This window comes from Staphylococcus sp. AtDRG32, from assembly GCF_004365845.1.
Taxonomy (GTDB): domain Bacteria; phylum Bacillota; class Bacilli; order Staphylococcales; family Staphylococcaceae; genus Staphylococcus; species Staphylococcus hominis.
On sequence record NZ_SODE01000006.1, the window covers coordinates 57,672 to 104,542 of the forward strand.

A 46,871-nucleotide genomic window follows, 5' to 3' on the forward strand; every position below is an offset into this window, starting at 1 on the left:
TAATGCGTTAAAATATAGTTATATTTAATTTGAAAATAGGGGTTGCTTGAGATGCAAATTGAAAAATTAAGAGGAGAAGCATTGGATGAATTATTTGATGCCATCTTAACACTTAAAGATAGAGAAGAATGTTATCAATTCTTTGATGATTTATGTACAGTCAATGAAATTCAATCTTTATCTCAAAGACTTCAAGTTGCTAAAATGATAAAGCAAGGTTTTACTTATGCAACTATAGAACAGAAATCTGGTGCATCAACAGCTACGATATCTAGAGTTAAACGCTCACTGCAATGGGGTAATGATGCGTATACAATGATTTTAGAGAGATTAAATGTTGAAACAAAAGAATAAATAAAGAGAGACAATTGCTTAGCTAAAAATAGCAATTGTCTCTTTTTTGTGAATATAATTTTTACAATTTGTACTAGTATAAACTTAGTGTATGGATTTAGAATTGCAAAGGTAAAAATGCTATAATTTAGTGTATGTTAAAAGAAGGAGTTATGGATAATGTATGACATTAGAAAGTGGCAGCATGTATTTAAACTTGATTCTGCCAAAGAGATTAGCGACGAAAATTTAGAAGCCTTATGTATGTCAGATACTGATGCCATCATGATTGGTGGGACAGACGATGTAACTGAAGATAATGTCATTCATCTTATGAGTAGAGTTAGAAGATATCCATTACCTTTAGTACTAGAGGTTTCAAATTTAGATAGCGTAATGCCTGGCTTTGACTTTTATTTTATACCCTCAATATTAAATAGTAATGATGTGACATACCATAATGGTTTGCTTCATAAAGCATTAAAACAATATGGTCATATGATTAATTTTGAAGAAGTGATGCTTGAAGGGTATGTCGTTCTTAATCCAGATAGTAAAGTAGCCAAACTTACGCAATCAAATACTCAGTTAGATGTTGAAGATATTGAATCTTATGCTCAACTCGTTGAAGAAATGTATAAGTTGCCAATTTTGTATTTAGAATATAGTGGTACATATGGAGATAAAGATATCGTAAAAGCCACTTCCCAAATGTTAACCCATACACAATTATTTTATGGTGGTGGTATTAGTTCTTTAACTGAAGCTAAAGAAATGAAAAATTATGCCGATACAATTATTGTAGGTAATATTATATACTCAGATATTAAAAAAGCTTTAAAAACTGTAAAAATAAAGAAGGAGTCGAAATAATGAATGCTCTAGTAAGTAATATGAATAAAGAACAAAGTGAAGCAGTTAGAACGACAGAAGGTCCTTTGCTTATCATGGCTGGCGCAGGGTCAGGTAAAACAAGGGTGTTAACACACCGCATAGCCTACTTATTAGATGAAAAAGATGTTTCTCCGTATAACATTTTAGCTATTACGTTTACTAATAAAGCTGCAAAAGAAATGAAAGAGCGTGTGGAACACTTGGTTGGTGAAGAAGCTCAAGTGATTTGGATGTCAACATTCCATTCAATGTGTGTAAAGATTTTAAGAAGAGATGCAGATCGTATTGGCATTGAACGCAACTTTACCATTATTGACCCAACTGATCAAAAATCTGTAATTAAAGATGTACTTAAAAATGAAAATATTGATAGTAAACGTTTTGAACCGAGAATGTTTGTTGGTGCCATCAGTAATTTAAAAAATGAATTGAAAACGCCCGAAGATGCGATGAAAGAAGCAAATGATTTTCATTCACAAATGGTTGCAACAGTATATAGTGGATACCAACGTCAACTATCTAGAAATGAAGCATTGGATTTTGATGATTTAATCATGAAAACGATTCGTTTATTTGAACGTGTACCAGATGCATTAGAATACTATCAAAATAAATTTCAATACATCCATGTAGATGAGTATCAAGATACAAATAAAGCACAATATACACTTGTTAAATTACTTGCAAGTAAATTTAAAAATTTATGTGTTGTAGGTGATTCTGATCAATCAATATATGGATGGCGTGGTGCAGATATTCAAAATATACTATCTTTCGAGGAAGACTATCCTGAAGCAAAGACTATTTTCCTAGAACAAAATTATCGATCAACAAAAACCATTTTAACAGCTGCAAATGAAGTGATTAAACATAATACTGAACGGAAACCTAAAGGGTTATGGACCGCAAATAATGGTGGAGAAAAGATTAAATATTATGAAGCGATGACTGAACGTGACGAAGCAGAATATGTAGTTCGTGAAATTATTAAACATCGTAAGTCTGGAAAAGACTATAATGATATGGCAATTTTGTATCGAACAAATGCACAATCACGTGTGTTAGAAGAAACATTTATGAAATCAAATATTCCTTATACGATGGTTGGTGGCCAAAAGTTCTATGATCGTAAAGAAATCAAAGACCTGTTAAGTTATTTAAGAATAGTGGCAAATAGTAATGATGATATTAGTCTTCAAAGAATTATTAATGTTCCTAAAAGAGGGATAGGGCCATCATCAGTTGATAAAATTCAACGATATGCACTAGATAACAATATTAGTATGTTTGATGCATTAGGAGAAGTGGATTTTATAGGGCTCTCTAAAAAAGTAACTCAAGAATGTATACAATTTTATGAAATGGTTCAAAACTTAATTAAAGAACAAGAATTTTTAGAAATTAGTGAGATTGTTGAGGAAATACTTGAAAAATCAGGTTATCGTCAAATGTTAGAACGTGAACAAACAATTGAATCACGTAGTCGTCTTGAAAATATTGATGAATTTATGTCTGTACCTAAAGACTATGAAAAAGATACACCTTTAGAAGAACAATCATTGATTAACTTTTTAACTGATTTATCACTTGTCGCAGATATTGACGAAGCACAAATTGATAGTGGTGTAACGTTAATGACCATGCATTCTGCAAAAGGATTAGAGTTCCCAATTGTATTCTTAATGGGTATGGAAGAATCACTTTTCCCTCATATTAGAGCAATTAAAAGTGATGATGACCATGAGATGGAAGAAGAAAGACGAATTTGTTATGTAGCCATTACACGTGCAGAAGAAGTGTTATATATTACACATGCGACTTCTCGTATGTTATTTGGACGTTCACAAGCAAATCTACCATCACGCTTCTTAAAAGAAATCCCTGAAGAATTATTAGAAACACCAGCAAAATCAAAACGACAAACAATCACTTCTAAGTCAACTACACCGTCAAAACGTGGTTTTAGTAAACGTACGACTTCTACTAAAAAACAAGTATCTGCTTCAGATTGGAAGGTAGGAGATAAAGTGACACATAAATCATGGGGCGAAGGTATGGTGAGCAATGTAAGTGAAAAAAATGGCTCTGTTGAATTAGATATTATATTTAAATCTGAAGGTCCTAAGCGTTTATTAGCTCAATTTGCGCCTATCGAAAAAAAGGAGGATTAGTAAATGGATAACATTCAAAATCGTGTCAATGAACTGCATGATTTATTAAATCAATATAGTTACGAATATTATGTGAAAGATAATCCTTCTGTACCTGATAGTGAATATGATAAATTATTACGTGAATTAATTGATATTGAAAATGCACATCCTGAACTAAAAACTGACGATTCTCCAACAGTTAGGGTTGGTGGAGAAGCTCAATCATCATTTGAAAAAGTAAATCACGAAACACCTATGCTTAGTTTAGGTAATGCTTTTAATGAGGAAGAACTAAGACGTTTTGATGAACGTATTCGAGAACATATTGGTAACGTGGAATATATGTGTGAGCTAAAAATTGATGGTTTAGCAGTTTCTTTAAAATATGAAGATGGACGATTTGTGCAGGGATTAACGCGAGGAGATGGGACCACAGGAGAAGATATTACAGAAAATCTACGTACTATTCATGCGATTCCTCTTAAAATTAAAGAACCTTTAAATGTTGAAGTTCGTGGAGAAGCATATATGCCACGTCGTTCCTTTATGAGATTGAATGATGAGAGAGAAAAAAATGAAGAACAACCATTTGCTAATCCACGTAATGCAGCAGCAGGTTCTTTAAGACAATTAGATCCTAAATTAGCTGCTAAACGTAAACTAAGTGTCTTTTTATATAGTGTAAATGATTTTACAGATTTTAGCGCTACTACTCAAAGTGATGCATTAGATGAATTAGATCGTTTAGGGTTTAAAACTAATCATGAACGTGCACGCGTAGAAGATATAGAGGGTGTACTAGAATATATTAAAAAGTGGACTAAACAACGTGAACAGCTATCTTATGATATTGATGGAATTGTTATTAAAGTGAATGATCTTGATCAACAAGACGAAATGGGATTTACTCAAAAATCTCCACGTTGGGCAATCGCTTATAAGTTTCCAGCTGAAGAGGTTGTCACAGAACTTAAAGATATTGAATTAAGTATAGGACGTACTGGCGTCGTTACACCGACAGCCATTTTAGAACCTATTCGTGTTGCGGGTACTACAGTTTCAAGAGCATCACTTCATAATGAAGATTTAATTAAAGAACGTGATATTAGAATCGGTGATAGCGTTATAGTGAAAAAGGCTGGAGATATTATTCCTGAAGTCGTAAGAAGTATTATTGACCGTCGTCCAAATGATGCAAAACCATACCATATGCCAACGCATTGTCCAAGTTGTGGTCATGAATTAGTGCGTATTGAAGGAGAGGTTGCGCTTAGATGTATCAATCCAAAATGCCAAGCGCAACTTGTGGAAGGATTGATTCATTTTGTTTCTCGACAAGCGATGAATATAGACGGACTAGGAAATAAAATCATTCAGCAACTGTATCATCATCAGCTTATTAAAGATGTAGGTGACATTTTTTATTTAACTAAAGAAGATTTATTGCCTTTAGAACGAATGGGCACAAAAAAAGTAGAAAACTTATTAAGCGCTATCGAACATGCAAAACAAAATTCTTTAGAACATTTATTATTTGGTTTAGGTATACGACATCTTGGCGCCAAAGCAAGTCAAATTTTAGCAGAGAAATTTGAAACCATGGATCGTTTACTTAAAGTAACAGAAGAAGAACTGGTAGCGATCCATGATATTGGAGATAAATTAGCACAATCTGTAGTAACGTATCTAGATAATGAGGATATTAAAGCACTTATTGAAAAATTAAAAGATAAAAATGTCAACATGACATATAAAGGTGTTAAATCCTCTGAAATTGAAGGACATCCGGAATTTCAAAATAAGACTATTGTTCTTACTGGAAAATTACAACAAATGACACGTAAAGAAGCAACAACATGGTTAGAAATGCAAGGTGCTAAAGTAACAAGTAGTGTAACTAAAAGTACAGATTTAGTAATAGCTGGTGAAGATGCTGGCTCAAAATTGTCTAAAGCTGAACAATTTGGTACAGAAATATGGTCCGAATCACAATTTATTGAAAAACAAAATGAAATAGCAGAATAGAGGAGAACGTAATGAAGCGGTTATTATTATTAGTTATAACGTCGCTTATGATATTGACAGCGTGTGGCAATGGGAATGATAAAAATAGTCAGTCAAATAATAAGCAACAAGAACAAAATTCAAATAATGTAAAAACAGTTGCCACTGATCAAGAAGTTCAAGGAGATAATTATCGTACAATCTTACCATTTAAAGAAAGCCAAGCTCGTGGAGTATTACAAGATAATATGGCTAATAGCTATAATGGTGAAGATTTCGAAAATGGTTTATTACATCTAAGTAAGTCTGTATTTCCAACTGATAATTTTTTATATCAAGATGGGCAGTATTTAGACAAAAATACAGTTAACGCATATTTAAATCCCAAGTATTCTAAAGACGAAATTGATCACATGAGTGAAAGTGAAAAAGAATCAAAAAAAGCTACTGAAAATTTAGGTCTTAATCCATCACATGATGGAGAAACTAAACCAGAAAAAATAGCAGAAAGCTCTCCTGCTTATTTATCTAATATCTTAGAACAAGATTTTTATGATACAAATGATACAAAAGGAAAAAAAATTAAAGGCATAACAATTGGTCTTGCTATGAATAGTGTCTATTATTATCAAAAAGAAAAAGATGGAGAAACATATAGCAAATCGCTAGATAATAAAGAAATTGAAAAACAAGGTAAAGCAATGGCTCAAGAGTTACTTACACGCCTTAGAGCAAATAAAGATTTGAAAAATATTCCAATTCACTTTGCAATATATGTTCAATCGAGTCAAGATGCAATTACGCCAGGACACTTTATTGCTAATACGATTGTTGATGATAAACAAACTAAAATTAATAAATGGAATAAAATTGATGAGATTTCAGCACTTTTACCTTCAACAGAAGCAGAAAAATATGACAAAAATCTAAATAATAACTTTAAACAATTTAATGACGATCTTCAATCTTATTTCTCTAATTTTACTCAAGCAATTGGAAAAGTGAAATTTGTAGATAAGAAACCTAATAGACTAGTGATTGATTTGCCAATCGATTACTATGGTCAAGCTGAAACAATAGGAATTACACAATATGTAACAGAACAAGCTAAGAAATATTTTGATAATATAGATAGTTACGAAATTCGTATAAAAGATGGTAACAATTCAAGAGCACTTATTAGTAAAACAAAAGATGACAAAGACCCACAAGTCCATATTTATAGTAATTAATTAAAAAGAGGTTGTGACACGTCGTGTCGCAGCCTCTTTTTAATTTTCAATAAATTAATTTATTTTTCGCGAACAATTGTTTTAACTTGATTTAACTGTTGTTCAATAGAATAGTCTGATTTATAGGTGAAGATGCTAACAAGGTATGTAACGATTACACTACTAATAAAACCAGGTATAATTTCATACATGCCAAATAGTTCATTAATATTAGCAAGTGGTTTAACCCAGACAATCCAAATAATGACTACGAGAGCTCCAGCAATCATACCACTTATCGCACCCTCACGTGTTAGTTTTTTCCAATATAAAGAAAAAAGAACAAGTGGGCTAAATGCTGCACCAAAACCTGCCCAAGCATTTCCGACTAGGTTTAATATGGTGTCATTAGGAGACCATGCAATAGCAAGAGCTACAATGGCTACAGCTAACACAGACAATCTGCCTACCAGTACAAATTCTTTTTGATGTGATTGAGCATGTTCTTCACCGCGAATGAGCTTATAGAAATCTTCTGTAAGTGAGCTTGAAGTCACTAATAATTGTGAAGAAATTGTACTCATAATAGCAGCTAGAATGGCAGCAAGTAAGAATCCACCTACTAAAGGATGGAAAAGAACTTGGCTCATGATAATAAATAATGTTTCTGGATCGTCCATTTTAATATGATTTTTCGAAATAAAAGCAATTCCAGTTAACCCTACACCCACAGCTCCAAGTAAACCTACAGTCATCCAACTTATTCCTAAGCGTCGTGCTTTAGGTAAAAGTTTGTGAGATTTAATAGACATAAATCGTACAATAATATGAGGCTGACCAAAATAACCTAATCCCCATGCAAATAATGAAATCATACCTAAAAAAGTAGTACCTCTAAATAAATCCATATTAGTTGGTTTCATTTCAGCTACTTGATGGAATGTATCCCATCCACTAAGTTGTATCAAAGCAACTATTGGTACCATTACCATTGCGATAAGCATGATAACCCCTTGGAAAAAGTCAGTAATAGAAACAGCTAAATATCCTCCGAAAAAGGTATATAAAATAACGATAATTGCGACTGAAATCAGTCCCAAATGATAATTTAATCCAAATGCGCTTTCGAATAATTTACCTCCAGAAACAAAGCCAGAGTGAGTATATAAAGTGAAAAAAATAACAATAATAAGACCAGAAATAATTTTAATGATACTATGTTTATCATTAAGACGGTTTTTGAAAAAATCAGGGAGCGTAATTGCATCTCTAGCAACTTCTGTATATACTCTAAGCCTTGGTGCAACAACGAGATAGTTAACATAGGCGCCAATAGTTAAACCAATTGTAATCCATATTGTCGATAAACCTGTGCTATAAACAGACCCTGGAAGTCCCATAATCATCCAACCACTCATATCTGAAGCACCGGCTGATAAAGCAGTAATATATGGGCCTATATTCCTCCCACCTAACATATACTCACTTAAATTGCCGGTTGCCTGTTTATAACCATAGTAACCAATCACTAGCAGAATAATAAAATAGATTGCAATCATAATATAAGTCTGCCAGCTTGTGTTAGCATGAGTACCTAAATTTGCACCTAATACAAACATTGTAATTACCCCCTTTAAAACTTTTAAATTTATGTTTTTCAACACCATTGTACTGAGAAAAAGAAGTGATGATTTTTAAATTAGTTACATGTAATATTATACAATGATATTTATAGATTGGAGAAGTAAAATTTTATCTATAAATAACAGTTTATTTCAATGTAATTATAAGCGTTAACAAGAATTAGAGTATAGATAAAAAATAATTCATTTTATTATATAACGTTAATATTAATAAATTATTAATAGAAATTAATGTATATTTATAGGTAACTATGTAAATGAGTTACATAAGAAAGTTGTTTTAATTCTTAACTTTGCTAAGAATAGTTAATACACCGAGTATCATAATAAATATTTAGATTTTTAACTGAAAATTTGATACAATTTTATGATGAATGAGTAATAAGGAGGCTTTTTTAATAATGACTAAAGTTACACGCGAAGAAGTTGAACATATAGCACATTTAGCAAGACTTCAAATTTCTCCTGAAGAAACTGAAAAAATGGCTAATACACTTGAAAGTATCTTAGATTTTGCAAAGCAAAATGATTCAGCAGATACTGAAGGTGTGGAACCAACATATCATGTCTTAGATTTACAAAATGTGTTACGTGATGATAAAGCAATCGAGGGTATTCCTCAAGAACTTGCATTAAAAAATGCGAAAGAAACAGAAGATGGTCAATTTAAAGTACCAGCTATCATGAATGAGGAGGACGCTTAAGATGAGTATTCGCTATGAATCTGTTGAAACACTTTCAGAAATGATTAAGAATAAAGAAATTAAACCTTCTGAAGTAGTTAAAGATATTTATGATGCTATTGAAGAAACAGATCCAACAATTAAATCATTTTTAGCTTTAGATAAAGAAAATGCAATTAAAAAAGCTAAAGAATTAGATGAGTTACAAGCTAAAGATCAATTTGAAGGTAAATTATTTGGAATCCCAATGGGAATTAAAGATAATATTATTACTAAAGATGTCGAAACAACTTGTGCAAGTAAAATGTTAGAAGGTTTTGTACCGATTTATGAATCAACAGTGATGAATAAATTACATCAAGAAAACGCAGTGTTAATTGGTAAATTAAATATGGATGAATTTGCAATGGGTGGTTCTACAGAAACATCTTATTTCAAAAAAACTGTAAATCCATTTGATCATCAAGCAGTTCCAGGGGGATCTTCTGGAGGTTCAGCTGCAGCAGTAGCAGCAGGATTAGTACCATTTAGTTTAGGTTCTGATACTGGTGGATCAATCAGACAACCAGCTGCATATTGTGGTGTAGTAGGTATGAAACCTACATATGGCCGTGTATCACGTTTTGGTTTAGTTGCATTTGCATCTTCATTAGATCAAATTGGACCAATTACTCGTAATGTTAAAGATAATGCGATGGTATTAGAAGCAATTGCAGGCGCAGACAAAAATGACTCTACAAGTGCACCGGTTGAAGATGTTGATTTTACTTCTGAAATTGGTAAAGACATCAAAGGTCTTAAAATTGCACTTCCTAAAGAATACTTAGGAGAAGGTGTTAACGAGGAAGTAAAAACTTCTGTAAAACAAGCAGTAGAAACATTAAAATCACTTGGTGCAGAAGTTGATGAAGTGTCATTGCCAAATACTAAATATGGTATTCCTTCTTATTATGTAATCGCATCGTCTGAAGCATCTGCAAATTTAGCACGTTTCGATGGTATTCGTTATGGCTACCATTCAAAAGAAGCACAAACATTAGAAGAATTATACAAAATGTCTCGTTCTGAAGGCTTTGGAGACGAAGTTAAACGTCGTATCTTCTTAGGTACATTCGCATTAAGTTCTGGTTATTATGATGCATTTTATAATAAATCTCAAAAAGTTAGAACATTAATTAAAAATGACTTCGATAAAGTATTCGAAAATTATGATGTTGTTGTAGGGCCTACAGCTCCAACAACGGCGTTTAATTTAGGCGAAGAAATTGATGATCCTTTAACAATGTATGCAAATGACTTATTAACTACGCCTGTTAACTTAGCTGGTTTACCTGGTATTTCTGTGCCATGTGGCCAATCAAACGGACGTCCAATCGGTTTACAATTTATTGGTAAACCATTTGATGAGAAAACATTATATCGTGTGGCATATCAATATGAAACACAATTTAACTTACACGACGCATACGAAAAATTATAAGGAGTGGAAATAATGCATTTTGAAACAGTTATCGGACTTGAAGTTCACGTTGAATTAAAAACAGACTCAAAAATGTTCTCTCCATCACCAGCACATTTTGGGGCTGAACCTAACTCAAACACTAATGTTATTGATTTAGCTTATCCGGGTGTTTTACCTGTTGTAAATAGAAGAGCAGTAGATTGGGCGATGCGTGCGTCAATGGCTCTAAATATGGATATTGCTACAAATTCTAAATTTGATCGCAAAAACTATTTTTATCCAGATAATCCGAAAGCATATCAAATTTCTCAATTTGATCAACCAATCGGTGAAAATGGATATATTGATATTGAAGTTGATGGTGAAACGAAACGTATTGGTATTACTCGTCTTCATATGGAAGAAGACGCAGGTAAATCAACTCATAAAGATGGTTACTCTTTAGTAGACTTAAACCGTCAAGGTACACCATTAATAGAGATTGTATCTGAACCAGATATTCGTTCTCCTAAAGAGGCATATGCTTATTTAGAAAAATTACGTTCAATTATCCAATATACTGGTGTCTCTGATTGTAAAATGGAAGAAGGTTCACTACGTTGTGACGCTAATATTTCATTACGTCCTCACGGTCAAAAAGAATTCGGTACTAAAACTGAATTGAAAAATCTAAACTCATTTAACTATGTGAGAAAAGGTTTGGAATACGAAGAAAAACGTCAAGAAGAAGAATTATTAAATGGTGGTACGATTGGTCAAGAAACACGTCGTTTTGATGAATCAACGGGTAAAACTATTTTAATGCGTGTTAAAGAAGGTTCTGATGATTATCGTTACTTCCCAGAACCAGATATTGTACCTCTATATGTCGATGATGAGTGGAAAGAACGTGTGCGACAAACCATTCCAGAATTGCCTGACGAACGTAAAGCTAAATATGTTAATGAATTAGGCTTACCTGAATATGATGCGCATGTATTAACACTTACTAAAGAAATGTCTGATTTCTTTGAAGGTGCGATTGAACATGGTGCAGATGTTAAACTAACATCTAACTGGTTGATGGGTGGCGTTAATGAATATCTTAATAAAAATCAAGTAGATTTAGAAGATACAAAATTAACTCCTGAAAATCTTGCTGGAATGATTAAGCTTATCGAAGATGGAACAATGAGTAGTAAAATTGCCAAAAAAGTATTCCCAGAATTAGCTGAAAATGGTGGAGAAGCTAAACAAATTATGGAAGATAAAGGTTTAGTTCAAATTTCAGATGAAGCTACATTATTAAAATTTGTTAATGAAGCTTTAGATAATAATCCACAATCTGTTGAAGATTATAAAAATGGTAAAGGGAAAGCTATGGGCTTCTTAGTGGGTCAAATTATGAAAGCTTCAAAAGGTCAAGCTAATCCTCAAAAAGTCAATCAATTATTAAAACAAGAATTGGATAAAAGATAATAGCTCATCTCATATGAGGTATTAAATATAAGTTTAAGCTAAACTGTTCACAAAGCGTTTAAGATTGTGAACAGTTTTTTTATTCATATTTCTAGAGAAAAGGCTATTGGATTTCAATAGGATAGATAAGCGCAGTATTTAGTTTGTTCCTAGTGTCAAAAGAATGAGATATGCTTTACGTCGGTTAGTTTCTTACAACAATTATACAACAAAATGATACCCACAAAAATTTAAAAGAATTGGTATAAATACTTTTAACTCATTCATAAATCATTTAATATAGTGTTATGTAAAAAAAAGTAGAGGGATCACTTATGAGAAAACGAGCAAGAATCATTTATAATCCAACTTCTGGAAAGGAGCTATTTAAACGTACTTTACCAGATGTTTTAATAAAATTAGAACGTGCAGGTTATGAAACAAGTGCTTATGCAACTGAACGAGAAGGAGATGCTACACTTGAAGCGGAACGTGCACTTGAACAAAACTATGATATTATTATAGCCGCTGGTGGTGATGGCACTTTAAATGAAGTTGTAAATGGAATTGCTGAACAACCCAATAGACCTAAATTAGGTATTATACCTATGGGTACAGTGAATGATTTTGGACGAGCTTTACATTTACCAAATGATATTATGGGTGCAGTAGATGTTATTATTAAAGGTCATACGACAAAAGTAGATATCGGAAAAATGAATAACCGATATTTTATAAATTTAGCTGCTGGAGGTAAGCTCACGCAAGTATCCTATGAAACACCTAGTCGCTTAAAATCTATTGTTGGACCTTTTGCTTATTATATAAAAGGGTTCGAAATGTTGCCGCAAATGAAGGCAGTCGATTTGAGAATTGAATATGATAATGAAGTATTCCAAGGGGAAGCACTGTTATTCTTACTAGGGCTTACCAATTCAATGGCAGGCTTTGAAAAACTCGTACCTGATGCTAAGTTAGACGATGGGTATTATACTTTAATTATCGTTGAGAAAGCAAACTTAGCTGAATTAGGCCATATCATGACATTAGCTTCTAGAGGTGAACATACCAAACATCCTAAAGTAATATATAAAAAAGCAAAATCAATTAATATTTCATCATTTACAGATATGCAATTAAATGTAGATGGAGAATATGGTGGTAAATTACCTGCAAACTTTTTAAATTTAAAACAGCATATTGAAGTTTGTACGCCTAAAGATATTTATAATAGTGAGCTCTCAGAAAATAATTAAAGTATTTAAGAAATAAACGGATTAGGGAAAATGAAATAAGAAGTTAAAAAGAGGTTATCTATAATTTCGGGTTTGAAAAGGTAAGAAGTTATACGTACCTCTTTTTCATATGGAGTGAAAAAATAATTGTGATGATTAATAAAAATGATGTAATAAAAGGAAAAGTGATCGATTTAACACATGAAGGACATGGTGTGATTAAATTAGATCGTTATCCTATTTTTGTTCCTAATGTGTTAATTGATGAAGAAGTAGAATTTAAGGTAATTAAAGTAAAGAAAAACTTTGCTATTGGTAAACTAATAAAAGTACTAAAACAAAGTGAGCAAAAAGTAATACCTCCTTGTATATATTATGAGAAATGTGGAGGATGCCAGTTACAACATATGTCTTATGAATCTCAGCTAAAAATGAAAAAACAACAAGTTGTGAATTTATTTCATAAAAAGGCGAAATTAGAGGAAACAGTGATTCATGATACTATTGGTATGGATTATCCATGGCGATATAGAAATAAATCCCAGCTTCCTGTAGGTAAAGATAAAAATAATAAAACGATAATGGGATATTACCGTCAAAGAAGTCATGACATCATTGATATGGATAGTTGTTTAATTCAAGATGAAAAACAACAAGAACTAATGAATGATATAAAACAGTGGTTAAATGAATTGAATGTAAGCATTTATAATGAAAAAAATAAAAAAGGGTTATTACGTCATGTAGTCATTCGAACAAGTCGTTATACAAATGAAGTTATGATTATATTTGTAACAAATGGTTCTAAATTTAAAGAAGCTGAAACCCTAGTACATAGACTAACAGAGTTATATCCTAACATAACAAGTATTAAACAAAATATTAATAATTCACATTCAAATGTCATAATGGGTAAGCAATCGATGACTTTATATGGAAAAGATAAAATTACAGATCAGTTAAGTGAAACTATTTTTGAAATTAGTGATCAATCGTTTTATCAAATTAATTCTGTTCAAACAGAAAAATTATATCAGAAAGCTATCGACTATGCTCAATTAAGTGGAAATGAAATTGTTTTAGATACATATTGTGGTATAGGAACGATTGGGCTTTACATGGCACCAGTGGCTAAACATGTATATGGTGTCGAAATTGTGCCATCAGCCATTCAAGATGCCAAACAAAATGCTTTAATTAATCATTTTGATAATACAACGTTCGAATGTGGTAAAGCAGAAGAAGTGATAATTGAATGGAAACAAAAAGGAATAGAACCTGATGTTATCATGGTCGATCCTCCACGAAAAGGATGCGATCAAGTCTTTATAGAAACATTATTAGAGTTAGCCCCTAAACGTATTATCTATATTTCATGTAATCCTTCAACACAACAAAGAGATGCTCAGCTTTTAGCTAATCTATATTATTTAAAAGAAATAACACCAGTCGATATGTTTCCACATACAACACATATTGAAACTGTGGCCTTATTCGAAAGAAAAACATTGTAATTAAATTAAAGTAAATGAGGAGAAGTTTATTAAAATAAGATTACAAAGGGTTTAAGTTATGTATAATCGCTTTCATTCTAACACTTCTACATGTATACTATGGAAGAGTTTTAGCGAAATGGGTGGAGGTTGACAGATGCACAAAATTGATTTATCACACAATCGAATCAAAATATCAAAATTACTTACCATTCAAGTTGTTATGATGTTATTTGCAATTTTAGTTACATATAAGTGGGCAATTAATTATGTTGATATTATTGAACAACGTTTTTTGACAAATGTCATTTATGGAATACTTGGTTTTATTGGAGTATTAATTATTCACGAATTAATACATAAGTATTTATTTTTTATCTTTTCTAAAGGACAGAAACCACAATTTAAATATAAAAATGGAATTTTGCTCATTTATTTGTCATCTAAATACTTTAATAAATGGCAATTTTGTGCAGTCATGCTTGCGCCATTAGTGATCATTACAATAGGGTTAATGCTTTCATTTTATCACTTTGCTTACTCTTCTATTATATTTATATCAAGCATACACATCGGGTATTGTTTGATTGATATTTATCTAGCAACTATAACAATTATTAACAAATTTAAATATATTCGTTCTACTGATGAAGGTATCTTTATGTATCATTATTTGCCTATATCTATAAATAATGACTATGATTAAACATCTGTATAAGTCTTAATATTATTATAAATGCATTTATAAAGTGTTTTCTTTTAGGGTGCAGTATAATAGTATTGGGGCTTATTTTATTTAAAAAGGAGTGAGACAATGACAGAAAGGAGAATCGTTCATATTGATATGGATTGTTTCTACGCTCAAGTAGAAATGAGAGATAATCCTAAATTACAAGGAAAACCTGTCATTGTAGGTGGAAAAGCAAGTCATCGAGGCGTCGTTTCAACTGCTTCATATGAAGCACGTAAATATGGTGTTCATTCAGCAATGCCTATGTCGCAAGCACATAAACTATGTCCAAATGGGTACTATGTTAGAGCAAGATTTGATGTATATCGTGAAGTTTCAAGCAAGATAATGGAAATTTTTAAACAGTATACTGAGATTGTAGAACCTTTAGCACTAGATGAAGCATATTTAGATATTACTCATTTAGTTAAACCACATAGATCAGCATCAAAAATTGCTTCAAACATACGTAAAGATATCTTCAATAAAACAGGTTTAACGTCTTCTGCTGGTGTTTCTTATAATAAGTATTTAGCTAAATTAGCTAGTGGAATGAATAAGCCTAATGGAATGATGGTTATTCATTATGAGAATGTTCATGACATATTAATGAACTTAGATATAGGCGATTTTCCAGGCGTTGGAAAAGCTTCTAAAAAAATCATGCATGAACATGATATTTATACTGGTAAAGATTTATATAGCAAATCGGAATTTGAATTGATTCGCTGGTTTGGAAAAAAAGGACGAGGACTTTATCAAAAAGTAAGAGGAATTGATGATAGTGAAGTAAAGGCAAGTAGGATTCGTAAGTCAGTAGGAACAGAACGTACTTTTTCAACAGATATTAATGATGATGAAGCGATTCTACAAAAAATATGGGAACTTTCTGGTAAAACATCTGAACGATTAACTCAATTGCAAAAGTCTGGCACAACAGTTACTGTCAAAATTAAAACGCATCGCTTTGAAACATATTCTAAACAAAGAAGTTTGAGAGAAGCGGTAAGTAAAGACATCGATATTTATAATATAGCTTATGATTTATATCATGAATTAAAAGACCCTGATGTACCTATCAGATTAATTGGTGTTACAGTAGGTCATCTAGAGCAATCAACATATCAAAATATGACCATTTATGATTTCATTTAAAGATAGAGATAGATAAGACGTTTTAAATTACCTATTTCTATCTTTTAAATTTTTACCATGAAATTGAAGCACACTTTGTAAGCTATCATAGTGTTTTAATAATCTATAAGTAATCATTGCGCAAGCTTTTGCGTCATTTAGGGCATCATGATGACCATGAAAATTTAAGTTGTAATGGTTCATTAGATGTTTTAATCCATATCGATAAGCTTTGATCGTACGTCTAGCAAGTTGATACGAGCAGAAATAGGTAAGTGAGGGAACAGCTATGTTTAAATGTTTTAAGCTTTGATGTAATACACCCATATCAAAAGCAGCATTATGTGCCACTACGGGTAATTGATTTATAAATTGCAACATATATGGAAAGACTTCTTTAAAATCTGGCGCATCTTTAACGTCCTTAGGATGAATACCATGAACATGAATATGTGTTTCTGAAAAATTGTCATGAGGATTAACAAGCGTGTAAAACGTTTCGACTATTTCGTTATCTACTACTTTTACCATGCCAACAGAACAAATACTTGTTCTTTTTTTATTTGCAGTTTCAAAATCCAAAGCTATAAATGAATTTTTAACCATTCTATATTCCTTTCTAAATACTTAAATTGAATTATTCACAGTTTAACAGAAAGTACGGTTTAAATATAAATAATTGCTTTTTTTCATAATCTATAAATAACAAAGTAAAAAAATAGATACGGAATTTAAAGTGAAAAAGTTATAATTAGAAGTGTATTTAGTTACTTTTAATTGAGAATATTTTTTGTTACTTTAGATACATGGTATAATTACTCGAGTGAATTATGCGAGGAGGAAAGACATGAGACAATGGACAGCAACACACTTGGCTAAATTAGCACGCAAGATAAGTATCGCAGTAGGAAAAAAAGGAACTGATTTACCAGGTCAAATTGCTCGCAAAGTAGATCAAAATATTTTACGAAAGTTAGCTTCACAAGTTGATGATATTGTTTTTATCAGTGGAACAAATGGGAAAACAACAACTTCCAATTTGATTGGGCACACTTTAAAAGCAAATAATATTGAAATTATACATAATAATGAAGGTGCTAACATGGCTGCTGGAATTACCTCGGCATTCATCATGAAAAATGTAAAAGGTATTAAAGTAGCGGTTATTGAAATTGATGAGGGTTCAATTCCAAAAGTATTAAAAGAAGTTACACCTTCAATGATGGTATTTACTAATTTCTTTCGCGACCAAATGGATCGATTTGGTGAAATTGATATTATGGTTAATAATATTGCAAAATCAATTAGTAATAAAGGGATTAAATTAATTTTAAATGCCGATGATCCATTTGTAAGTCGTTTGAAAATAGCGAGTGATACAATTGTATATTACGGAATGAAAGCTCATGCATATGAATTTGAACAAAGTACTATGAATGAAAGTAAATATTGTCCGAATTGTGGTAGATTATTAACTTATGATTATACCCATTATAATCAATTAGGACATTATCATTGTGAATGTGGATTTAAGCGTGAAACACCTAAATATGAGGTTTCACAATTTGAGGTACAGCCATTTATTGATATGGATGTGAACGATGCACACTTTGAAATGAAAATTGCTGGTGATTTTAATGCTTTTAATGCACTTGCTGCATATTCAGTATTAAAAGAATTAGGCTTAAATAATGATGCAATTCGTAAAGGATTTAACACATACACTTCAAATAATGGCCGAATGCAATACTTTAAACGTGGTCAAAAAGAAGCAATGATTAATTTAGCTAAAAATCCTGCTGGCATGAATGTGAGTCTATCAGTCGGAGATCAACTTAAAGAAAAAAAAGTATATGTTATCAGTCTGAATGATAATGCAGCTGATGGCAGAGATACATCTTGGATTTACGATGCAGATTTTGAAAAGTTACGTAATCAAAATATAGAAAAAATTATTGTAACGGGTACAAGAGCAGAAGAATTACAACTTAGACTGAAATTAGCTGAAGTAGATGTTCCAATTATTTTAGAGAAAGATATTTATAAAGCTACAGCTTTAACTATGAATTATGCAGGCTTTACAGTAGCGATTCCAAATTATACGTCACTTTCACCTATGTTAGAACAACTTAATCGCTCATTTGCAGGAGGACGTTAGATATGTACGAATTAACAGTTTTTCATTTTATGTCGGACAAATTAAATTTATATAGTGATATAGGAAATATTATTGCTTTAAAACAGAGAGCAAAAAAACGCAATATTAATTTAAAAGTTATCGAAATTAATGAAACTGAGGGAGTTACATTAGAAAATTGCGATATTTTCTTTATTGGTGGGGGTAGTGATAGAGAACAAAGTATCGCTACTAAAGAGTTAAGTAAAATTAAAACAATATTAAAAGATGCAATAGAAGATGGAATGCCAGGTTTAACCATTTGTGGTGGATATCAATTTTTAGGTACTAAATATATTACCCCTGATGGTACAGAGTTAGAAGGACTTGGAATTTTGGACTTTTATACAAAATCAAAAACAGATCGTTTAACAGGGGATATCGTAATTAAAAGTGATACATTTGGAACAATAGTAGGTTTTGAAAATCACGGTGGTCGTACATATCATAATTTTGATACATTGGGGCATGTAGTAACAGGGTATGGAAATAATGATGATGATAAAAAAGAAGGTATTCATTATAAAAACTTATTAGGAACTTACCTGCATGGCCCTATATTACCGAAAAATCATGAACTTACTGATTATTTATTAGAGAAGGCATGTGAACGTAAAGGGATTCCATTTACACCTAAACAGTTAGATAATACTGAAGAAGAAGCTGCGAAATATGTTATTATTGAACGTTCAGAAAAATAAAAAAACGTTGGATGAATTGAATTATTTCAATTCATCCAACTTTTTTATGTTTTAACAAATCGATTATCTAGTAAATTATAGATAAGTAAAATTTCATAAATAACATGACTCTTAATTTGATTCTTATCGAATTCTTCTAATATTTTGACTGAAGATTTTAAGGTAGATACAGACTTAGATTCTCTTTTAAAAACTCCATCTAAAGGAATATTGTTGATACTATTACTAATTTTTATAATTGCCATTTTTTCCTCAGTAGTAAAACAAATATTTACATTTTTTGGTAAATAAATAATATTTGATAAATGTGTAGCAAGGAGTCTATCAATATACGCTCTATTTGACATATCTTTTAATTGTTTCCATTTATCTTCGTTATTTTTATGATAGCGTAATTCATCTCGTTGATAATTCATTAAAGTATCTGTTTTTTTATTCATATCAGATAAAGTTGATAATGAAGTATTACTATTATCTGAATCAAATTTTCCTAATAATAATTCATAACATCTAGAAGCGAATAGTTCATACAATTTAGTTTCTGAATGAATTAAGTTCTCTTCGATTTGATGATAATATTTAGGCGGTAATACGAAAAAATTTACTAATCCAGCAGTTACTAGACCAATTAAAGCTGTTAAGAGTCTTGAGAAAAAATTAAAAAGATAGGCTTCATGAATACCAGGTATCATAGCAACTGAAGTTAATACTGCAACAGTTGTACCAACTTGGAGATTTAATTTCGTACACGCTAAAATAGTAAAAATAGCACTAAAGGTGTAAGTAAATGGAGATTGATCGCCGAAGATATACGTAAAAATAACTGCAAACAATGCACCAATGACGGTAGCAGGAAGTCGACGATAACCTTTTCGTAAAGAAGCTTTAGCAGTTGGTTCGATCGAAACAATTGCTGTTAAAATTGCAAATATAGGAGTTAAGTTTAATAGTAAACAAAATAAAGTTGTTAGAAAAGTAGCTAGACCCGTTTTTATTGTTCTAGCGCCTATAATATGTTTATACCATTGATTCATATTGTTAAATCCTCTCAAAGAACGAACGTGATGATTATAATGTTAGAATAAGTTTAATATCAAGTTTGATGTAGTGAGACATCAAGTCAGTAGATATTACATTTCTTATTTAGTATATCAAAAAATTTTTGGTATAATAAGGTGGAATATTTTTTAAAAAGGAACGGGATAATATGATTGTAAAAACAGATGAAGAATTACAAGCGTTAAAAGAAATAGGATATATATGTGCAAAAGTGCGAGATACAATGCAAGAAGCAACTAAACCTGGGATTACTACAAAAGAATTAGATAATATCGCTAAAGAATTATTTGAAGAACATGGTGCAATCTCAGCACCTATTCATGATGAAAAATTCCCAGGTCAAACTTGTATTAGTGTTAATGAAGAAGTAGCTCATGGCATACCTGGCAAACGTGTTATTCGTGAAGGGGATTTAGTTAATATAGATGTTTCAGCATTAAAAAATGGATATTATGCAGATACTGGCATTTCTTTTGTAGTAGGAGAAGCGGATAATCCTTTAAAACAAAAAGTATGTGATGTAGCACTTGAAGCATTTGATGCAGCAATGGCTAAAGTAAAACCAGGTACAAAATTAAGTAACATTGGTAAGGCAGTCCACGCTACAGCACGTAAAAATGATTTAACTGTTATTAAGAATTTAACAGGTCATGGTGTAGGACAATCTTTACATGAAGCGCCAAGTCATGTTATGAATTATTATGATCCTAAAGATAAGACGCTTTTAAAAGAAGGCGTAGTCATTGCAGTAGAACCTTTTATTTCGTCTAAAGCAACTTTTGTTACTGAAGGTAAAAACGATTGGGCATTTGAAACTAAAGATAAAAGTTTTGTAGCTCAAATTGAACATACTGTCATTGTTACTAAAGACGGTCCGATTCTAACAACAAAAATTGATTAAGAAAAAAGAGTTGGATAGAATTCGTTTTGAATTCTATCCAATTTCTTTTTATGACCAACGTTGTTCTACTTTGCCAAATTTCCAAATAAGTGTAGAAATAAGCCATGTAATTAAGAATAAAGCTACCAAGATGTAGCCTAAATAATCAAATTGAATCGACTGAATCATATTCCAAAACGTACCTTTAAGGTGAAGTTTATCTTCCATAATTTGAAGTAATTCAATTAATCCAATAATTAATGCCGCAATTACTGAAATGGCTGTAATTGTAATATTGTAGTAAATTTTGCGTATAGGATTAAAGAAAGCCCAATTATAGGCAGATTTCATAATAATGCCATCGAGTGTATCTAATAAGCTCATTCCTGCTGCAAATAAAATAGGCAGAGATAAAATGCCTAAAAACGAAATGGATTGTTGAGAAGCTCCTGATGAAAGTGCAAGAAGAGCGATTTCACTTGCAGTATCAAAACCTAAACCAAATAAGAAACCTAAAGGTAAGACATGCCAACTACGGCTAATCAATTTAAAATAAGGAGCAATAAAGCGAGTAATAAAACCACGTGATTCCAATAGTGCATCTAATTCTTCTTCTCGTATATGTTCATTACGTAATCGAGCAAAAAGCTTTATTAATGAAATTAGAATAAATAAATTTAATATTCCAATAAGAAGTAAAAAGAATCCAGACACTAATGTCCCTATAATACCGCCTATATTTTGAAAATATGGAAGTTCATCTTTAGCCCATTTTACTGAAATTCCTAGAAGAACAGACATTAAAAACACAACAGTTGAGTGACCTATAGAGAAGTAAAACCCAACTCCAACAGGATTTCGTTTTTGTTGAAGTAACTTGCGGACTGTATTATCAATAGCAGCAATATGATCTGCATCGAAAGCATGACGCAATCCAAGAGTATATGCTAAAATTCCCATACCAAATAATAAATGATTAGTATCAGCAATAAATAAAAAACTAAAGCCGATAATGTGAAGTAAAATAACTATTACAATATATGGAAGCCAACTTAAATCTCTCTTTTTAATTGTATTCAACTCATATGACCTACTTTCTAACTAAATATACATTATTATATGCTAATTTTGATGAATAATGAATTGATTTAACTATAAATTTAATTTAGCGCTATTTATTTATAGCATATTCTTCAATAAATTAAAATTAATCGTACTTAAGTATGAGAAGAAAATGGTTCCTAGGACTATATTAAGTAAGATTAAACTCATTTATAATAAAGTTTAATCAACAACGAGGTGGTTCTATGAATTATTTAGATTTATATTTACAACACTTTTTAAAAATAATTATAAAAAATAATATCAATGATTATCGCTCATTATTAGATGATAAGCTTCAAAATATGGAGCGATATATAAAATATTTAAAAAATAAAAAAGCAAAAATGAATACATTAATTGACAGTTTATCTGCTACACTAGAAAATAAGTATATTGATATGATAAATATGTATAATATAAAAAATGCGCAAGAAGTCCATAATTATGAAATAGATTTATTAAAACAACGTTTAGATAAATTTGAAGCATACTATGCAAAAATTGAAGCTAATATTCATCGTTGTACGAAAGAACGAATTGCTACAGAAGAACAATATGCAATGATTGAACAAATGAGTTATGTAGCTTAATTAAAATCAGGAGGGACACATTGACACGTAAATATATATCTACTGAATTATTAATTATTTTTACAGCGCTAATGATTATCGCTAACTTTTATTACATCTTTTTTGAAAAAATTGGATATTTATTTATTTTATTATTAGGATGTATATTAATTTATGTAGGATACCTTTACTTTCATAAAGTAAGAGGGTTATTAGCGTTTTGGATAGGAGCACTACTCATAGCGTTTACCTTGTTATCCAACAAATATACGATTATTATTTTATTTATATTTTTAGTAATAATCATTATTAGATACTTAGTTTTTAAATTTAAACCCTTGAAGATTGCGGCGTCGGAAGAAGAAGTGACCTCTCCTCTATTTATTAAACAACGTTGGCTAGGTGAACAACGTACTCCAGTGTATGTATATAAATGGGAAGATGTGCAAATTCAACATGGGGTTGGAGATATTCATATTGATATGACAAAAGCAGCAAATATCAAAGAAAATAATACGATTGTAGTTAGACATATTTTAGGTAAAGTACAACTGATTGTTCCAGTTAATTATAATATTAATCTTCACATGGCAGCATTTTATGGTACAGCTTATATAAATGGAGAAGCATATAAAGTAGAAAATAATCATGTCCAAGTAGAAGAAAAACCTAAAGAAGAAAATTATAGTGTAAATATATATGTATCAACATTTATTGGTGATGTTGAGGTGATTTATCGATGAATCACTATTTAAGAGCAATAGGATCCATGCTTATTTTAGTGTATAGCATGTTAACTGCGTTTTTATTTATAGATAAAGTTTTTGTAAATATTATATATTTTCAAGGAATGTTCTATACTCAAATATTTGGTATACCTGTGTTTCTATTTCTTAATTTAGTGATTATTTTACTTTGTATTATCGTTGGCTCTGTATTAGCTTATAAAATAAATCAGCAAAATGATTGGATAAAGAATCAAATTGAACATGCCATTGAAGGCGAAACGGTAGGGATTAATGATAAAAATATAGAACTATATAATGAGACAATTGATATTTATCAAATGTTAGTGCCTTTAAATCAAGAATTACAAAGATTAAGAATTAAAACTCAAAATTTAACAAATGAAAACTACAATATGAATGACATTAAAGTTAAAAAAATCATAGAAGATGAGCGTCAGCGTTTAGCAAGGGAACTACACGATTCAGTAAGTCAACAACTTTTCGCAGCAAGTATGATGCTATCAGCGATAAAAGAAACAGAACTAGCACCACCTCTTAATCAACAAATTCCAGTACTTGAGAAAATGATACAAGAATCTCAATTAGAGATGCGAGCGCTGTTACTACATTTGCGACCTTTAGGACTCAAAGATAAATCATTAGGGGAAGGTATTAAAGATTTAGTCATTGATTTACAAAAGAAAGTACCTATGAAAGTCATTTATGATATACAAGATTTTAAAGTTCCTAAAGGAATTGAAGATCATCTATTTCGAATTACACAAGAGGCAATTTCAAATACATTAAGACATTCTAATGGAACTAAAGTGACAGTAGAATTATTTAATCATCAAGATTATTTATTATTAAGAATTCAGGATAATGGTAAAGGTTTTAACGTAGATGAAAAAGTAGAACAAAGTTATGGATTGAAAAATATGAGAGAACGTGCATTAGAAATAGGTGCAACGTTTCATATCGTATCTTTACCAGATTCAGGAACTAGAATAGAGGTAAAAGCACCTTTAACGAAAGAGGAGGGTTAATATGACGATTAAAGTATTATTTGTAGATGATCATGAAATGGTTAGAATTGGTATTTCAAGTTATTTATCTACTCAATCTGATATTGAAGTAGTAGGGGAAGGATCATCAGGAAAAGAGGCAATTGAAAAAGCACATACGTTAAATCCTGATTTAATTTTAATGGATTTGTTAATGAATGATATGGACGGTGTAGAAGCGACGACACAAATAAAAAAAGATTTGCCTCACATCAAAGTAGTCATGTTAACAAGTTTTATAGAAGATAAAGAAGTATATAGGGCACTTGATGCAGGGGTTGATAGTTATATATTAAAAACGACAAGTGCAAGTGATATTGCAGAAGCAGTTAGAAAAACATATCGTGGAGAATCTGTATTTGAGCCAGAAGTTTTAGTAAAAATGAGAAATAGAATGAAGAAGAAAGCAGAATTATATGAAATGCTCACTGAACGTGAAATGGAAATATTGTTATTAATTGCTAAAGGCTATTCTAATCAAGAAATTGCCAGTGCTTCACATATTACAATTAAAACAGTAAAAACACATGTGAGTAATATTTTAAGTAAACTAGAGGTACAAGATAGAACACAAGCGGTTATTTATGCATTCCAACATAATTTAATTCAATAATAAAAAAGCTCCTTATAAAGAGGTCTAAAAATGACTATCTCATAAGGAGTTTTTTCGTTAGATATTTTCTTTTCTATAGCTATTTATTATTATCTTTATCAAATTTATCTTTAATTTTATCAGCAAAAGATTCTTGTTCACTATGTTTATCATTTGGTGTAGGATCCACATCATAATTTTTTTCATATTTAGATGATGCTGTAGAATCGTATTCATATTTTGTATTTTCATTGTAGTGATTTTCATTATTATCATCATGTTTTAAGGCAGCTTCTTCAGGTGTAGAACCTTTAATAACATGTCTTTGGTGGATAACTGCATTAATTTCAGCACCAATAATAATAATAAAACATGTAATATAAATCCATAGTAATAAAATGATGATTCCAGCAAGACTACCATATGTTTTAGAATAGTTGCCAAAGTTAGATAAATACCAACCAAATGCAAATGATCCTAATAACCATACAATAGAAGTAAAGATTGCGCCAGGATATACAGATTTAAACTTAGTTTTAACGTTAGGTGCTACTGAATATAATGTTAAGAATAAAATAATAATAACAATAAGTGGTAACAATATACGCACTAAATCAAATATCCAAGCGACTTGTTGATCTAAACCTAACGGACCAAATAGATGATCTTTAATAAAATTACCAAATGTAGGTAATGTTAGAGCTATAGCTAATACAATAGCCATAACAATTGTAAACAAAATGCTTAATAATTTAAGAACAATAGGATTACGAGCATCTTCAACATCATAAGCAACATTGAATGAATTCATAATTGCTGTCATACCATTTGATGCTGACCAAATAGCTAAAATCAAACCAACTGATAATAAGCTACCACTAGAGTTACTTGTAATATCTTTAAAAATTTTAGTAACAACGTCAGCAGTCTCGGCAGGAGCATTTTGACTAACTAAGTCTTTAATTTGCTGAGGATCAATTTGGAATAATGGTAATAAAGTTAATAAAAAGATTAACATTGGGAATAAAGCCAATACAAAGTGATACGTCATTTGAGCCGCTAAACCTGAAGCATCATCTTTACCAATACGATAAATAAGATAAGATAAAAAATTAGAATTTTTAGTGTATTTTGCAGGTTTATTCAATCTAGAAACGAAAAAAACTTGTTTATCTTTTTTAGGCTTCTTTGATTGAAATTCCTGAGGTTCTACGTATGTACGATCAACCTTTATTTTCTCTTTATTTTCTGTCTCTTTTTCCTTAATAGAGTTAAGGTACTTAGAGTTTGATTGATTTTTTTTTGACATAGACGTCTCCTTAAAAATTAATTCTAAAATAAAGGCAAAACTACCTAAGTAAAAAGGAATTTTGCCTTTATTTTCTGTCAATTATATTTGATTAGCTAAGACGATTGTTTTTACGATTTACAAATGTATCTTTAGCATCTTTAATTGATTTTTCTAATTCTGGATTATTACGACGAATTTCTTCGATCGTATCTTTCCAATACAATACTTCATTTTTAATTGAAGTAATTTTAGAAGGTTTACGAGAACGATTACCTTCTTTAATGTCTTTGAATGATTGTACTAATGCATTGCGTGTTGATTTATCTGCTAAAGTAGCAGCTCCACCAACGATAGCACCAATAATAATACCTGGAACAAATTTGTTTTCCATTTTAGTTACCCCTCTTTCAAATTAGCATCTTTAACGATGAAATCTATTAAATTGTCACAAGATGATTGTACCATGTCATATACACCTTCAAAATTATTTGTGTAATAAGGATCAGGCACATCAGTCTCTTCCATGTTACTAAATTCTAGCAATTTGAACAATTGACCTTTAAGATTGGGATTAATTGATTTAATATTATCCACATTACTTTGGTCCATAGCGATAATATAATCAAAATCATCATCAGGTTCAAATAATTCACTAACAATACCATCAAAAGGTATATGGTGTTGTTTCAGAATTTTTTGAGTACCTTGATGAGGAGGTTCACCTAAATTCCAACGTCCAGTACCCCTAGAATGTACAATAACATCAGAAATACCGCGTTCTTTTAATCGTTGACGCATGATTGCTTCAGCCATTGTAGAACGACAAATATTTCCAAGACATACAAAAGCTACATCTACCATCTTGTACTCCTCCAAACATTAATATATAAACTATTTTATAGTTATTTTTAACATTTATAAAGTCATAATTTTACTAATTTCTATAAAAGTTTAATAAATTTTTATACTTTGATAAAATATGATAATAAAGAGGTGAAACAAATGGCACAGAATAATGAACAAATGATTAAAAATATTCGAAAAAAATTAAATATTGTAAATCAATCTTTAATTAATCCAGAAAAATTTAAAGATACAGATACAAAGGATATTAAAGATATTCATGATTTTGTTATGTCTAAAGATTCATTTTCACCAAGTGAAATTACAGCAATTGCTGATGAATTAGGTAATTTACGTCACGAGTAAGGAGAATTTAAATGGCCAATCAAGATTATCAAGACAAATTAAAACAATATGCAGAATTATTAGTAAAAGTAGGTATGAACGTTCAACAAAATCAGCCTGTATTTATCAGAACATCTGTAGAAACTATAGATTTAACGCGCTTAATTGTCGAAGTAGCCTATCAAGAAGGCGCTTCAGATGTAAGAGTGGTATATACAGATCCTATTTTAGAACGCTTAAAATATGAAAATGAAGCTGTTGATTATTTTGAAAATCATGCTGTTAAAGCTTATGATGTTGAAGAGCGTATGGATTATGCTCGTAGAGGAGCAGCGAATTTAGCACTTATTTCCGGTGATCCAGATTTATTAAATGGCATTGATGCAGAAAAATTAAAAGCGTCTCAGTTTAATTATGGACAAGCATTCAAAGGGTATATGGAAGGTAGCCAAAAAAATGCATTTCCATGGGTAGTAGCTGCATTTCCATCTAAAGCATGGGCAAAACGTGTATATCCTAATTTGCCTGAAGAAGAAGCATACAGTCAATTTATCGATGAAGTATTCGAAATTGTACGTGTGGATGGAAATGACCCAATAACAAATTGGGAGCAACATGTGAAATCTCTAAGTGTACATGCAAATAAACTTCAAGAAAAAAATTATAAGGCATTACATTATATGTCTGAAGGCACTGATTTAACAGTAGGACTACCAAAAGGACATATTTGGGAAGATGCAACAAGCTATGTAAATGGAAATCAACAACCATTTATTGCTAACATCCCAACGGAAGAAGTATTTACTGCACCAGATAGAAATCATGTAGATGGCTATGTAACTAATAAATTACCATTAAGTTATAATGGTAATATTATTGATGGATTCACTTTAACATTTAAAAATGGTGAAATTATCGATGTTAAAGCAGAAAAAGGTGAAGAAGTTTTAAAAGATTTAATTAGCACAGATGAAGGCTCTAAGCGATTAGGAGAAGTTGCTCTAGTTCCAGATGATTCGCCAATTTCAAATCGTAATACTATCTTTTATAATACTTTATTTGATGAAAATGCATCTTGTCATCTTGCTATTGGTTCAGCTTACGGGTTTAATATTAAAGGTGGCACAGAAATGTCTACTGAAGAAAAAATAGCAAGTGGGTTAAATGATTCTAATGTTCATGTGGATTTTATGATTGGAAGTTCAGATCTAACGATATATGGTATTTTACAAGACGGCTCTAAAGAATTAGTTTTCGAAAATGGGAATTGGGCACAATGACTCATTTAAATTAGGAATAGGAGAAATAAAGTATGTCAAATTCTCAAGTTAATAAAAAATCTATGTCTGAATCAAAAAGTATTAAAACACGACAAGTATTTCCTCAAGATACTAACCATCACCATACAATGTTTGGTGGATCATTGATGGCTAATATTGATGAAATAGCTGCAATTACAGCTATGAAACATGCGAATGCACAAGTGGTTACTGCTTCTACCGACTCAGTGGATTTTTTAAGGCCTATAAAAACAGGGGATATTACGTCTTATGAAGCAATGGTAAGTTATGCAGGATCAAGTTCAATGGAAATTTGTGTGCAAATTATTATTGAAGATGTGCTAAATAAGGAAAGGCATTTAGCAGCATTGAGCTTTTTAACATTTGTTGCCCTAGATGAAAATGGAAAACCAACACGTATTCCTAAGGTGTACCCTGAAACAAAAATAGAAAAGTGGTTCTATGAAGGGGCACCAAAACGTGTTCAACGAAGAAAAGAACGACGCGAAGACAGTAAAAGAACGATTGAATTTTTATCTGAAGTACAGCACATAGAAAATATTTAGGATTTATAATAAATGCCAATACATATGATATAAATTATATGTATTGGCATTAAATGATACGAAAGAGCCTTAGAGTCTTGTTTTTTTAAAAAAATATTTCAATGTAAAATTACATATAAATACAAAGTATTTTGGCGAGACTCTTGAGACAATAGGATAAGCTGAAGACTACAGGCTGAAGCTATCCCCTAAGAAAGCGAGCCAACAATACGCAATATTATAAAGAAAGAAGCCAGTAAATGAATTTATAATAAACTCATTTACTGGCTATTTTGCTAGGAATTATGTCCCAGTTTCTTTTAATTTTATTGAAAACTATGTTCAGTGTGCATTGCGATTTCATTTTCTCTAAAGTTTGTATTTGGATAATACATATTTTTAACTAATACATTTGGTCCTAAACATTGGAAAGCTTCACAATGACAATTTAAAGATTTTGCTAAATCTGTTGATAACCAAGCATCAAATACATCTGTGAGCTTATCATTTTTAATATTAGAAATTGTTCCGTTTTCATCACCAAAATCTGTTACAATAACGTCCCCACTAAATACATTTACATTTAAGCGACTACGGCCATCTGGGTCATTTCGAACAGTAACATTTTTTTCATTTCTTAATCGTTCAAGTAAAACTTGGTCATTTTCATCGTTTATGCAAGGATAGATTGGGAGAGTACCAAATAACATCCAAGTATTTTTATCACGAATGTCTAATAAATGATGAATAGCTTGCTTCATGTCTTTTAATGATAATACATTGAGTTGACTTGCAAAATCTGCTGGATACATAGGATGAACTTCATGACGACTACACTTCATATCATTAACAATTTCTTTATGTATGTTTTCTAAATGTGGTAGGGTATTTTGATTTAACATTGTTTCTGCTGAAACAAACATCCCTTGGTCAGATAATGTACTAGCATTATCTAGCATTTGTTCATATAATTTTAACTTTGCTTTTAAAGGAGGTTGTTTTTTCATTGCGCCAAAGCCCACCTCTGCAAATTCTTGGATGGTACCCCAATTATGAGAAATGTGCATGACATCAATATATTCAGCAATTTCTAGATATCGATCTTGAGGTAACGTTAAATTAGAATTCATTTGCACATATATGCCTCTTTGATGCGCATATTTCAATAATGGTTTAACAACATTATTTATAGATTTCTTTGAAAACATAGGTTCTCCACCTGTAATCGACATAGTACGTAAATTGGGAATTTCATCTAAACGTTGATAAATAAGATTCATAGGTAATGGATCAGGATCTTTTGTTTGTAATGTATAACCAACTGCACAGTGACTACATCTCATATTACATAAATTTGTTGTGGTAAATTCTACATTACTCAAAGTGAGTTGATCGAATTGTTTAATATCATTATAAGCTTCCCACGGATCATTATAAATTGAGATTGCTTGTTTAATTTTTGATGTTGTCATTATAAAAACTCCTAAACTTTTAAAACATTCTTCTTTATAAAATTACAATAAATATTATTAGAATTATATCTCTTTTTGTCAAATTTTGTTAGGATAGTTATGAATAAAAGCTAAAAATATTATATATAAGGAGTTAAATTCCGATGGATGAAAAACAAACTATTGAACAAATTAAAACAAGATTGTCTAAATTTTTAGAAGATATTGACCACGTTAATCCTGATGAAGTAAGTGTAAAAGATATTGATGAATGGATTGGATTATTAGATCAATTAGAAGAAAAAGTTAAGTTAGTTTATAAGTAATTGTGGAGTATGAAAAAGTTTTTAACTAAATTTAATATTTATGTTTAAACCATCTTAAATTTGTCTATATATTAAATATAATAAAACGAAAGAAAAGGTGATTTTGGTTATGACTAAAAAAGTAGCAATTATTTTAGCTGATGAATTTGAAGATATAGAATTAACAAGTCCTAAAGAAGCATTAGAAGAAGCAGGATTTGAAACTGAAGTTATTGGAGATACTGCGAATGCTGAAGTTGTTGGGAAACATGGCGAAAAAGTTACAGTAAATGTAAGTATTGCTGATGCTAAACCAGAAAATTATGATGCATTATTAATTCCTGGTGGTTTCTCTCCAGATAATTTACGTGGAGATGCAGAAGGACGTTATGGAACATTTGCAAAATACTTTACTAAAAATGATGTTCCAACATTTGCTATTTGTCACGGACCTCAAGTTCTAATTGATACTGATGATTTAAATGGTCGCACTTTAACTGCAGTATTAAATGTTCGTAAAGATTTATCAAATGCAGGTGCCAATGTTGTTGATGAATCAGTAGTAGTTGATAATAATATTGTAACAAGTCGTGTACCTGATGATTTAGATGATTTCAATAGAGAAATCGTTAAAAAATTAAATGATTAATTTAAAATAACTTTTTGAAAGTTATATTTGAGCCTGAGACATATATAATTGTCTCAGGCATTTTTAATGTGTTGATAGTCGATGATTGAATTACAATATAACTGTATTTTGGATAGACTCCAATGAAACTGAGAATGTATCATTACAAGTCGTGTCAATTCATAAGCATCTGATTGATTTGTTTTTCTTGTTTTCTAGAAATGGAGAAAATATGTTTTAAATGTTACTTTTAAGCATGTATATATTGATGAACTTAATATCGTTTTTTAAATCCTCTTATCCAAATTTAAATAATTCCTCTCTATCTTCTTTAAAGTAACTTGGAAATTTCAGCGATATAAAAATCAATGATACACCTTGAGACTGATTTTTGATTGTATATATAGATAAAAATAACACTTACTGTTAAACTCTCAATTATAGAGTGACCTTTAAGTAAAGGAGCAAACCCATGAAAAGAAGACAAAGAGATAACTATCCAAAAGAGAAAACAACTTATGATCAAAATGAGCCTCATTATAATACCTATTATCAACCTGTGGGTTCACCACCGAAAAAGAAGAAAAGTAAACGGCTCTTTCTAAGAATGCTTATTATATTTATTATTATATTTGCTTTGTTTACTGGATTAATGTATTTTTTATCATCTAGAGCGAATGTCGATGATTTACAAACGATTGAAAATAAGAGTAATTTTGTATCATCAGACAATATGCCGAATTATGTTAAGGGCGCATTTATATCTATGGAAGATGAACGTTTTTCTAAACATCATGGATTCGATATAAAAGGGACAACACGTGCATTATTTTCAACGATTGGTGAACATGATGTACAAGGTGGGAGCACCATTACTCAACAAACTGTAAAAAATTATTATTACAATAATGAACGTTCATTTACACGTAAACTAAAAGAATTATTTGTCGCGCATAAAGTTGAACAGCAATATAGTAAAAATCAGATATTAAGTTTTTATTTGAATAATATTTACTATGGTAATAATCAATATGATATTGAAAGTGCAGCAAATTATTATTTTGGTGCAACTACAAATCAAAATAATAGTTATTATCCGATTATTACTGTATTACAAAGTGCAATGCTAGCAAGTAAAGTTAATGCCCCAAGTGTATATGATATTAATAACGTATCAAATAATTTCAAGAATCGAATTAAAGTGAATTTAGAAAAAATGCGACAACAGAATTATATTTCTGACAGTCAATATCAAGAAGCCTTATCGCAACTTAATAATTATTAATATAGTAATATAACAATTTAATTGAATATAAACTAAGAGTGAGAATGAGAATAAATAAACTTCCATTTCGCTCTTTTTTAATATCAAATACTATATATATTAGATTTTCTGTTATAAAATAAATATATTATTAAAATACAATTTTTAATTAGTATGAGGAGAATAATGATGCCGAAAATTACTAAAATAGAAGTTCAAAAAAATAATAAAGAACGATTTAATCTCTTTCTTGATGAAGCATTTGAAATGGGAATTGATATAGATACACTCGTTAAATTCAATTTGAAAAAGAACCAAATGATAGATGCTGCAGAAATGGAAAAAATTCAAAAATACGAACACTATCGTCTAGGGATTAATATGGCAATACAATATTTATCATATAAAAAACGAACTGAAAAAGAAGTTAGTGATTATTTGAAAAAGAATGATATTAATGAAATGACAGTACAAAAAGTGATTGAATATTGTTATAAAGAGCAATATATTAATCATGAAGATTACGCTGAAAGTTTAAAAAATACAATGATCAACACAACAGATAAAGGACCTGAAGTATTTAAACAAAAACTATACCAAGTTGGAGTAGAACCTAATATTATAGATAGATATGTTAAACGATATGAAGAAGAGCAACCTATAGAATCTATCATTCATGTTGCTAAAAAAATAATGAAAACTAAAAAAGGTCCTGTTGTGAAAGTAAAGCAAAAAGTAATGCATAGCTTAATCCAAAAAGGATATACAATAGAAACTGCACAAAATGTACTTAATGAGTTAGACTTTGCTCAAGACGAAGAAGTGCTAGATGACTTATTACAAAAGGATTTAGAAAAAGTTTATAATAAACAACGTCGTAAACATGACGGTAATACATTAAAAATGAAAACAATAGAAGCACTTATGAGAAAAGGATATAATTATGATAAAATAAAAATTAAATTAGCAGAAAGTGGTATTTTAGATGAGTGACAAAAGATTAAGTGAAATGTCTGAACAGGAATTGAGACATGAAATACAATTATGTAAAGAAAAAATGCGTAAAGCTGAAATGAATGGCATAATGAATGAATATGATGTTTATGAAAGTAAAGTCATTGTAGCTGAGAGTTATTTAGTCGATCGTTCTAAAATTAACATTGGCAGAATGTATAAATTAAATGATGGTAGTGAACAATACTTTAAAGTTGAACGTTTAAAAGGGGTTTTTGCTTGGGGTTATAGAATAAATAGTACGAATCCTGAAGAGGGTTTACCCATTGCATTATTAAAAATTTAGAAGGATGTAACACAAATGGGAAGTTCAATCGTTTTAAAATTATTAAATGTTACACAATACTATAGAAACCAAAAGAATAGAAAGTGGTATCTGCCGTTTGGATATGGCGCGGAAGACATAGAATTAAATAAAATATCTTTACACATTTATCAAGGAGAAGCCCTTGCACTTATAGGAGAACCTGGTTCATCCAAAACATTGATTGGAAGAATTATGGCCCAAGATATTGCACCTGATAGAGGGAAAGTTGTACAATCAGCAAGTATTTATTATGGAGATATAAAAAACAAACATTTATTAAATATGTCTGTTAAAAGTTATATTGAAGAAACACAATGCTTATTTAATTACAAGACGTCTTCACATATTGTCGATCAAATTATTAAATATGCGCATTTAGATGATAAATCTTCGATTCAAGTGAATAAACTTAGTCACTCTGAGTATGCACAATTGATTTTAAGTGTTGCAAGAGTTTGTAAAACAGAAATTATTATTTTAAGTCATATTCTCGAATATCTTGATGAAGCTTTTTTAAATAAGGCAAAACAACTTTCAAAAGACTATGTGTCTAATGACTTATCAATTATATTTGTAGACGATGATATTTCTAAAATATCTCAAGTGAGTAACTATGTTACATGGATTTCTCACGGACAAGTGCGTATGGAAGGGTATTTAAATGACGTTTTACCGGTATTTAATGATCATGAAAGAGATAGATTAAGTATCGAAGATGAAGAAACACTTAAGAATTTTGATTTAGATTGGAAGAAAAGTAGAAGTAGATTGCCGGAAATGAGTTATAACTTTAAAAGAGTCGAACGATACAAACATGTTAAAGTTCCGGATTTTATAGTTAAATTTTGGACGCTTTTAGTTTCAACGTTAATCGTCTTAGTGTTACTTGGCACACTAGTAGTGAATAATATAGGAAAAATTGAAATTCCTATCAACGAATCTCAGAAGAAAGTTCAAAATCAAGACACGGATCCTTTTGAAAATAAACTTTCTTATGGAATTATTCTACATGATGAAGTGACATTATCTAATCATCAAGATATTGAAATGCCAAAATATTCTTTTGTGACGATTACTGGAGAAAGTGCTTCAAAATATCGCTTAATTGTCGATGATGATACATATGAAGTAGGTAAGAACAAAATTTATTATTTTAATCCTGCTGCATTATATGAAACACATAAATTTAGTACTTTAGCGCCTTATATGAAGTCAAACTACAGTAAGTATGTTGATTATTTTAATACTCAATTACATAAACCACATAAGCAAGTGAAAAAGACGCTTGTTCCTGAAAAAGATCAACGATTTGTGGTGCCTATTACACAACAACCTATTAAAATGTTATTTAATGATGAGGATAAGTTAACTGGTTTTGTATTTCCTATAGTAGATAAATCAAAATTAGAGCGTAAATTTAATATTAAAGGTAATGTATGGATTTCAAAATTAAGTAATGGATATTTAATTGCAGATATGAAAAATAGTAAATGGATTTATATCGAATTGTAGGTGTAAACATGATAGATACGTTAATATTATATTTTAAACATTTTCCATCTCTTTTACATTTAGCTAAAGCAAAAGTAAAAGAGACTTGGAAATATGATGTGATTTTATTTTTAATACAATTAATTATCATTAGTATCATAATTGGAGTGATGTATTTATTTAATACCGAAGAAATTGAAAAGGCCCAATGGATATATCGAATGATTGCGTTCTATACTTTTGTAACCATTGCTTATATTATATATAAATCATTCAAATTATATAATTATGATTATCTTATTGCTAAATCATTTCAACTCACACCTATTATTACGCCCATCCTTAATGCACTGATAGGGGCTATAATCATCTGTGTTTTATCATTGATTACGTCAATCTTTAAGCCAGTAAACCTTGAAACATCGGTGATATCTTTTGTTTATTTCATACTAATGTCGATTATATTTATTGTTTTTATATCAATAACATTAGGTTTATTGACTTTAATAAGTAAAAAAGTATTTAAATTTTATGTGATAGCAATAATGATGTTATTCTTTTTAGTACCTATCATTTTTATACCTAATAATAAGGCAAATATGATTGATCAAATATTAAAAATTAATCCATTATATTATTTGATTGACGGATTATCAACTTCAATTGTTTTTGGATCTGTAAATATGTACAATATTGTGTATCATATTTATTTTATTGCTTTTTTAGTATTAATTGGAGTTATCAATTTTATTTTAACTCGACTTGTTGCCCACAAGAAATATGAATATATTTAATATATGAGTGAATCGCTATAAATAACATATATTTTAATGATGTTATAATAATAACCCCTAAATGACTGTCAATAAGTCATCTAGGGGTTGTTTAAATTATAGTTAAAGTTAATAGATTAATGAGAGTACAATTTTTTTTGAAGTTTTTCTTCTGTAAATACCCATCCGATATAGGAATGGTCAATTTTTTGATCTTGAGTAAGATGTGCAATTGCTGCAAAAGAATAATGTCCTTTATTTAGATAACGTAAATCTATCAATCGTATCTCAGTTGTTTGATCATCAAGTTTACGTATTTGCCAACGATAGATAGAAGAGAATTTTAGAAACGTTCTTATTTCAGGATTACTTTTTATTTGCCATAAAAGTGTATCGGGTGAAAATTGTTGACGTTTTACTTTATCGCTAAACGTTATATTACGACCATAAGCTCTACCTACATAATCATAGTTTTCAGTTTGAATCGCTACACGCCATTTCATAAATTTCATAGTAGGTGCAACAAAAATTTTCACAGGATGATGTTCATCATGAATGTGTTTCAACGCTTGAGATTTGATTATTGATTGCATTTTAAATCTAACGATATAATAAATAATTAAAACGCCAATAATTGGAAAGAACACTAGATATGGATGAACGCCTAATAACCATAGCGTGATTCCTATACATAATATTAAAAAAATAATTGGATCGAATGTATTGATTACACCGAGTTGTATCCACTTATTTGATATAGGTCTAAGTGCTTGTGTACCATATGAATTAAAGATATCTACAAAAACATGTAAAAAGACCGCTAACTGAGCCCACATCCATATATGAGTCACATCTACATGTGGAAAGATAACATATATTATAAAAGCAAGTAATATTGGCCATAAAATCGTAAAGGGTATGGAATGCGTAATACCACGATGATGTGAAATATAAGTTGCATTATTTTTTAATTTTAAAACCGTATCGCCATCAGGTATTAAAGAACCCGCAATTAAAGTTGTTGCAGTAGCTGTCATAGAATGTGACATTGCTGGGTCTTGTGTAGCTAAAGCAGTTAGTCCAATGCCGATAGCAATATGAGTGGCTGTATCCATAAAAGTTCACTCTTTTCATCTTGATTTAATATATATTATAATCTAAAAATTAGAATAACAAAATTAAGATACTTATCAAATATTAGAAAGTATTATAACTTATACATTTTTTTATGTAAGAGAAAGGATAATTTAATGTTAAATGAAACGACATTTAAAAATAATATTGTGACATGGTTTGAGAAAAATCAACGAGAAATGCCTTGGAGGGAAACGACTAATCCATATTATATATGGCTAAGTGAAGTTATGCTTCAACAAACACAAGTTAAAACGGTCATTGATTATTACAATAAATTTATTCATCGATTTCCTACAATTGAAGCGTTAAGTGAAGCAAAAGAAGATGAAGTATTAAAGTATTGGGAAGGTCTTGGATATTATAGCCGTGCCCGCAATTTTCATACAGCAATTAAAGAAGTACACCATAATTATAATGCGGAAGTACCATCATCCCCTAAAGTTTTTGGTGAATTAAAAGGAGTAGGACCATATACTCAAGCAGCTGTAATGAGTATTGCTTTTAATCGCCCTTTAGCTACTGTAGATGGAAATGTCTTTAGAGTATGGACTCGACTTAATAATGACCATCGTGATATCAAATTACAATCTACTAGAAAATCATTTGAAAAAGAGCTTGAACCTTTTGTACAAGAAGAAGCGGGTACATTTAATCAATCAATGATGGAATTAGGTGCAACAATATGTACACCTAAGAATCCGTTATGCCTATTTTGTCCAGTACAGGAAAATTGTGAAGCGTTTCGAAAAGGAACTACGTTAGATTTACCTATCAAAACTAAAAAACCAGCTAAGAAAATAATTAATCAGGAGGTTTTTTTAGTCAGAAATCAGAAAGGTCAATATCTGATTGAAAAACGTCAAGAAAAGCTACTTAATGGTATGTGGCAATTTCCAATGTTTGAAAGTCCGAATGGGATTCAAAAACTAGAAAATAAGTTAAACCATTCATTAACTTTATCTGAGAACATAATATTTCAATTAAAGCATCAGTTTACACATAAAACTTGGAATTTAAATGTTTATAGTGTGATTGAAGATATAAATATTGACTCAGCACAATTACCAGACTTTATGGAATGGTTTGATTTAGAAAATCGAGATGATTATTCTTTCCCAGTATCAATGAGTAAAATTTATGAGTTTATTGTTGGTAAATAGAAAAATATAATATCTCTCTATATCTCTTTAAAGAAGTTTAAAAAAATATGGTATAATTCGAATTGTAAAAACTTTAAAAGGTGGTGTGGAGTATGGTCAAAGAATCCATACCTAAAGAAGGCGAAAATATAAAAATCCAAAGCTATAAACATGATGGAAATATTCATAGAGTATGGTCTGAAACAACGATTTTAAAAGGAACAGATCACGTCATCATTGGTGGAAATGATCATACCTTAGTAACTGAAAGTGATGGACGTACATGGATTACTAGAGAGCCTGCAATCGTGTACTTTCATGCTGAGTATTGGTTTAATGTAATTTGCATGTTTAGAGAAGATGGTATTTACTATTATTGTAATTTATCTTCGCCTTTTGTATGTGATGAAGAAGCTTTAAAATATATTGATTATGATTTAGATATTAAAGTTTATCCAAATGGTAAATATCATTTGTTAGATGAGGATGAATATGAACAACATATGAAACAAATGAATTATCCTCATGAAATAGACGTAATACTAAGAAGAAATGTAGACATTTTACAACAATGGATAGAACAAAAAAAAGGTCCTTTTGCTCCTGACTTTATAAAAGTATGGAAACAAAGATATAAAAAAATTCGTAATTACTAAGCATAATTGAGGCAAATAGTAATTAATTAGTTTATAGTACTTGAGTAATAAATAAGAGGTTGAAACTACTTGCCTATTCTTAAATAAATGAGTTTATGAATAGAGGGTTCAACCTCTATTAATTTTTGATAATAAAATTAAGGAGGAGTCAGTGTGATTCGACGATATTTAGAATTTGTCAAACCATATAAATATCGTATTTTCGCAACGATTATTATTGGGATTATAAAATTTGGTATTCCAATGTTAATCCCATTATTAATTAAATATGCGATTGATGGTGTAATTAATAATGGTACATTAACCACCAATGAAAAATTCCATCATCTTGCTATAGCGATAGGTATTACTCTATTTATATTTTTAATTGTGCGCCCGCCAATTGAATACCTTCGACAATATTTAGCACAATGGACGAGTAATAAAATTTTATATGATATTCGTAAGCAATTGTATGACCATTTACAAGCCTTAAGTGCCCGATTTTATGCAAATAATCAAGTGGGACAAGTTATATCGAGAGTAATTAATGACGTAGAACAAACGAAAGACTTTATTTTAACTGGGTTAATGAATATTTGGTTAGACTGTGTAACGATTATTATTGCGCTTTCTATTATGTTCTTCTTAGATATTAAATTAACACTTGCAGCAATTATTATTTTTCCTTTTTATGTCTTTACAGTATATTTTTTCTTTGGACGTTTAAGAAAATTAACACGTAAACGTTCACAAGCATTAGCGGAAGTACAAGGATTTTTACATGAACGTGTTCAAGGTATGTCTGTAATAAAAAGCTTTGCAATTGAAGATAATGAAGCGAAAAACTTTGATAAAAAAAATAAAAACTTTTTAAGTAGAGCGTTTCAACATACTTCATGGAATGCCTATTCATTTGCAGCTATTAATACAGTCACAGATTTAGGTCCTATCATTGTTATTGGAGTAGGGTCATATTTAGCAATTACTGGTTCAATTACAGTAGGTACCTTAGCAGCTTTTGTAGGATATTTAGAACAATTATTCGGACCATTAAGACGTTTAGTTTCTTCATTCACAACTTTAACGCAAAGTTTCGCCTCTATGGATCGTATTTTTCAATTAATAGATGAAGACTATGACATTAAAAATAAAAAAGGTGCACAACCTATTGAAATAAAAGAAGGACATATTGAATTAAAAAATGTAAGCTTTAAATATAATGAAGATGAATCTTTAGTTTTAAAAAATATAAATTTAAATATAAATAAAGGTGAAACAGTAGCATTCGTTGGTATGAGCGGGGGAGGTAAATCTACGCTTATTAATCTTATTCCACGTTTCTATGATGTAAGTGAAGGTGAAATTTTGATCGATAGTCGTAATATTAAAGATTATTTAACAGGAAGCTTGAGAAATCAAATTGGACTTGTTCAACAAGACAATATTTTATTTTCTGATACAGTAAGAGAGAATATTTTATTAGGACGTCCTGATGCTACTGAAGAAGAAATAATCGAAGCAGCTAAAATGGCAAATGCGCACGACTTTATCATGAATTTACCGAATGGCTATGATACTGAAGTTGGAGAACGTGGCGTAAAATTATCTGGTGGTCAAAAGCAACGTTTATCTATTGCGCGTATTTTCTTAAATAATCCACCTATATTAATTTTAGATGAAGCGACAAGCGCACTTGATTTAGAAAGTGAAGCAATTATTCAAGATGCATTAGATGTTTTAAGTAAAGATAGAACTACACTTATTGTAGCTCATAGATTATCAACAATCACACATGCAGATAAAATTATTGTTATGCAGCATGGTCAAATCGTTGAAACTGGTACACATAAAGAACTGATTGCTAAAAAAGGTGAATACGAACATCTATATAGCATTCAAGATTTATAACTAAATAATGACTACTAAAAAAGACAAACTTAACTTTGATAGTTAAGTTTGTCTTTTTTAGTATTGATATTTAATTTTTATAAATCAAAATCTTCATCTTGAATTTCAATATCTGTGTCATTACGATGATACGTAAAGAAACTTAATCTTAGTCTATCTAAATGCTCTAAATGATATCGATATTCTTCAATAGCTGCGATAATTTGCATGATATTCGAATATGAATATTCTACTTGATATGGATTTTGAATTAATTGATATTGAAAAGCATCCATAAGATTTTTCTTTTGAGGATTTAAAATCTGATTATCAAAATCATCTACATTATAACGCGCCTTTTTTGATAAACTTTTTAAAATTTGTTCGTGATACGCTGTTAACGAATCTAACTCTAATTTAATTTGAAATAATAAATGATGATTTGTATTATGCAAATCATTTTGATATCTAGCCATACGGTTTAATACTTCGTAAGCTTGTCGAGTTGTTCCAACGACCTCTTTAAATAATATCTTTTTACGATTTTGTTGGAAAGCAGCTTTTCTTGTAAACGTACGTTCTTCGTGATAATAATCATAGATTTGTTCTAATTTTATAATGCGAGATTCTAACTGTTCACCATCTTCTTTTATCTGATGATATTCAGAAGTATCATTAATCACAAGTTTAAACCATATAAATATGTCGGAAGAAATATTAACCGCATTATGATAAATTTTAGTTTCGAATTTTGGAGGTAAGAATACTAGGTTTACAAGTGAAGCACTTAAAACTCCAATCATTACTAAAATAAATCTAAATGTAGCTACAAGATAAAACGATCCTGTATGTTGCCCCATAATGATTAACGCAGTGACACCTGCTAATGTTGCTACATGCGCCAAGTTTAATTTGTATAAAATGGCGATTAATAAAATGACTGTGATACCCATAATCACAATGTTTTTACCAAAAATGGTTACCATAATCACTGCTAATATAGCACCGATTAAATTACCTGTAGCTTGTTCAGATATCGTTTTCATTGAACGATATATATTAGGTTGCATTGCAAAAATAGCACTTATTCCTGCTACAGATTTCAAACCAACATTATCAGGTAAAAAAGAAGCGATAAAAAGGGCGAGAATGATAGCAATTCCAGTTTTAAGTATACGTGCGCCTAATTTCAAATACAACGCTCCTTTAAATAACAAGTTTATAGTTTAATGTATTTTTAAATTAGTATACACTCAACAAATAAAACTATACAAGTATACGCATATATAAAAACCCAAGAATGTATATTTACGATATGACATTCTTAGGTTCGTTAAATTTTAAATATTATTTCATTTGACTGAAGGCATAGTCAGCCGCTTCTAATGTTTGATCAATATCTTCTTCAGTGTGTTCCGTAGTTAAGAACCATGCTTCAAATTTAGAAGGTGCTAAATTAATACCTTGGTTAAGCATAAGTTTAAAGAATTTTGCAAATGCTTCACTATCAGAATTTTCTACTTGTTCGTAATGTGTTACTTTTTCATCTGTAAAATAGAGTGTTAGAGATCCATAAATACGATTAATTGTCGCAGTAATATGATGTTTTTCAATAAGTTTATTTAAACCATCTTCTAAACGTTTACCTAAAGCATCTAATTTTTCATATACACCATCTTGCTCTAAAACTTCAAGTAATGCAATACCTGCCCTCATTGAAAGTGGGTTACCTGCCATTGTTCCTGCTTGGTATGCTGGGCCTAATGGAGCGACATGTTCCATGATATCTTGACGGCCGCCGTAGCCACCGATTGGTAATCCACCACCAACAATTTTACCAAATGCTGTTAAATCTGGATAAACATTTAATAAATCTTGTGCAGCGCCATAATGGAAGCGGAAAGCAGTGATGACTTCATCGTAAATCACTAAAGCTCCATGCTCATGAGTGATGTTGTTAACTTCTTCTAAAAAGCCTGGTTGAGGTTTTACCATACCAAAATTACCTACAATAGGTTCTACTAATACAGCCGCTACTTCATCTCCCCAATGTGACATGGCTTCTTTATAAGATTCAATGTCATTGAAAGGTACAGTAATGACTTCTCTAGCGACACTTTCAGGTACACCAGCTGAATCCGGAGAACCTAATTGAGAAGGTCCGCTTCCTGCAGCAACTAATACTAAATCAGAATGGCCATGATAAGAACCCGCAAATTTAATGATTTTATTTCTTTTAGTATAAGCTCTAGCAACTCGAATTGTAGTCATTACTGCTTCTGTTCCAGAATTAACAAAACGAATTTTTTCTAATGAAGGAATAGCTGCTCGTAATTTTTTACTAAAATCAATTTCAAGTTCAGTAGGTGTACCATATAAAACCCCTTTAGCCGCTTGATCTTGGATAGCCTCAGTAATATGAGGATGAGCATGGCCAGTAATTATGGGACCATATGCTTGTAAATAATCAATGTACTTATTTCCATCGACATCGTAAAGATAAGCGCCATGACCTTCACGCATAACTACGGGAGCACCTCCGCCAACAGCTTTATAAGAGCGTGAAGGAGAATTAACTCCACCTAAAATATATTCATTTGATAACTTTTGGAGACGTTCACTTTCAGTGAAATTCATAGAGTATCAACCTTTCTTATTTAATAATATTCGTTACTATCGTAACATAATAATTATAATATGAAGAAATGAGTGATACGATGTTAAAAATAGGAGATCTTTTTCCAAAATTTGAATTAGAGAATCAAAATGGAGAATTAATTACTAATGAAAACATTATGGGAGAAAAAACAATATTATATTTCTACCCACGAGATAACACACCAACGTGTACAACAGAAGCATGTGACTTTAGAGATAATATACAATACTTTAATGATATGAAAGTTAAAGTTTATGGTATTAGCGGGGATTCTAGAAAAAAACACGAAAACTTTATTAAGAAGCATCATTTGAATTTTGATTTATTAGTTGATGATGAATTTAAGTTATCGAATGCAGTAGGAATATATCGTTTGAAGAAAAGTTTTGGAAAAGAAAATATGGGAATAGTGAGAACAACGTTTGTAATAGATGAAGCGGGATATATTACAAATATCATTGAAAAAGTAAAAGTTAAAACACAAATAGATGAATTAAAACAAATACTGGAGTGAGATAAATGAAAATCGTAAGCTTGAAACGTTTAGGTAATATAGAAAATGAATTAATAGAAAAGTATCCTGATATTTCATTTTCGTTTTATGATAAAGCAGATAATATTCCAGATAATGACAAAAAAGAACTCGAGGTATTGATAGGATATGACGGGGAGATTAATGAAAGATTTATAAAGTCTTGTCCGAATTTAAAGTGGATTGCATGGTATGCAACAGGCGTAAACAATCTACCATTAGAGTACATTAAGAATAAAGGAATAATTTTAACCAATACTAGAGGAATACAATCAAAGCAACTTTCAGAATATATACTAACTTTTATATTAAATGATCATAAAAAAATGGAAACATCATTTATTAATCAACAAAAGCATATTTATGATAGTACTTTGACAGGTAAACGTTTAAAGAATGAAACAATTTTATTTTTAGGTACTGGAGCTATTGCTCAAGATACTGTAAAGTTATTGACACCTTTCGAATTGAAAATAATAGGTGCAAGTAAAACAGGAAAACAAAAAGAAGGATTTAATCAAACATATGAGATAAATGAATTAGACAAGTTATTAGGAGAAGCGGATATAATAATTAATACGTTACCAGAAACCAAAGAAACATATCATTTATTAAACAAACATCATTTCCAATTAATGAAGGAAGATACTTTATTTATTAATGTAGGAAGAGGAACTATAGTAGAAGAACACGATTTAATTGAAATACTTAAAGAAAAATTAATACGTCATGCTTACTTGGATGTATTCGAAAATGAACCACTAGAATCAGAACATCCACTTTATGATTTAGATAACGTGACAATTACTGCACATATAACTGGTAATGATAAAGAAAATAAAAAGGAAGCAACGAAAATATTTGAAAGAAATCTAACTCGTTTTCTCAATAAAGAAGAAATAAGTGAGAACGTAGTAGACTTAAAAGATGGCTATTAATATAAAACTTATGGAATAATTGACAATGCCGTATGAAAGTAGTTATATTATTAATAAGATAATAATAATTATAAAGTAGAAAGATGGTGAAAATGATGAGTGCAGAAATAGAATCAATTGAACATGAGCTTGAACAAGCTATAATAGCATTAAGAAAGTCAGGCGTTCGTATCACGCCTCAAAGACAAGCTATTGTTAGATTTTTAATTAGCTCACATACACATCCTACAGCGGATGAAATTTATCAAGCACTTTCACCTGATTTTCCTAATATAAGTGTTGCGACAATTTACAATAATTTAAGAGTATTTAAGAAGATAGGTATTGTAAAAGAATTGACTTATGGAGATGCATCAAGTAGGTTCGACTTTAATACTCATAATCATTATCATGTTATTTGTGAACGATGCGGTAAAATAGTAGATTTCCACTATCCTCAATTGGATGAAATTGAACAATTAGCTCAACACGTTACAAACTTTGACGTAACACATCATCGAATGGAAATTTATGGATTGTGTGAAGAATGTAAAAACAAAGAATAAAGTTAGGCAATGACTTTAATGTCATTGCTTTTTTTGTTTATAATTAATTAAAGAATTTAAAAGATAAATATTAAATAAAAAAATACTCATTAAAGATAATGAATACATTTGATGTGAAATATTAAACGATTTTATATTATAAAATCCATTGACGTTCAATAATAATCTTGCTATTATATAAAAGTCGTCAAAAACAAAAGATATTGTTTGAAAACGCAAAGTAAATTAGTTTAAAACAATGTTAAAAAAGTGTAATTTTGACCATTGATTATAAAAACAATTTATTATAAGATAATATTTGTTGAAATATTAATTAACTTCAAGAAAAGAAAAATTAAAAAAGTTCTTGACAAGAATAATTAGTATTTGATATAATAAATAAATGTAATTGTTAAAAATGAACATTGAAAACTGAATGACAATATGTCAACGTTAATTCCAATAAAGTAACTTAATTGTTACAAACACTATTTAGTATTATGAGCTAATCAAACATCATAAATTTTTATGGAGAGTTTGATCCTGGCTCAGGATGAACGCTGGCGGCGTGCCTAATACATGCAAGTCGAGCGAA

Annotated in this window: 46 protein-coding genes and 1 rRNA gene; 36 read left to right on the plus strand and 11 right to left on the minus strand. The window is 30.3% G+C overall.

Annotation, left to right across the window (positions count from 1 at the left end; translation table 11 throughout):
• Positions 1-51 precede the first annotated feature (51 nt).
• The 5 genes from BDW25_RS08715 (at position 52) to BDW25_RS08735 (ending at position 6,616) form a co-directional block, all read left to right on the plus strand.
• Positions 52-354, plus strand: a complete 303-nt coding sequence (locus BDW25_RS08715; protein ID WP_002488068.1) for a YerC/YecD family TrpR-related protein — start codon at positions 52-54, stop codon at positions 352-354.
• A 159-nt stretch (positions 355-513) separates the two neighbouring features.
• Complete coding sequence (pcrB, locus tag BDW25_RS08720) at positions 514-1,206, plus strand: heptaprenylglyceryl phosphate synthase (protein ID WP_133945434.1); 693 nt, start codon at positions 514-516, stop codon at positions 1,204-1,206.
• Positions 1,206-3,398, plus strand: a complete 2,193-nt coding sequence (pcrA, locus tag BDW25_RS08725; RefSeq protein ID WP_002455114.1) for a DNA helicase PcrA — start codon at positions 1,206-1,208, stop codon at positions 3,396-3,398. The genes pcrB and pcrA overlap by 1 nt, the downstream gene beginning before the upstream one ends.
• A gap of 3 nt (positions 3,399-3,401) precedes the next feature.
• Positions 3,402-5,405 (plus strand): NAD-dependent DNA ligase LigA, encoded by a 2,004-nt coding sequence (gene ligA / locus BDW25_RS08730; protein WP_002455115.1) that lies wholly within the window; start codon positions 3,402-3,404, stop codon positions 5,403-5,405.
• Positions 5,406-5,416: 11 nt separating this feature from the next.
• On the plus strand, positions 5,417-6,616 hold the full coding sequence (locus BDW25_RS08735) for a CamS family sex pheromone protein (protein ID WP_049417644.1): 1,200 nt from the start codon (positions 5,417-5,419) through the stop codon (positions 6,614-6,616).
• Between the two features lie 59 nt (positions 6,617-6,675).
• Here BDW25_RS08735 and putP read toward each other — a convergent pair whose 3' ends face one another.
• On the minus strand, positions 6,676-8,214 hold the full coding sequence (gene putP, locus BDW25_RS08740) for a sodium/proline symporter PutP (RefSeq protein WP_133945436.1): 1,539 nt from the start codon (positions 8,212-8,214) through the stop codon (positions 6,676-6,678).
• A gap of 425 nt (positions 8,215-8,639) precedes the next feature.
• Here putP and gatC point away from each other — a divergent pair, with 425 nt between their 5' ends.
• The 7 genes from gatC to dinB all read left to right on the plus strand — a co-directional run bounded on the left by gatC (position 8,640) and on the right by dinB (position 16,433).
• Positions 8,640-8,942 carry an Asp-tRNA(Asn)/Glu-tRNA(Gln) amidotransferase subunit GatC gene (gene gatC, locus BDW25_RS08745; protein ID WP_049431193.1) on the plus strand — a complete coding sequence of 101 codons (303 nt, stop codon included), beginning with the start codon at positions 8,640-8,642 and terminating at the stop codon, positions 8,940-8,942.
• 1 nt (position 8,943) lies between these two features.
• Positions 8,944-10,401, plus strand: coding sequence for an Asp-tRNA(Asn)/Glu-tRNA(Gln) amidotransferase subunit GatA (gene gatA, locus BDW25_RS08750; protein ID WP_002488084.1), 1,458 nt, complete (start codon positions 8,944-8,946; stop codon positions 10,399-10,401).
• Positions 10,402-10,413: 12 nt separating this feature from the next.
• Entirely contained in the window at positions 10,414-11,841 is a 1,428-nt protein-coding gene (gene gatB / locus BDW25_RS08755) for an Asp-tRNA(Asn)/Glu-tRNA(Gln) amidotransferase subunit GatB (protein WP_002455118.1), read from the plus strand.
• Positions 11,842-12,155: 314 nt separating this feature from the next.
• The gene (locus tag BDW25_RS08760) at positions 12,156-13,076 is read left to right on the plus strand and encodes a diacylglycerol kinase (protein WP_002450025.1); all 921 of its coding nucleotides are present in this window, start codon (positions 12,156-12,158) and stop codon (positions 13,074-13,076) included.
• A gap of 131 nt (positions 13,077-13,207) precedes the next feature.
• Positions 13,208-14,569 (plus strand): 23S rRNA (uracil(1939)-C(5))-methyltransferase RlmD, encoded by a 1,362-nt coding sequence (gene rlmD, locus BDW25_RS08765; protein WP_208318186.1) that lies wholly within the window; start codon positions 13,208-13,210, stop codon positions 14,567-14,569.
• Between the two features lie 136 nt (positions 14,570-14,705).
• Positions 14,706-15,254, plus strand: coding sequence for a DUF3267 domain-containing protein (locus BDW25_RS08770; protein ID WP_049438085.1), 549 nt, complete (start codon positions 14,706-14,708; stop codon positions 15,252-15,254).
• A 108-nt stretch (positions 15,255-15,362) separates the two neighbouring features.
• On the plus strand, positions 15,363-16,433 hold the full coding sequence (dinB, locus tag BDW25_RS08775; RefSeq protein WP_002455122.1) for a DNA polymerase IV: 1,071 nt from the start codon (positions 15,363-15,365) through the stop codon (positions 16,431-16,433).
• Positions 16,434-16,460: 27 nt separating this feature from the next.
• On the opposite strand, the gene BDW25_RS08780 is transcribed toward dinB, so the two are convergent.
• Positions 16,461-17,018: a 3'-5' exonuclease gene (locus BDW25_RS08780; RefSeq protein ID WP_049431202.1), complete on the minus strand. Its 558-nt coding sequence runs from the start codon at positions 17,016-17,018 to the stop codon at positions 16,461-16,463.
• A gap of 241 nt (positions 17,019-17,259) precedes the next feature.
• On the opposite strand from BDW25_RS08780, the gene murT reads away from it, so the two are divergent.
• Complete coding sequence (murT, locus tag BDW25_RS08785) at positions 17,260-18,570, plus strand: lipid II isoglutaminyl synthase subunit MurT (protein WP_064207052.1); 1,311 nt, start codon at positions 17,260-17,262, stop codon at positions 18,568-18,570.
• Between the two features lie 2 nt (positions 18,571-18,572).
• Entirely contained in the window at positions 18,573-19,289 is a 717-nt protein-coding gene (gene gatD / locus BDW25_RS08790) for a lipid II isoglutaminyl synthase subunit GatD (protein WP_002450023.1), read from the plus strand.
• Between the two features lie 44 nt (positions 19,290-19,333).
• On the opposite strand, the gene BDW25_RS08795 is transcribed toward gatD, so the two are convergent.
• On the minus strand, positions 19,334-20,323 hold the full coding sequence (locus tag BDW25_RS08795; RefSeq protein ID WP_049417637.1) for an FUSC family protein: 990 nt from the start codon (positions 20,321-20,323) through the stop codon (positions 19,334-19,336).
• A 173-nt stretch (positions 20,324-20,496) separates the two neighbouring features.
• On the opposite strand from BDW25_RS08795, the gene map reads away from it, so the two are divergent.
• Positions 20,497-21,249 (plus strand): type I methionyl aminopeptidase, encoded by a 753-nt coding sequence (gene map, locus BDW25_RS08800; protein ID WP_002455125.1) that lies wholly within the window; start codon positions 20,497-20,499, stop codon positions 21,247-21,249.
• A 48-nt stretch (positions 21,250-21,297) separates the two neighbouring features.
• Here the strand turns inward: map and BDW25_RS08805 are convergent, their stop codons facing one another.
• Positions 21,298-22,308: a HoxN/HupN/NixA family nickel/cobalt transporter gene (locus BDW25_RS08805; RefSeq protein WP_049432034.1), complete on the minus strand. Its 1,011-nt coding sequence runs from the start codon at positions 22,306-22,308 to the stop codon at positions 21,298-21,300.
• Positions 22,309-22,535: 227 nt separating this feature from the next.
• On the opposite strand from BDW25_RS08805, the gene BDW25_RS08810 reads away from it, so the two are divergent.
• Genes BDW25_RS08810 through vraR form a run of 4 tightly spaced genes read left to right on the plus strand, consistent with a single transcriptional unit; the run spans position 22,536 to position 25,306 of the window.
• Entirely contained in the window at positions 22,536-22,922 is a 387-nt protein-coding gene (locus BDW25_RS08810) for a hypothetical protein (protein ID WP_002455127.1), read from the plus strand.
• Positions 22,923-22,942: 20 nt separating this feature from the next.
• A complete protein-coding gene (gene vraT, locus BDW25_RS08815; RefSeq protein WP_049432039.1) occupies positions 22,943-23,644 on the plus strand; it encodes a cell wall-active antibiotics response protein VraT in 702 nt (233 codons plus the stop codon).
• Positions 23,641-24,675 (plus strand): sensor histidine kinase VraS, encoded by a 1,035-nt coding sequence (gene vraS / locus BDW25_RS08820; RefSeq protein WP_002450020.1) that lies wholly within the window; start codon positions 23,641-23,643, stop codon positions 24,673-24,675. The genes vraT and vraS overlap by 4 nt, the downstream gene beginning before the upstream one ends.
• A gap of 1 nt (position 24,676) precedes the next feature.
• Positions 24,677-25,306, plus strand: a complete 630-nt coding sequence (gene vraR / locus BDW25_RS08825) for a response regulator transcription factor VraR (protein WP_002450048.1) — start codon at positions 24,677-24,679, stop codon at positions 25,304-25,306.
• 79 nt (positions 25,307-25,385) lie between these two features.
• Here the strand turns inward: vraR and BDW25_RS08830 are convergent, their stop codons facing one another.
• The 3 genes from BDW25_RS08830 to BDW25_RS08840 all read right to left on the minus strand — a co-directional run bounded on the left by BDW25_RS08830 (position 25,386) and on the right by BDW25_RS08840 (position 27,437).
• Positions 25,386-26,594, minus strand: coding sequence for a YihY/virulence factor BrkB family protein (locus tag BDW25_RS08830; protein WP_065581068.1), 1,209 nt, complete (start codon positions 26,592-26,594; stop codon positions 25,386-25,388).
• Positions 26,595-26,685: 91 nt separating this feature from the next.
• Positions 26,686-26,967: a hypothetical protein gene (locus BDW25_RS08835; protein WP_002450075.1), complete on the minus strand. Its 282-nt coding sequence runs from the start codon at positions 26,965-26,967 to the stop codon at positions 26,686-26,688.
• A 5-nt stretch (positions 26,968-26,972) separates the two neighbouring features.
• On the minus strand, positions 26,973-27,437 hold the full coding sequence (locus tag BDW25_RS08840; protein ID WP_049335620.1) for a low molecular weight protein-tyrosine-phosphatase: 465 nt from the start codon (positions 27,435-27,437) through the stop codon (positions 26,973-26,975).
• Positions 27,438-27,578: 141 nt separating this feature from the next.
• On the opposite strand from BDW25_RS08840, the gene BDW25_RS08845 reads away from it, so the two are divergent.
• The 3 genes from BDW25_RS08845 to BDW25_RS08855 are packed head-to-tail and all read left to right on the plus strand — an operon-like array spanning position 27,579 to position 29,610.
• A complete protein-coding gene (locus tag BDW25_RS08845; protein WP_002450082.1) occupies positions 27,579-27,785 on the plus strand; it encodes a DUF1128 domain-containing protein in 207 nt (68 codons plus the stop codon).
• Between the two features lie 11 nt (positions 27,786-27,796).
• The gene (locus BDW25_RS08850; RefSeq protein ID WP_002450076.1) at positions 27,797-29,044 is read left to right on the plus strand and encodes an aminopeptidase; all 1,248 of its coding nucleotides are present in this window, start codon (positions 27,797-27,799) and stop codon (positions 29,042-29,044) included.
• A gap of 32 nt (positions 29,045-29,076) precedes the next feature.
• Positions 29,077-29,610 carry an acyl-CoA thioesterase gene (locus BDW25_RS08855; RefSeq protein ID WP_002450051.1) on the plus strand — a complete coding sequence of 178 codons (534 nt, stop codon included), beginning with the start codon at positions 29,077-29,079 and terminating at the stop codon, positions 29,608-29,610.
• A 305-nt stretch (positions 29,611-29,915) separates the two neighbouring features.
• Here the strand turns inward: BDW25_RS08855 and yfkAB are convergent, their stop codons facing one another.
• Positions 29,916-31,061, minus strand: a complete 1,146-nt coding sequence (yfkAB, locus tag BDW25_RS08860; protein WP_002450052.1) for a radical SAM/CxCxxxxC motif protein YfkAB — start codon at positions 31,059-31,061, stop codon at positions 29,916-29,918.
• 143 nt (positions 31,062-31,204) lie between these two features.
• Between yfkAB and BDW25_RS08865 the strand changes: the two genes are divergently transcribed.
• The 7 genes from BDW25_RS08865 to BDW25_RS08895 all read left to right on the plus strand — a co-directional run bounded on the left by BDW25_RS08865 (position 31,205) and on the right by BDW25_RS08895 (position 36,843).
• Positions 31,205-31,366: an SE1561 family protein gene (locus tag BDW25_RS08865; protein ID WP_133945440.1), complete on the plus strand. Its 162-nt coding sequence runs from the start codon at positions 31,205-31,207 to the stop codon at positions 31,364-31,366.
• 109 nt (positions 31,367-31,475) lie between these two features.
• Positions 31,476-31,994 (plus strand): type 1 glutamine amidotransferase domain-containing protein, encoded by a 519-nt coding sequence (locus tag BDW25_RS08870; RefSeq protein WP_002450071.1) that lies wholly within the window; start codon positions 31,476-31,478, stop codon positions 31,992-31,994.
• 451 nt (positions 31,995-32,445) lie between these two features.
• Positions 32,446-33,258, plus strand: coding sequence for a monofunctional peptidoglycan glycosyltransferase SgtB (gene sgtB / locus BDW25_RS08875; RefSeq protein ID WP_002450042.1), 813 nt, complete (start codon positions 32,446-32,448; stop codon positions 33,256-33,258).
• Between the two features lie 168 nt (positions 33,259-33,426).
• Positions 33,427-34,230 carry a recombination regulator RecX gene (recX, locus tag BDW25_RS08880; protein ID WP_002488055.1) on the plus strand — a complete coding sequence of 268 codons (804 nt, stop codon included), beginning with the start codon at positions 33,427-33,429 and terminating at the stop codon, positions 34,228-34,230.
• Positions 34,223-34,537: a YfhH family protein gene (locus BDW25_RS08885; protein WP_002455132.1), complete on the plus strand. Its 315-nt coding sequence runs from the start codon at positions 34,223-34,225 to the stop codon at positions 34,535-34,537. The genes recX and BDW25_RS08885 overlap by 8 nt, the downstream gene beginning before the upstream one ends.
• Positions 34,538-34,552: 15 nt before the next feature.
• Positions 34,553-36,070, plus strand: a complete 1,518-nt coding sequence (locus BDW25_RS08890; protein ID WP_002488056.1) for an ATP-binding cassette domain-containing protein — start codon at positions 34,553-34,555, stop codon at positions 36,068-36,070.
• Positions 36,049-36,843, plus strand: a complete 795-nt coding sequence (locus BDW25_RS08895; RefSeq protein ID WP_227967806.1) for a teichoic acid transporter — start codon at positions 36,049-36,051, stop codon at positions 36,841-36,843. The genes BDW25_RS08890 and BDW25_RS08895 overlap by 22 nt, the downstream gene beginning before the upstream one ends.
• A gap of 116 nt (positions 36,844-36,959) precedes the next feature.
• Here BDW25_RS08895 and BDW25_RS08900 read toward each other — a convergent pair whose 3' ends face one another.
• On the minus strand, positions 36,960-37,937 hold the full coding sequence (locus BDW25_RS08900; RefSeq protein WP_002450068.1) for a metal-dependent hydrolase: 978 nt from the start codon (positions 37,935-37,937) through the stop codon (positions 36,960-36,962).
• Between the two features lie 135 nt (positions 37,938-38,072).
• Here BDW25_RS08900 and mutY point away from each other — a divergent pair, with 135 nt between their 5' ends.
• From mutY to BDW25_RS08915, 3 genes are all read left to right on the plus strand, one after another.
• On the plus strand, positions 38,073-39,119 hold the full coding sequence (gene mutY, locus BDW25_RS08905; protein WP_133945442.1) for an A/G-specific adenine glycosylase: 1,047 nt from the start codon (positions 38,073-38,075) through the stop codon (positions 39,117-39,119).
• A 92-nt stretch (positions 39,120-39,211) separates the two neighbouring features.
• Positions 39,212-39,754 carry a nucleoside tri-diphosphate phosphatase gene (ntdP, locus tag BDW25_RS08910; RefSeq protein ID WP_002450077.1) on the plus strand — a complete coding sequence of 181 codons (543 nt, stop codon included), beginning with the start codon at positions 39,212-39,214 and terminating at the stop codon, positions 39,752-39,754.
• A gap of 153 nt (positions 39,755-39,907) precedes the next feature.
• Positions 39,908-41,644 (plus strand): ABC transporter ATP-binding protein, encoded by a 1,737-nt coding sequence (locus BDW25_RS08915; RefSeq protein ID WP_002488090.1) that lies wholly within the window; start codon positions 39,908-39,910, stop codon positions 41,642-41,644.
• Positions 41,645-41,721: 77 nt separating this feature from the next.
• Here the strand turns inward: BDW25_RS08915 and BDW25_RS08920 are convergent, their stop codons facing one another.
• Complete coding sequence (locus BDW25_RS08920) at positions 41,722-42,816, minus strand: FUSC family protein (protein ID WP_002448314.1); 1,095 nt, start codon at positions 42,814-42,816, stop codon at positions 41,722-41,724.
• A 154-nt stretch (positions 42,817-42,970) separates the two neighbouring features.
• Entirely contained in the window at positions 42,971-44,260 is a 1,290-nt protein-coding gene (locus BDW25_RS08925) for a glutamate-1-semialdehyde 2,1-aminomutase (RefSeq protein WP_002455138.1), read from the minus strand.
• An 80-nt stretch (positions 44,261-44,340) separates the two neighbouring features.
• Between BDW25_RS08925 and BDW25_RS08930 the strand changes: the two genes are divergently transcribed.
• The 4 genes from BDW25_RS08930 to BDW25_RS08945 form a co-directional block, all read left to right on the plus strand.
• Positions 44,341-44,796: a peroxiredoxin gene (locus tag BDW25_RS08930; RefSeq protein WP_002455139.1), complete on the plus strand. Its 456-nt coding sequence runs from the start codon at positions 44,341-44,343 to the stop codon at positions 44,794-44,796.
• A 5-nt stretch (positions 44,797-44,801) separates the two neighbouring features.
• A complete protein-coding gene (locus BDW25_RS08935; protein WP_064207091.1) occupies positions 44,802-45,752 on the plus strand; it encodes a phosphoglycerate dehydrogenase in 951 nt (316 codons plus the stop codon).
• A gap of 95 nt (positions 45,753-45,847) precedes the next feature.
• Positions 45,848-46,297, plus strand: coding sequence for a peroxide-responsive transcriptional repressor PerR (gene perR, locus BDW25_RS08940; RefSeq protein ID WP_017175209.1), 450 nt, complete (start codon positions 45,848-45,850; stop codon positions 46,295-46,297).
• A 504-nt stretch (positions 46,298-46,801) separates the two neighbouring features.
• Positions 46,802-46,871, plus strand: a 16S ribosomal RNA gene (locus tag BDW25_RS08945); the annotation flags it as partial.

What these genes read in the sequence shown, in the direction of transcription:
- BDW25_RS08715 (WP_002488068.1), top strand. Translation starts at nt 52, where the DNA reads ATGCAAATTGAAAAATTAAGAGGAGAAGCATTGGATGAATTATTTGAT.
- pcrB (WP_133945434.1), top strand. Translation starts at nt 514, where the DNA reads ATGTATGACATTAGAAAGTGGCAGCATGTATTTAAACTTGATTCTGCC.
- pcrA (WP_002455114.1), top strand. Translation starts at nt 1,206, where the DNA reads ATGAATGCTCTAGTAAGTAATATGAATAAAGAACAAAGTGAAGCAGTT.
- ligA (WP_002455115.1), top strand. Translation starts at nt 3,402, where the DNA reads ATGGATAACATTCAAAATCGTGTCAATGAACTGCATGATTTATTAAAT.
- BDW25_RS08735 (WP_049417644.1), top strand. Translation starts at nt 5,417, where the DNA reads ATGAAGCGGTTATTATTATTAGTTATAACGTCGCTTATGATATTGACA.
- putP (WP_133945436.1), bottom strand. Translation starts at nt 8,214, where the DNA reads ATGTTTGTATTAGGTGCAAATTTAGGTACTCATGCTAACACAAGCTGG.
- gatC (WP_049431193.1), top strand. Translation starts at nt 8,640, where the DNA reads ATGACTAAAGTTACACGCGAAGAAGTTGAACATATAGCACATTTAGCA.
- gatA (WP_002488084.1), top strand. Translation starts at nt 8,944, where the DNA reads ATGAGTATTCGCTATGAATCTGTTGAAACACTTTCAGAAATGATTAAG.
- gatB (WP_002455118.1), top strand. Translation starts at nt 10,414, where the DNA reads ATGCATTTTGAAACAGTTATCGGACTTGAAGTTCACGTTGAATTAAAA.
- BDW25_RS08760 (WP_002450025.1), top strand. Translation starts at nt 12,156, where the DNA reads ATGAGAAAACGAGCAAGAATCATTTATAATCCAACTTCTGGAAAGGAG.
- rlmD (WP_208318186.1), top strand. Translation starts at nt 13,208, where the DNA reads ATGATTAATAAAAATGATGTAATAAAAGGAAAAGTGATCGATTTAACA.
- BDW25_RS08770 (WP_049438085.1), top strand. Translation starts at nt 14,706, where the DNA reads ATGCACAAAATTGATTTATCACACAATCGAATCAAAATATCAAAATTA.
- dinB (WP_002455122.1), top strand. Translation starts at nt 15,363, where the DNA reads ATGACAGAAAGGAGAATCGTTCATATTGATATGGATTGTTTCTACGCT.
- BDW25_RS08780 (WP_049431202.1), bottom strand. Translation starts at nt 17,018, where the DNA reads ATGGTTAAAAATTCATTTATAGCTTTGGATTTTGAAACTGCAAATAAA.
- murT (WP_064207052.1), top strand. Translation starts at nt 17,260, where the DNA reads ATGAGACAATGGACAGCAACACACTTGGCTAAATTAGCACGCAAGATA.
- gatD (WP_002450023.1), top strand. Translation starts at nt 18,573, where the DNA reads ATGTACGAATTAACAGTTTTTCATTTTATGTCGGACAAATTAAATTTA.
- BDW25_RS08795 (WP_049417637.1), bottom strand. Translation starts at nt 20,323, where the DNA reads ATGAATCAATGGTATAAACATATTATAGGCGCTAGAACAATAAAAACG.
- map (WP_002455125.1), top strand. Translation starts at nt 20,497, where the DNA reads ATGATTGTAAAAACAGATGAAGAATTACAAGCGTTAAAAGAAATAGGA.
- BDW25_RS08810 (WP_002455127.1), top strand. Translation starts at nt 22,536, where the DNA reads ATGAATTATTTAGATTTATATTTACAACACTTTTTAAAAATAATTATA.
- vraS (WP_002450020.1), top strand. Translation starts at nt 23,641, where the DNA reads ATGAATCACTATTTAAGAGCAATAGGATCCATGCTTATTTTAGTGTAT.
- vraR (WP_002450048.1), top strand. Translation starts at nt 24,677, where the DNA reads ATGACGATTAAAGTATTATTTGTAGATGATCATGAAATGGTTAGAATT.
- BDW25_RS08830 (WP_065581068.1), bottom strand. Translation starts at nt 26,594, where the DNA reads ATGTCAAAAAAAAATCAATCAAACTCTAAGTACCTTAACTCTATTAAG.
- BDW25_RS08835 (WP_002450075.1), bottom strand. Translation starts at nt 26,967, where the DNA reads ATGGAAAACAAATTTGTTCCAGGTATTATTATTGGTGCTATCGTTGGT.
- BDW25_RS08840 (WP_049335620.1), bottom strand. Translation starts at nt 27,437, where the DNA reads ATGGTAGATGTAGCTTTTGTATGTCTTGGAAATATTTGTCGTTCTACA.
- BDW25_RS08845 (WP_002450082.1), top strand. Translation starts at nt 27,579, where the DNA reads ATGGCACAGAATAATGAACAAATGATTAAAAATATTCGAAAAAAATTA.
- BDW25_RS08850 (WP_002450076.1), top strand. Translation starts at nt 27,797, where the DNA reads ATGGCCAATCAAGATTATCAAGACAAATTAAAACAATATGCAGAATTA.
- BDW25_RS08855 (WP_002450051.1), top strand. Translation starts at nt 29,077, where the DNA reads ATGTCAAATTCTCAAGTTAATAAAAAATCTATGTCTGAATCAAAAAGT.
- yfkAB (WP_002450052.1), bottom strand. Translation starts at nt 31,061, where the DNA reads ATGACAACATCAAAAATTAAACAAGCAATCTCAATTTATAATGATCCG.
- BDW25_RS08865 (WP_133945440.1), top strand. Translation starts at nt 31,205, where the DNA reads ATGGATGAAAAACAAACTATTGAACAAATTAAAACAAGATTGTCTAAA.
- BDW25_RS08870 (WP_002450071.1), top strand. Translation starts at nt 31,476, where the DNA reads ATGACTAAAAAAGTAGCAATTATTTTAGCTGATGAATTTGAAGATATA.
- sgtB (WP_002450042.1), top strand. Translation starts at nt 32,446, where the DNA reads ATGAAAAGAAGACAAAGAGATAACTATCCAAAAGAGAAAACAACTTAT.
- recX (WP_002488055.1), top strand. Translation starts at nt 33,427, where the DNA reads ATGCCGAAAATTACTAAAATAGAAGTTCAAAAAAATAATAAAGAACGA.
- BDW25_RS08885 (WP_002455132.1), top strand. Translation starts at nt 34,223, where the DNA reads ATGAGTGACAAAAGATTAAGTGAAATGTCTGAACAGGAATTGAGACAT.
- BDW25_RS08890 (WP_002488056.1), top strand. Translation starts at nt 34,553, where the DNA reads ATGGGAAGTTCAATCGTTTTAAAATTATTAAATGTTACACAATACTAT.
- BDW25_RS08895 (WP_227967806.1), top strand. Translation starts at nt 36,049, where the DNA reads ATGGATTTATATCGAATTGTAGGTGTAAACATGATAGATACGTTAATA.
- BDW25_RS08900 (WP_002450068.1), bottom strand. Translation starts at nt 37,937, where the DNA reads ATGGATACAGCCACTCATATTGCTATCGGCATTGGACTAACTGCTTTA.
- mutY (WP_133945442.1), top strand. Translation starts at nt 38,073, where the DNA reads ATGTTAAATGAAACGACATTTAAAAATAATATTGTGACATGGTTTGAG.
- ntdP (WP_002450077.1), top strand. Translation starts at nt 39,212, where the DNA reads ATGGTCAAAGAATCCATACCTAAAGAAGGCGAAAATATAAAAATCCAA.
- BDW25_RS08925 (WP_002455138.1), bottom strand. Translation starts at nt 44,260, where the DNA reads ATGAATTTCACTGAAAGTGAACGTCTCCAAAAGTTATCAAATGAATAT.
- BDW25_RS08930 (WP_002455139.1), top strand. Translation starts at nt 44,341, where the DNA reads ATGTTAAAAATAGGAGATCTTTTTCCAAAATTTGAATTAGAGAATCAA.
- BDW25_RS08935 (WP_064207091.1), top strand. Translation starts at nt 44,802, where the DNA reads ATGAAAATCGTAAGCTTGAAACGTTTAGGTAATATAGAAAATGAATTA.
- perR (WP_017175209.1), top strand. Translation starts at nt 45,848, where the DNA reads ATGAGTGCAGAAATAGAATCAATTGAACATGAGCTTGAACAAGCTATA.